The organism is Leptolyngbya sp. Heron Island J, assembly GCF_000482245.1.
In the GTDB taxonomy this organism is placed as follows: domain Bacteria; phylum Cyanobacteriota; class Cyanobacteriia; order Phormidesmidales; family Phormidesmidaceae; genus Leptothoe.
This window is the reverse complement of the sequence record NZ_AWNH01000016.1, coordinates 1-51,878: the sequence shown is the minus strand read 5'-3', so window position 1 is coordinate 51,878 and position 51,878 is coordinate 1. Positions and strand designations below refer to the sequence as shown.

Annotated in this window: 54 protein-coding genes and 1 pseudogene; 27 read left to right on the top strand and 28 right to left on the bottom strand. The window is 48.8% G+C overall.

Annotated elements, in window-relative coordinates:
* From N836_RS45470 to N836_RS45460, 3 genes are all read left to right on the top strand, one after another.
* A partial coding sequence (locus tag N836_RS45470; RefSeq protein WP_023071298.1) for a tetratricopeptide repeat protein occupies positions 1-278 on the top strand: 278 nt, incomplete at its 5' end.
* 361 nt (positions 279-639) lie between these two features.
* On the top strand, positions 640-915 hold the full coding sequence (locus N836_RS45465) for a transposase (protein ID WP_161634931.1): 276 nt from the start codon (positions 640-642) through the stop codon (positions 913-915).
* A gap of 258 nt (positions 916-1,173) precedes the next feature.
* The gene (locus tag N836_RS45460) at positions 1,174-1,779 is read left to right on the top strand and encodes a hypothetical protein (RefSeq protein WP_023071296.1); all 606 of its coding nucleotides are present in this window, start codon (positions 1,174-1,176) and stop codon (positions 1,777-1,779) included.
* Positions 1,780-1,937: 158 nt separating this feature from the next.
* On the opposite strand, the gene N836_RS45455 is transcribed toward N836_RS45460, so the two are convergent.
* The 3 genes from N836_RS45455 to N836_RS75640 form a co-directional block, all read right to left on the bottom strand.
* Entirely contained in the window at positions 1,938-2,315 is a 378-nt protein-coding gene (locus N836_RS45455) for a hypothetical protein (RefSeq protein WP_023071295.1), read from the bottom strand.
* Between the two features lie 399 nt (positions 2,316-2,714).
* Positions 2,715-3,611, bottom strand: coding sequence for a LysR family transcriptional regulator (locus N836_RS45450; RefSeq protein ID WP_023071294.1), 897 nt, complete (start codon positions 3,609-3,611; stop codon positions 2,715-2,717).
* 108 nt (positions 3,612-3,719) lie between these two features.
* Positions 3,720-3,953: a hypothetical protein gene (locus N836_RS75640; RefSeq protein ID WP_023071293.1), complete on the bottom strand. Its 234-nt coding sequence runs from the start codon at positions 3,951-3,953 to the stop codon at positions 3,720-3,722.
* Positions 3,954-4,159: 206 nt separating this feature from the next.
* Between N836_RS75640 and N836_RS45445 the strand changes: the two genes are divergently transcribed.
* Positions 4,160-5,293: a TRAP transporter substrate-binding protein gene (locus N836_RS45445; RefSeq protein ID WP_023071292.1), complete on the top strand. Its 1,134-nt coding sequence runs from the start codon at positions 4,160-4,162 to the stop codon at positions 5,291-5,293.
* Between the two features lie 203 nt (positions 5,294-5,496).
* Here the strand turns inward: N836_RS45445 and N836_RS76960 are convergent, their stop codons facing one another.
* The 9 genes from N836_RS76960 to N836_RS45395 all read right to left on the bottom strand — a co-directional run bounded on the left by N836_RS76960 (position 5,497) and on the right by N836_RS45395 (position 14,390).
* Positions 5,497-5,676 carry a hypothetical protein gene (locus N836_RS76960; protein ID WP_023071291.1) on the bottom strand — a complete coding sequence of 60 codons (180 nt, stop codon included), beginning with the start codon at positions 5,674-5,676 and terminating at the stop codon, positions 5,497-5,499.
* Positions 5,673-6,254: a zeta toxin family protein gene (locus tag N836_RS45435; protein ID WP_023071290.1), complete on the bottom strand. Its 582-nt coding sequence runs from the start codon at positions 6,252-6,254 to the stop codon at positions 5,673-5,675. The genes N836_RS76960 and N836_RS45435 overlap by 4 nt, the downstream gene beginning before the upstream one ends.
* A gap of 81 nt (positions 6,255-6,335) precedes the next feature.
* The gene (locus N836_RS45430) at positions 6,336-7,970 is read right to left on the bottom strand and encodes a hypothetical protein (RefSeq protein WP_023071289.1); all 1,635 of its coding nucleotides are present in this window, start codon (positions 7,968-7,970) and stop codon (positions 6,336-6,338) included.
* Positions 7,971-8,358: 388 nt separating this feature from the next.
* Positions 8,359-8,703 (bottom strand): hypothetical protein, encoded by a 345-nt coding sequence (locus N836_RS45425; protein ID WP_023071288.1) that lies wholly within the window; start codon positions 8,701-8,703, stop codon positions 8,359-8,361.
* Between the two features lie 3 nt (positions 8,704-8,706).
* On the bottom strand, positions 8,707-9,696 hold the full coding sequence (locus N836_RS45420; RefSeq protein WP_023071287.1) for a hypothetical protein: 990 nt from the start codon (positions 9,694-9,696) through the stop codon (positions 8,707-8,709).
* Between the two features lie 451 nt (positions 9,697-10,147).
* On the bottom strand, positions 10,148-12,370 hold the full coding sequence (locus N836_RS45415; protein ID WP_152532073.1) for a hypothetical protein: 2,223 nt from the start codon (positions 12,368-12,370) through the stop codon (positions 10,148-10,150).
* Positions 12,371-12,702: 332 nt separating this feature from the next.
* A complete protein-coding gene (locus N836_RS45405) occupies positions 12,703-13,236 on the bottom strand; it encodes a hypothetical protein (RefSeq protein ID WP_023071284.1) in 534 nt (177 codons plus the stop codon).
* A gap of 45 nt (positions 13,237-13,281) precedes the next feature.
* Positions 13,282-13,929 carry a hypothetical protein gene (locus N836_RS45400; RefSeq protein ID WP_023071283.1) on the bottom strand — a complete coding sequence of 216 codons (648 nt, stop codon included), beginning with the start codon at positions 13,927-13,929 and terminating at the stop codon, positions 13,282-13,284.
* A gap of 248 nt (positions 13,930-14,177) precedes the next feature.
* On the bottom strand, positions 14,178-14,390 hold the full coding sequence (locus tag N836_RS45395) for a hypothetical protein (protein ID WP_152532072.1): 213 nt from the start codon (positions 14,388-14,390) through the stop codon (positions 14,178-14,180).
* A 102-nt stretch (positions 14,391-14,492) separates the two neighbouring features.
* Here N836_RS45395 and N836_RS45390 point away from each other — a divergent pair, with 102 nt between their 5' ends.
* The 4 genes from N836_RS45390 (at position 14,493) to N836_RS72905 (ending at position 17,315) form a co-directional block, all read left to right on the top strand.
* Positions 14,493-14,702 carry a ribbon-helix-helix domain-containing protein gene (locus tag N836_RS45390; RefSeq protein ID WP_023071281.1) on the top strand — a complete coding sequence of 70 codons (210 nt, stop codon included), beginning with the start codon at positions 14,493-14,495 and terminating at the stop codon, positions 14,700-14,702.
* A 367-nt stretch (positions 14,703-15,069) separates the two neighbouring features.
* A complete protein-coding gene (locus N836_RS45385) occupies positions 15,070-15,639 on the top strand; it encodes a hypothetical protein (protein WP_023071280.1) in 570 nt (189 codons plus the stop codon).
* 12 nt (positions 15,640-15,651) lie between these two features.
* On the top strand, positions 15,652-15,999 hold the full coding sequence (locus N836_RS0137235; protein WP_023071279.1) for a hypothetical protein: 348 nt from the start codon (positions 15,652-15,654) through the stop codon (positions 15,997-15,999).
* Between the two features lie 497 nt (positions 16,000-16,496).
* Positions 16,497-17,315, top strand: coding sequence for a class I SAM-dependent methyltransferase (locus tag N836_RS72905; protein WP_023071277.1), 819 nt, complete (start codon positions 16,497-16,499; stop codon positions 17,313-17,315).
* Between the two features lie 71 nt (positions 17,316-17,386).
* Here N836_RS72905 and N836_RS45380 read toward each other — a convergent pair whose 3' ends face one another.
* From N836_RS45380 to N836_RS45360, 5 genes are all read right to left on the bottom strand, one after another.
* Positions 17,387-18,595 carry an MFS transporter gene (locus N836_RS45380; protein ID WP_023071276.1) on the bottom strand — a complete coding sequence of 403 codons (1,209 nt, stop codon included), beginning with the start codon at positions 18,593-18,595 and terminating at the stop codon, positions 17,387-17,389.
* Positions 18,596-18,634: 39 nt separating this feature from the next.
* The gene (locus N836_RS45375) at positions 18,635-19,087 is read right to left on the bottom strand and encodes a DoxX family protein (protein WP_023071275.1); all 453 of its coding nucleotides are present in this window, start codon (positions 19,085-19,087) and stop codon (positions 18,635-18,637) included.
* Between the two features lie 77 nt (positions 19,088-19,164).
* Positions 19,165-19,896, bottom strand: coding sequence for a hypothetical protein (locus N836_RS45370; RefSeq protein ID WP_023071274.1), 732 nt, complete (start codon positions 19,894-19,896; stop codon positions 19,165-19,167).
* 202 nt (positions 19,897-20,098) lie between these two features.
* Positions 20,099-20,713: a Crp/Fnr family transcriptional regulator gene (locus tag N836_RS45365; RefSeq protein WP_023071273.1), complete on the bottom strand. Its 615-nt coding sequence runs from the start codon at positions 20,711-20,713 to the stop codon at positions 20,099-20,101.
* A 113-nt stretch (positions 20,714-20,826) separates the two neighbouring features.
* Positions 20,827-21,249 (bottom strand): MarR family winged helix-turn-helix transcriptional regulator, encoded by a 423-nt coding sequence (locus tag N836_RS45360; RefSeq protein ID WP_023071272.1) that lies wholly within the window; start codon positions 21,247-21,249, stop codon positions 20,827-20,829.
* A 377-nt stretch (positions 21,250-21,626) separates the two neighbouring features.
* On the opposite strand from N836_RS45360, the gene N836_RS0137220 reads away from it, so the two are divergent.
* On the top strand, positions 21,627-22,685 hold the full coding sequence (locus tag N836_RS0137220) for an SDR family NAD(P)-dependent oxidoreductase (RefSeq protein WP_161634930.1): 1,059 nt from the start codon (positions 21,627-21,629) through the stop codon (positions 22,683-22,685).
* Positions 22,686-22,697: 12 nt separating this feature from the next.
* Here N836_RS0137220 and N836_RS45355 read toward each other — a convergent pair whose 3' ends face one another.
* The gene (locus N836_RS45355; protein ID WP_023071270.1) at positions 22,698-23,573 is read right to left on the bottom strand and encodes an AraC family transcriptional regulator; all 876 of its coding nucleotides are present in this window, start codon (positions 23,571-23,573) and stop codon (positions 22,698-22,700) included.
* A 151-nt stretch (positions 23,574-23,724) separates the two neighbouring features.
* Here N836_RS45355 and N836_RS45350 point away from each other — a divergent pair, with 151 nt between their 5' ends.
* From N836_RS45350 to N836_RS45320, 7 genes are all read left to right on the top strand, one after another.
* Positions 23,725-24,630 (top strand): SDR family oxidoreductase, encoded by a 906-nt coding sequence (locus tag N836_RS45350; protein ID WP_023071269.1) that lies wholly within the window; start codon positions 23,725-23,727, stop codon positions 24,628-24,630.
* Between the two features lie 431 nt (positions 24,631-25,061).
* Positions 25,062-25,355, top strand: coding sequence for a transposase (locus N836_RS45345; protein WP_023071268.1), 294 nt, complete (start codon positions 25,062-25,064; stop codon positions 25,353-25,355).
* 145 nt (positions 25,356-25,500) lie between these two features.
* Positions 25,501-26,403 (top strand): transposase family protein, encoded by a 903-nt coding sequence (locus tag N836_RS74120; protein WP_081716802.1) that lies wholly within the window; start codon positions 25,501-25,503, stop codon positions 26,401-26,403.
* Positions 26,404-26,466: 63 nt separating this feature from the next.
* The gene (locus N836_RS45335; RefSeq protein ID WP_023071266.1) at positions 26,467-26,955 is read left to right on the top strand and encodes a transposase; all 489 of its coding nucleotides are present in this window, start codon (positions 26,467-26,469) and stop codon (positions 26,953-26,955) included.
* Between the two features lie 87 nt (positions 26,956-27,042).
* Positions 27,043-27,963 (top strand): helix-turn-helix domain-containing protein, encoded by a 921-nt coding sequence (locus N836_RS45330; RefSeq protein WP_023071265.1) that lies wholly within the window; start codon positions 27,043-27,045, stop codon positions 27,961-27,963.
* A gap of 163 nt (positions 27,964-28,126) precedes the next feature.
* Positions 28,127-29,020 carry an SDR family oxidoreductase gene (locus N836_RS45325; protein ID WP_023071264.1) on the top strand — a complete coding sequence of 298 codons (894 nt, stop codon included), beginning with the start codon at positions 28,127-28,129 and terminating at the stop codon, positions 29,018-29,020.
* 111 nt (positions 29,021-29,131) lie between these two features.
* A complete protein-coding gene (locus tag N836_RS45320) occupies positions 29,132-30,127 on the top strand; it encodes an aldo/keto reductase (RefSeq protein WP_031291833.1) in 996 nt (331 codons plus the stop codon).
* A gap of 187 nt (positions 30,128-30,314) precedes the next feature.
* Here the strand turns inward: N836_RS45320 and N836_RS77405 are convergent, their stop codons facing one another.
* Both N836_RS77405 and N836_RS45310 read right to left on the bottom strand, forming a co-directional pair.
* Positions 30,315-30,959 (bottom strand): antibiotic biosynthesis monooxygenase family protein, encoded by a 645-nt coding sequence (locus N836_RS77405; RefSeq protein WP_023071262.1) that lies wholly within the window; start codon positions 30,957-30,959, stop codon positions 30,315-30,317.
* 259 nt (positions 30,960-31,218) lie between these two features.
* Entirely contained in the window at positions 31,219-32,550 is a 1,332-nt protein-coding gene (locus N836_RS45310) for a beta-propeller fold lactonase family protein (protein WP_023071261.1), read from the bottom strand.
* 87 nt (positions 32,551-32,637) lie between these two features.
* Between N836_RS45310 and N836_RS45305 the strand changes: the two genes are divergently transcribed.
* Complete coding sequence (locus N836_RS45305) at positions 32,638-33,585, top strand: LysR family transcriptional regulator (RefSeq protein ID WP_023071260.1); 948 nt, start codon at positions 32,638-32,640, stop codon at positions 33,583-33,585.
* Between the two features lie 543 nt (positions 33,586-34,128).
* Here N836_RS45305 and N836_RS45300 read toward each other — a convergent pair.
* Positions 34,129-34,860 carry a PEP-CTERM sorting domain-containing protein gene (locus N836_RS45300; protein WP_023071259.1) on the bottom strand — a complete coding sequence of 244 codons (732 nt, stop codon included), beginning with the start codon at positions 34,858-34,860 and terminating at the stop codon, positions 34,129-34,131.
* A 182-nt stretch (positions 34,861-35,042) separates the two neighbouring features.
* Between N836_RS45300 and N836_RS74425 the strand changes: the two are divergent.
* Positions 35,043-35,225, top strand: a pseudogene (locus N836_RS74425) (IS1 family transposase); the annotation flags it as partial.
* A 253-nt stretch (positions 35,226-35,478) separates the two neighbouring features.
* Here the strand turns inward: N836_RS74425 and N836_RS45295 are convergent.
* From N836_RS45295 to N836_RS75635, 4 genes are all read right to left on the bottom strand, one after another.
* Positions 35,479-36,459 carry a tyrosine-type recombinase/integrase gene (locus N836_RS45295; RefSeq protein WP_023071258.1) on the bottom strand — a complete coding sequence of 327 codons (981 nt, stop codon included), beginning with the start codon at positions 36,457-36,459 and terminating at the stop codon, positions 35,479-35,481.
* Between the two features lie 187 nt (positions 36,460-36,646).
* Positions 36,647-37,627: a tyrosine-type recombinase/integrase gene (locus tag N836_RS45290; RefSeq protein ID WP_023071257.1), complete on the bottom strand. Its 981-nt coding sequence runs from the start codon at positions 37,625-37,627 to the stop codon at positions 36,647-36,649.
* A 189-nt stretch (positions 37,628-37,816) separates the two neighbouring features.
* Positions 37,817-38,665 carry a DUF6262 family protein gene (locus N836_RS72895; protein WP_023071256.1) on the bottom strand — a complete coding sequence of 283 codons (849 nt, stop codon included), beginning with the start codon at positions 38,663-38,665 and terminating at the stop codon, positions 37,817-37,819.
* Positions 38,649-38,921 (bottom strand): hypothetical protein, encoded by a 273-nt coding sequence (locus N836_RS75635; RefSeq protein WP_023071255.1) that lies wholly within the window; start codon positions 38,919-38,921, stop codon positions 38,649-38,651. The genes N836_RS72895 and N836_RS75635 overlap by 17 nt, the downstream gene beginning before the upstream one ends.
* Before the next feature lie 418 nt (positions 38,922-39,339).
* Here N836_RS75635 and N836_RS45275 point away from each other — a divergent pair, with 418 nt between their 5' ends.
* The 8 genes from N836_RS45275 to N836_RS72890 all read left to right on the top strand — a co-directional run bounded on the left by N836_RS45275 (position 39,340) and on the right by N836_RS72890 (position 47,750).
* On the top strand, positions 39,340-42,522 hold the full coding sequence (locus N836_RS45275; protein ID WP_023071254.1) for an AAA family ATPase: 3,183 nt from the start codon (positions 39,340-39,342) through the stop codon (positions 42,520-42,522).
* A gap of 62 nt (positions 42,523-42,584) precedes the next feature.
* Positions 42,585-42,860 (top strand): nickel-binding protein, encoded by a 276-nt coding sequence (locus N836_RS45270; protein WP_023071253.1) that lies wholly within the window; start codon positions 42,585-42,587, stop codon positions 42,858-42,860.
* Positions 42,861-42,981: 121 nt separating this feature from the next.
* Entirely contained in the window at positions 42,982-44,118 is a 1,137-nt protein-coding gene (locus N836_RS45265) for a class I SAM-dependent methyltransferase (protein WP_031291830.1), read from the top strand.
* Between the two features lie 79 nt (positions 44,119-44,197).
* Positions 44,198-45,400 carry an acyl-CoA dehydrogenase family protein gene (locus N836_RS45260; protein ID WP_023071251.1) on the top strand — a complete coding sequence of 401 codons (1,203 nt, stop codon included), beginning with the start codon at positions 44,198-44,200 and terminating at the stop codon, positions 45,398-45,400.
* A 40-nt stretch (positions 45,401-45,440) separates the two neighbouring features.
* A complete protein-coding gene (locus N836_RS45255) occupies positions 45,441-45,827 on the top strand; it encodes a RidA family protein (protein WP_023071250.1) in 387 nt (128 codons plus the stop codon).
* Positions 45,824-46,468, top strand: a complete 645-nt coding sequence (locus N836_RS45250; protein ID WP_023071249.1) for a class I SAM-dependent methyltransferase — start codon at positions 45,824-45,826, stop codon at positions 46,466-46,468. Before N836_RS45255 ends, N836_RS45250 begins: the two co-directional genes overlap by 4 nt.
* Before the next feature lie 18 nt (positions 46,469-46,486).
* Positions 46,487-46,963: a hypothetical protein gene (locus N836_RS45245; RefSeq protein WP_023071248.1), complete on the top strand. Its 477-nt coding sequence runs from the start codon at positions 46,487-46,489 to the stop codon at positions 46,961-46,963.
* Between the two features lie 10 nt (positions 46,964-46,973).
* Positions 46,974-47,750, top strand: a complete 777-nt coding sequence (locus N836_RS72890; protein ID WP_023071247.1) for an ADYC domain-containing protein — start codon at positions 46,974-46,976, stop codon at positions 47,748-47,750.
* 611 nt (positions 47,751-48,361) lie between these two features.
* On the opposite strand, the gene N836_RS76945 is transcribed toward N836_RS72890, so the two are convergent.
* The 3 genes from N836_RS76945 to N836_RS45230 all read right to left on the bottom strand — a co-directional run bounded on the left by N836_RS76945 (position 48,362) and on the right by N836_RS45230 (position 50,973).
* Complete coding sequence (locus N836_RS76945) at positions 48,362-49,165, bottom strand: tyrosine-type recombinase/integrase (protein ID WP_023071246.1); 804 nt, start codon at positions 49,163-49,165, stop codon at positions 48,362-48,364.
* Positions 49,152-49,775, bottom strand: a complete 624-nt coding sequence (locus N836_RS76940) for a phage integrase SAM-like domain-containing protein (protein WP_200867390.1) — start codon at positions 49,773-49,775, stop codon at positions 49,152-49,154. The genes N836_RS76945 and N836_RS76940 overlap by 14 nt, the downstream gene beginning before the upstream one ends.
* A 97-nt stretch (positions 49,776-49,872) precedes the next feature.
* A complete protein-coding gene (locus N836_RS45230; protein ID WP_023071244.1) occupies positions 49,873-50,973 on the bottom strand; it encodes a tyrosine-type recombinase/integrase in 1,101 nt (366 codons plus the stop codon).
* A gap of 229 nt (positions 50,974-51,202) precedes the next feature.
* Here N836_RS45230 and N836_RS45225 point away from each other — a divergent pair, with 229 nt between their 5' ends.
* Positions 51,203-51,748, top strand: coding sequence for a hypothetical protein (locus tag N836_RS45225; RefSeq protein WP_023071243.1), 546 nt, complete (start codon positions 51,203-51,205; stop codon positions 51,746-51,748).
* Positions 51,749-51,878 lie beyond the last annotated feature (130 nt).

Genomic DNA, 51,878 nt, shown 5'->3' with positions numbered 1-51,878 from the left:
AAGAGCAGGGTCGCTATGAGGAAGCGGAACCGCTGTATCAGAGGTCGCTCGGGATTAGGGAAGAGCAGTTAGGGCCCCAGCATCCAGATGTGGTCACCAGTCTGAATAACTTGGCAGGACTCTATCAAGAGCAGGGTCGCTATGAGGAAGCAGAACCCCTCTACCAACAGGCGTTAGCGATTCTGGAAGAACGATTGGGGTCGCAGCACCCGAACACAGTCGCCGTACGGGAGAATCTTGAAGCGCTGCAGCAAGCAATTGAGGGCGGAGAGGGCTGAGGCGTTTTTCAGGGCTGTGGGGAATCTCCCCTCACTGCTGATCGAACCCGTGAGAGTGAGCGTTTTGAGACCCAGCGGCAACTCCTGGAACTAGCTTTACACAGTAGGGTTGGTCTGTAGAGAAGTGTCATTTATGTTGTTACTCTTTTTGGGACTTAGTTTTGAGGATATAAAGATTGACCCCTTTTCTGAGTGAGGCTTTTTACGTTTTTGGGGTAGTGCAACGAAGTGCCATCAGGGTCTATGCGAAGCCTGAAACAACCTAAACTCGTTCAACGATCCAGGAAAACATCCATTTCCCTAAACAATGCAGTTCCTTTGGACCACATCAAAACCCCCATATATCAATGCTTATGAGCTTATGACACTTGCTCGAAGCTATGCTTGTACCACCCCTCTCTTGCTAGCGGCGCATCGAGAGCAGATAGACGTGTTCTACTGGCCGCCGTACTCGCCGCAGTTGAATCCAGTTGAGTACTTGAACAACGATGTCAAACAACAGGTACATGACAAGCCACCGACGATGAGCCTACACCAACTAAAACAGAGAGCCGTGTCTGTGCTGATGCGCTTACAGAAGTTGCCACAGAGAGTCAGTAACTATTTTCAACATCCTGACATCGTTTATGCTGCGTAGTTACGTCGTCTGTTTAGCCGCCGGAGTAATATTTGAGCTACGATGATGGTCATCTGAAGCTCAAACTTACCTTGATCTCAAGATACAAGTTGTGGATTTTGTGGGGAGTTGTCATTGGCTTCGTTGTTCGTTGTGGTAACTGCAACTTACTAAGCGCTCTCTATTTTCCGCAGCTACCTAGCGCCCTATTCATGCAACAAAGCCGATGGGACACTAAATATTAAGCAGTGCTAAAGTAGGCCATTACCTCTTAAAACCATGGTGGTTCGTGTATTAGCCGACAAATTTAACGCTTCGAAGTTGACACGCCGGGTTGTCTCCAAAAGATTTCCTGAAGAGACGATCGAGCTGTGTACGGCAGCGACCATCCTCGAAGCCTCTGAAGTCAATCCCATTGGATGGTCGTTCCGTCGTCTTCTTTTACAACGAAATGGGAACGTCGTCTTCACAAACCGTCGAGTGTTTCTTCAATCTAGCTTTCGATCACCTGCAACCATCATCTGGGCCTCAATTATCGGACTGGAAGTCCATCGGTGGCTATCAGGAGATTCATGGACCCTGATAGTCATGCTAACAGCAAGCTTATTTCTGTTCAGACGTCGACCATACGCGAAAAATCTTCTCTTTAGTGAGTTGGAAGATGTTCGATTCGGCAGTGTTTACGGCCTGACTGGTCGTGGCGACATCATTGTTCTCAATCTAGGCACTAGAGCGTTACATCTTGTTATCTCAAGAGTGTTATCAGAAGAGGTTAAACGAAGCTTGGAAGATAAGATAGGCGTACCTAAAACTGACACTCCAAACAGAACTATGAGCCTAGATGTCCATGACCGCAGAGGTTTTAATGACTGGGATGGCTTTTAGGTGCATTCTTGACTGAGTCTTAGCGAGCCCCCTGTCCAAAATATATGTAATTTCGCTCATATCAGCCTGAAAGTATTGGCATGAGTGGTTTAGGGGTTCGAGTAGGAATGGAACCGTTTTGGCGGACCTTGAGGCTATGATTTTTGATCGTTAGAGCTTTACCCTGCCATGTTTGTGAAAGCCACGCAATCTGTTTCTAATTCAGTGATCGCCTCGATCACAACATCGCTATATTCCCAATTGATAGAGAGTAGCATTTTTGTGCTGAAACAAGCTACGTATAGGTCTAGATAATAGGATAGATTGCTTGCTAGGTTTTCCTCTTTAATTATTCGGCTTCTTATGTGTTCTTGAAAAGAAGATAGAAATTTGTTTAGGGTTAGAACATCACCATAAATCAGTTTAGTCCTTCTCAGTTTAGTCCTTCCTGAACTGACTTCATCAGGGCGAAGGGATTCCAGATGCCTTATCCAATTAATGAAGTAATTATCGGGTGGATTATCTAATTCTTCTGGGTTGATGTAGGGTTCTGTCATTACACTATCCCTGAAGTTTCATGAGACTCATTGCTTGATGCTATATCTAAAAAATAACTGAAATTCCTACAGATAGAAGACTTTACCCTATATGGCCTTTGTATAGGACGCTGTTGGCGAACTCGGATTGCAGAAATTAAGCAGGCTCTAGTGCCTTAAGTCGAGACACTCTCGTTTTAGGGGTGATGCAAGCATAGCTTCGAGCAAGTGTCATAAGCTCATAAGCATTGATATATAAGGGTTTTTGTGTAGTTCAAAGGAACTGCATTGTTTAGGGAAATGGATGTTTTCCTGGATCGTTGAACGATTTTAGGTTGTTTCAGGCTTCGCATAGACCCTGATGGCACTTCGTTGCACGTTCGCTTGCACTATCCCATCTACAGAATGTTTGAAGTAAACTCACGCGACCTCAGCATCCTGAAACATTGCTGCAACAATCTGGCAAAACTGTTCAACAACAGGTGAATCATCATCACGGCGACGGGCGAGCGCTAGCTGCAAACTTGGTGCATCCCCTTTTAACTTGCGATAAACAACAGCACTATTGCCGGTATCCTGCAAAACTTCTGGCACAAACGCAATCCCGATACCCACAGCGACAAGTCCCGCTCGTGTCTGACAGGCCGTCACTTCTTGAACCACATTGGGGTAAAAACCTGCTTGCTGGCAGAGATGAATAATCTGGTCATAGAGGTAAGGTCCTTCTCGACGAGGGAGCAAGATAAACGACTCCGTGGCTAAGTCACTTAAGGTCAGTGGCTGACGCAGTACTAGAGCATGATCTTGAGGGAGGGCAACGACCCAGGTTTCTGTATGTAATGGGGTTATCGCCAGTAGCTTTTCATCCACCGGGGGGTAAAGAAACCCGACGTCAAGCTGGTGCGCCCGAAATGCCTCAACCTGCTCGTGCGTACATCGTTCTGTCATCGTCAGTTGAACATCGGGATAACGGTTGCGAAACTCACGCACAATTTTAGGAACAACGCTCCTCAAGGCTGAGTTTGTAAAGCTCAACCGCAGGTGTCCCATTTCACCCCGGGCGGTTCTTCGAGTGGTTGAGACTGCTTGCTCTACATGCTGAAGAATCTGCTGAGCCTCTGCCAAGAACGCTTGTCCCGCAATGGTCAGTTTGACGCTGCGCTTGGTGCGATAGAAAAGCTGCACCTCTAGCTCCGCTTCCAAATCCCGGATCTGGCGGCTGAGGGTAGGTTGTGTCATATGGAGTCGCTCAGCCGCGCGACCAAAGTGCAAGGTGTCGGCGACGGCAGCAAAGTAGCGAAGGTCCCGGAGTTCCATGATTGATTAATACGCTCAAGGCATTAATTGCCCATAAAACAGGCATTGGACAGCATTAGTCATTGCTCCTATGGTAGAAGACGTGGGCCATCCCCCCTGAACACATAGCTACCGAGCCAGATTGAAGCTGGGCAACCCTTGCCAGACAAGATGCTGATTTTGATGGAAAGCTGTTACTCCCCGGAGGCTCCGAGCATCGTCTTTATCAAATAGAAGCTCAGTGGCAGCTGGCAGTATTGCTCTTTCAATCCGGCTCAGCCAAATTATCAGGTGAGTGATGACAGTAGCTGCCACGGCTGCCACGTACCGTTTCCAGAAACTGACTTCACGTTGCCAAGCCATTGTTAGAGGCTGCTCTACAACGGCAAGTATCGCAAACAGCCTATTGCAATTGCCTGGGGCGCGGTCCCTGTTCGCCCGAAGTGTATCACCCCAACGCTGAGGCATCCAGCTAATTCCATCGATTGACATTGTTCACCCCCTTAAGAGACCAGTAACCTCCGGTCTTGCCAATTTTGCTATCTAAATTTCGTAGTGAGGAGAAAGAAATGGGTTATCAGCATTTGATGAAGCGTCGTCATCTATTGAAAGGGGCGATCACAGCTTCCACGCTAACGGCCATGACTCTTAGCCATTCTTACACGCCTAAAAGCGCCAATGCTCAATCAGCTGAGTTTCGCTGGCGAATGGTTTCCCGATGGGACGATCAATTTCCTGGCCAACTGGTAGCTGCTCGACGACTGGCAGATCGTATTGCCGTGATGAGTGCTGGACGATTAATTATCGACGTACTTCCTCCTGATGAAGTAGTTCCCTTTCCAGAAACGAAAACTGCAGTCAGTGACGGCACCATTGAGATGAGTCGCAGCCTCTCTTATGATTGGCGCGCCCAATCTCCTGTACTAGAGGTGTTCATGGTGCTGCCCTATGGGTTTACGCAGAAAGAGATGAGTGCGTGGCTGTACTATCTAGGTGGCCAAGAACTTTGGGATGAAGCCTACGCTCCCTTTGGAGTGAAAGCCTTTCCAGCGGGATCTCTGGGCGCTCAGTCATTCGGCTGGTTTAGCAATGAAATTAATAGTTTGAGTGATTTACAAGGTCTGCGATTTCGCACAACGGGAGTCGCGATGGATGTCATGTCTAAATTAGGGGCTGCCGCGACGACGATGGGTAGAACAGAGATTGGTCAGGCTTTTCAAGCAGGCGAACTCGACGGCTTTGAACTGGGCGGTCCGCTGGTTGATATGCAATACGGATTACATGTTCTAGGTGCTCCCTATTATTATTTCCCGTCCTACAACCAACCCTCTGGGTTGGTAGAACTAGTGGTTAATCGAGCCCAATATGAGGCATTGCCAACTGATTTGCAGCAAATCATTGAGATCGCCGCTCAGGCTGAGTACGAGCAAGGCTTGGCCGAGGCAAACTTTGGGAATGCTCAAGCACTCAATACGTTAGTGAATCAGCACCAGGTCCAGGTGCGTCAGTTGCCACCTGATGTGCTGACTGCTCTGGGCAATGCCTCTGGCGAAGTGATTGCTGACATGCGCTCAAACGGTAATGAAATGATGCAGCAAACCATTGATTCTTTCCTATCGGCGCGCCAGCTCTTGAAAGCATGGAGTCAAGTGAGCGAACAGAACTACTTGAATGCTCGGGGGCTAGACTTCACTTACGGTTGATATACTCTCCTTTCTGAATACGAATTTTATAGACACTTGTTTTCTCGAGTGTTTGTCAGCGCGACGCAACTACTCCTCTCTGAAAATCAAGAACTTCAGAATATTACTAGCCATCGATGTAGTCAAAATAAGGCTCACAGAATTTAAAGCCGTAGGCTTTCTCATTGATGCCCTTTCTGGTCCAAGGAATAAGGCTCCGGTGATTAATTGTAGGAATGGCCAGTGTCAGATTCCTGCGGTGCATCCTCCCCTACTGCAATAGCTTTGCCATCGCGCCATATCACTGCATACTGGCCGAGCCGCCGCTTCTTCTCAAGCGTTTTGGTCGCAACCTTTTTGAGCATTTCCAAAATTTGAAGCGTATCGTCTGAAACCATCGTCATAATCCTGCTCCCTGTCTCAATATATTAAACAACCCGGCATTTACAATTGTGCGCTCACTATCTTGCTGAACGAAGATGAGCTCGGGGACTTCTCCAGAATTCATAAAGCATCGGGTTCGATCTGTGATGCTTCCAAATTCAACGAGCAAGTTACTTAAGCTGCGCGGAAACCGCCGTTCAATATCCTCAAGTGGAATATTGTGTCCACCGTGGGCTACTCTCTCTGCCACCCGCATCCGTGACATCGCCACATTGGGCAGCGCCAGATAGATTAACTCCACCCGCCATCCATCCGAGCGCAGCTGCTGGATTAGCCTCAGATACGTGCGCCCTGCCAGCGTAGTTTCAAAGGCAAAGTTCTGACGGGCAGCTACCCACACTTTGATTTCGGTCAGAAAGATGCGACTGGCTGCTAACAGCTGAGACTCAGGAGCCAAGGGCGCTAACCCAGCTGCTATTAAATCAGCATTGATAAAGTGCTGGCAGTTTGCCACTTCGGGTAAGTACTCCAGAGCAAAGGTGGTTTTACCAGCTCCATTGGGACCGGCAATAATCCAGCATGTAGGTTGATTTGTCATAGCCGTAACCGTATCACCTCCCCGCCCTGCTGGGCATCAGACCCATAAATGTTGTAGGTTGTCTTGTAGTGAAATATCTCGTCAGCGTTCAACATCCTTTCCCTTTGGTTTTTGTCGTAATTTCGCCTCCGCTTCAAAGATCGGATCTTCAGAATTTGTCCATCGAGCTGTTTCAGTCTCAAAGTTGAGCTGAAGCTGGTCGAGATAGTCGTCAATGTATGAGCGCTGCTGCACTTTTCTTTCTGTTTGAGCAGTGGCTATTGCCTGTTGTATCTGTTGCCGTACCTGTGGTGGGACGGGGCTTACAGGTGCCGGAGTATTATTACACCCTGCACCATCTTTTTTATCTGTTTCTATTGCAGTTAAACGGTTGTCCTGTAATGGGTTACATCCATTTTCACAATAAGCTTGTGAGGAGTGCGTTGGGGACAGAAACCCCAACGCCTCCCTTTGAGAACCAGGGGGGTTTGGGGGGATATCTGCTCCGGTTTCCTCAGCTGTAGTCACCATAAAGCGTGGATGCCAGAGATTTTTGTGTTTGTAAAGTGAACTTCCACTAATCCCTTGATCGGTGAGTCTGTCAAACCGTGCTGTAATTCCGTCTGGCCAGTTGTTTGTGAATTGCAAGTCCTTAACTGCTTTGGCGATGCGTTCTCTCACCTCTGCTTGTTGTCTTTCATTCCATGATGGTCCTGCTGGTGCAGTGTCTATCGGGAGTTTGTCTGAGCCATATGGAAAATAGTGGCTTGCTTCAATACACCTCACCCACTCTTTCACTTTGGCTTCGAGATCATTGTGATGGCGACACCACAGCGTGAACCCTGGAAGGCTCTGAGCTGTTTGCATGACATGTCCTATGAGTGCATCACCCGTGAGAGGTTCTGATGCTCCGAGGATGTGTCCGAAAATGTAGGCCCGCATGGTGACTCGTCCCAGGAGCCGGTTGGTTTGTCCGTGGCCGGTCCAACCAACGGCAATTTCTGTATTTAAATCATTGAGGAATTTCTCGGCTTTGTGGGAGACCCGGTAGATTTTCCGTTGGGCCTGTTCAATGACAAGTTCTAGAGTTTCGCTGATGATGTCGTTGTGGGCTGTAGCCGTTTCCCAGTTATTGAGGAAATGGAAGCTACTACTCTCTATTGGTTCCATGTCAGCATTGAGTAGATAACTCCCCTGCTGAAGCGGTAGTCGGTGCCCGTTGTAGAGACTATCTCCTGCTGGATTGTAAGCTTTTGCATTGGGGAAGACCTCTAACCATCCAGGCATCACTTTGAAGCCTTTGTTCTCAAGCAGCGTTGTGATTGCAAGGCCTACTTTCCAGGAAGGGAGCGGTGTTTCAAATGGGAAGTAGATGTGGAGACCACTGCTGTCTGAACTTGTCAGTATCAGATGTTGGAAAAGTTCCAACGGTTCGAGTGCTTCACACATGCGTCCGATCGCTAACGGATCGCGTCTTGGATGGTAGGGGCTGCCCGAGTCGATATCGAGCATGGCGTACTGGGTGACAGACCCAAACCTTACCCCGTAGAGATAGGTGCCCTGGTTGATCAGTCTGTCTGAGAGCGGATGTCTGGTCTCTGTTTGCCACTGGGGTTTGGTCCCAGGGTCAGGGTGAGGAGAAAAGATGTAGTCAAAGCGGTGCGGCCACAGTGCCAGGAATTTATCGTCGAGTTCCTTAACAAATGTGGGCCGCTGCAAAGTGGATGCAACTGCCATTAGTTGGGTGGTTAGTAAGGGGGCAAAACCACCAGACAGAAAGGGACTACGCAATGAGTTGCAGGAATGTCTAATTCCCGCTAAAATTGCACATGAAAACCCTGTCAACGTTTTAACTGGTTCCCGCCGAATTAGAACGTCGCATCTGGTGGATAAATTAAATAACTAGAAAGCCTTCGTCCTCGCCAAAGTTCAGAAGGTTTTTTTAGTGTCTGTACATTGTTAGTTCATAGATACTCCTCCTTTCGTGATGCCCAAGATCTTACAACGCCTCGCCTGAGATCGCTGATTTGAGGGGGAAATTCCCAGCGATTTTCTGTGAGGTGTGCGGAATTGACACAAAACGTAATTGTCGATCACTGCATATCGTCTGGACATGGCTGCTTTATTAGAACTCCCTTGAGTTATCGACAAAGTCATCAGGGGTGGCTATGGCGGATAGGGATTTGTTGCCACTAGACTGAGGCACTGGCTGTAACTCGATTTGTCGGTACCTTTCAAGACACATGCCGAGGGCGATCAGCGGGTTGGAGTGAATATCCGAGAGAGTTGCCACCATGGTGCTGAGTTGTACTACGTCCTGGTCGGCTAACTGACCAACTAAACTCCGCAGTTGCTCCAGCTCAGCCAGGAGTCGTTTGAGTGTGTCGGTATCGGTTTCTGGGGTGTCAGGCTTGAGCGCAGTCCACTGGTCTACATCGACATACACTCGGATCTGTTTGCGATCGCCCATGGGTTAGTTCTGGGTAAAAAGTCTGTCAGCGACGGTCGATAGCCCAATCAAGGTGGCCCAGGTGGCTTCTGGCATGGTCTGGGCTTTTTGCTGGCTGTTGCTAAAGGCGTCTACCATTCCTGGCAGCATGGAGCCGCCACCCATCAGATAGACCGGCTTATCTCCGTATTGTCTGACAAAGGTTTGAGCATCCTGCACACAGGCAAGGACGTGGGGTCCTATGCGTGTTGCTTGCTGCTTGCGGAGGGATTTTTTCGTTGTGGTATCGAGCAGAAACGCCATTACCTGCTCTGCATTGGGGAGGCGTTGGTTCATCCCCTTGAGCCCAATGAGACACTCTGACTGATAGACTCGCTCGGCAATGCGGTGACAGCCACAATCGTCTTTGGCAAAGCGGTTGAGGATGCGGCCCTGGGCATCAACAACGGTGACCAGGATGGTGCGACTGCCGATATCCACCATGACTGCCCCGTTTGGGCACTCAGACTTGACCAGTCTATAGGCTTGATAGCCTTCCAGCTGTGGTATGGCTGAGTCGATTCGGATGGTCTGTTTTTGCTCATCGATGAGGGCGGCATCGTCGGGAGGTAGGGTGACGTTGTGTTCACCCACCAGCTTTGCCTGGATGTCTGCGCCGTAGGCTTTCACGCTAGGGCATGTAAATATCAGATCTGCTGAAAGTGGTTTCCCCATACCAGCCGCTTTGATCAGGGCATGGATGGTTAATGGCAGCGCATTTAAGACCTTGCCGCTGTCGGTCTTGCCGGTGCGATCGCACTGTACAGCGGTTGCTTCTTCACCGATCAGATACGACTGTTCACCCAGGAGTACTCGTGCTGGATGGTTATTGACCAGGGGGCTGGTTGAGACAACAGATTCAAACTTGTGTCTGTGCCAGTCGTCTGAGTCATCACCGATGCGGTAGAGAAACTTGATGTCGGCATTGCCAAGGTCAATGATGCCCTGGATGTTGTGGCGTCGAAAGGAAGTCATTGCAGTAGTTCCAACAGGATAGGGGTACATCAATGTTGCGAAGGTTGTTAAGGCAGAGATGAGGCATCCTTAAGGCGGTCTCTCTGTGAGGCATAAATAAGGCAACAAGAAGTCAGGTTGTTTCTTCACTGTTTTGATGAGAGGGTGGTCTACGAGTTATCTGAACGGCTCTGAGGACTGAGTTTTAGGATTGGATGCTAGGGGAAAAGAGATTTGGGCATTAGTTTTTGAGTCGCTATCGAGTTGTTTTTGGGAGTTTTAACTACGTTTTTCGATATCACTTGAATTTGTTTTCTCTGCTTCTCATAGTTGCCTCATACGCTTATGAGAAATACCTCATACGTGTTCTGCGGATCATGCAAACCTCATGGCGTGTATCGCTTTTGGGGTATAGCTCATAGCGAAAACTCATAGATGGATATGAGGTTCTGGGGGACGCATTTGTACCTATTTAGGGGATATCCTCAGGGAGGTGGTTTGTATGAGGCTTTTCAGGGAAACCGAGGAATCTAAACTGTTTGTCTTCGAGATTGGGAAAGGATACAACGCCAAGGGAGTCAAGATATTTGAGTGCTTTTCGCATCTGGGCTGTGTTGATTTTTTCTGGGCTGTCTTTGTCTATAAGTTTGTAGGAACCTGTTAGAAAGCCATTGGGAGTAAGCAGGATTCCAGGCTGTTTTTGGTCCAAATAAAAGAGGATGGTTTTGAAGATTTCGGGGGGTATCCCATCGGGTAAGGGAGCTAATTCTGGTGTTATCTCGTTTCCCTCGGGCTTATCAGGAGGTATCTTAGCTGTAGGTTCTCTGATGAGCCATTGGTAGGAACTGATGGGGGTTGCTCCTTTGAGTCGCCAGGCTATCAGCCCTGTATGTGGGTGTTCCTCAAAGGAGCCGTAGCCCAGTTCAGTGATGAGTTGCAGGATCAGTTCCATCTCTTCAACGCTTTTTACCCCATCAAAGCCATAGGAAACCGTCTCTGGATCGAGGAGTCCTTGAGCGTCGATGAAGTCGTGACGTCGCTGTTTTATCCAGCGGATAAATGCAGTTGCGGTCTCTTTTTGGGCGGCGGTGTAGTGCTGCCCCAGGTCAGAGCCAAGTTGTACTTCGAGCTGGTCGCGTACCAACTCAATTTCTGGCGGTGGTTTTGGTGCTGACTGCGCTGGCTTTGGCGTTACTCTGGGAGTTTTGGCGGGAGGATTGGTGATACCCAGCTCTATGGGGTCAGGGTCAGGAAGTTGTGGCAGGATCACCAGTCTCCACCCTTGGCTGCCACAGTTTGTTATAGCCAGCACGACATTCACCGGGTTGCCGTATTCCTCATGGGCTTTAAGGTAGGCTTGCAGCTTTTCTACCAACGCCTTACGGACAGAGGGTACGGCGATAAACCGATCATCTTTGAGGGGGTTGGTTACAGCGCTATAGATACCGTCACGGCCAAGGCCCACATAGAAGACATTCTCTTTGATTTGATGGGAAAGCCCGAGCGCTTCGTTTGTGTTTGCATGACCAAACACCCAGGCTTTAACGCATTTCTCACGGCCATCGACAAGGAGGGTGGCCAGGTCATCTTTATAGGTTTGTTCCAGGTATGGGAAAAGTATTTCTCCGTCATCATCTCGCAGGGCGTATCGTTCAGCTTTGTTTGCCGCGACCAGCCCCTGATTGATTTGGTCGATAACGACGACACTGGGCACCTTCGAGCCCTGCTCCATGATGCCCTGGAGTGCTCTGAGCCGACAGTAAAGCCTGTAGGCTGCATCTTCGAGAACTCCACCGCTCATCGAGGCGGTGAGTAAGTAGAGGTCATCTGAGTCTTCTAAGCCACAGTAGTCAAGCTTTTCACCCCGTGTAGTATTGGCTGACTTGTGGGCAAAGACGGTAAAGTCGGTGGTGTTGTCGCAACGGTACTGAGCTGCGATCGCCTGTTTAAGCAGTTGCGATTTACCCGTGCCGGTGGGACCAACCCCCAGACACCCACGGGACTCCCGCGCCATTTCTGAGGCTAAATCTATGATGGGAAGCCCTGCGTAGTGGGTATGTCCTGTCAGGTCTACACAGCGTTCTTTTTGCCCTGTTTGAGAATTTCTGCGGGTGTAAAAGCGGTACTTGCCCTGCTGATGGATATCGACAACGCCATCGCCATCGGTGTCACCTTTGAGGAGCGCTGTTTGTTGTCCAGAAGAGTCTTCTGAGTCAGAAGCTCCGATCATGCGTTTAAACTCTTCAAATTCAGCTGCCTGGGTAAGCTTCGGGTCTTGGAGGTCTGGTTCTATCAGATACTCAGGCAGAACCTGGGAGGCATTAAGCCTTGCAGCGGTAACGTTTGCGTACTGCTGTGTGGTCAGAACTGCCTCGGTTGCTTGTCTGTGGAGTGCTGTTTGGTAGTCGGTATCGGCCTCAGCTGCCTCTATCTGTTTTTGCCACCGCTCTAACTCACTTTGGGTAGCAGCAAGGATGCCAGCTGCGGTGAGTGTGAGAGACAGCGTGAGTGTGGGCCGCACCTTGTAGCGAATGGGGACGAGCCAAAGCAACAGCGCTATCAGCGTTCCACCGTAGAGGATGATGGCTCGTTTAGGAGCTGCTCGAAAAAGCGCGAGAAATAGCTGTGCAGTTTGCCCACCCAGCCATCTACGATCTTCGTTATCGAGCATGTTTAGCTGAAGAATGCGTACCATGTTGGTACCCCACCGATAACGGCAAAAAGAAGAACAACAATGAATTGAATTAAGCCCTGGTTGAGCCTATGGATCTCAAAGTCTTTTGCCCATATCCTTCCGGTAAAGAGCCCGTAGTACTGGACGCTGAGCATGAGCAGGATAAGCAGTCCTACGCAACCGATAGCCACGAGACACCATATGACTGGCCCCCACATAGCGGTTAGTTGCACAAGGCTACTGCTTAGAAGAGAGAGCAGCAGATAGCGGGAGAGCTTAGCGATAGAACGATGGGTGAATATCATAGGGAGCCTGTTTTGCGGGGCACTGTGGCCCCGCTGACGGAACAACAGTTAGGACACAAGCCGCAGGTGCCCACGTTTGACAGAACCTGCTTCCGTGCCGCTGCGTGACTCATCGGTCATGCCACGAAGCTTCATGGTGAGACCCCGCTGGAACTTGGCAAAGCCGATATTTGCTTCTTCGACCTTAGAAGCATGAAGGAGACCACTTTGACGTTTGGCCGTATTGACCTCGTGCTTGAGAGTTTGCCACTCGCTAAAGGCCTGCTCGATAGTGATTTCGAGCGAAGCTACCTTCGTTCGCAGTTTCCGAGTTGCCTTGTGGTATTTCTCGGCGGCTTCTACAAGGTGGGTGTACTCTTCCACAACCCTGGTGCTTTGGGCATAGAGTGTGGCTTGTTCTGTGATCTTGTCGATTGCTGCATCGGCAGCTGCCTGGTCTTTGTAGACCAGGAGGTTATCGGGAATGGTAATACCCGGTTGAAAGCCTATCCGTTCGAGATTTGCCGGGTTGACTGTGCCATCGGCAAGCCCGTCTTTAGCGGAGAGGCTGGAGCGGATATCTTCTGTAAGTCCAAATGCCATAGATATGCGGAGTAGAGGACAGAGAGAGAGTTAAGGGGTGCTGCATCACCTCCCATAGAGTTCGTTTCTTAGGATGTTGTCGTTCCCATAGAGAACTTGAATATCGTTTTGTATAGTGTTGAGCTGTTTTACGAGGCCACCCTGTCTGAACTGGCCCACACCAAGCAGTATCAGCACGAGGGAGGCTCCAGTAATGCCGATCAGCTGAGAAATGGTGAGCCGCTTTTGCTCTAGGCGTTTGAGTGTGGCGCTCGTTCTTTCGACTTCCTCTGACGTTATCTCTTGCTTTTGGGTGAGAAGATCGACTTCAGCCCGTAGTCCCTGGTTTTCAGCGAGAATCTGTTCTATCTGGTTGACCAACAGATGAATGTTGTGATGATTTCGTTTGAGGTCACTATCTATTTCAGGCAGGAGCTGTTCTAGCTCAACAAGACGCCCGAGCACATCGCTGTACATCCGGTGGGTTACCCGGTTTGTAGTTTGCAGGTCGATGTGGAGGTCTCTCTGTTGTCCCTGGAGCAGAGCTATTGCAGCGAGAGGATCGCCATTGGCCGCCTGTGCCCCCAGCGCTGGATGCGAGACGATGTTGCTTTTTAGCTCCTCCTCATCTGGTTGTATTCGCCGTTGAATCCGGCGAATGCTTGTAGCCAGCTGCGAGATGCGATCAGAGTGTTGAGAGTTAGAGGAAGTCATGGGTTTGACCTCAGGGGTGGGTGTGGCCGTTATTTCCAAAACTGAAGGGTATCGATAACTGAGGTGGTGACGATATCAGCGCACGCTTTAGCATCCATAAGTGGATCGGTGTGTGCCCTAGCTTTCCAGCCAAGCCAGAGACATGGAGCGCCCGAAAGAACGGCAATTAGCAAATAAGGAAGGAGGCGAAGCATAGCTAGCGGTGGGATTTAGGTGCTGCGAGGACAGAGACGACTTCTTTTGTAAAGTCATGGGGTGCGATCGCAACTATTAACAGGAACGAATTGAAGTTCCCTGAGCAGGCGCTCCAGGGTCTGCAGCTCTGCTAAGGCAGAACTAACGGCCTCGGATAGATTCCGATCCGGGTATCTGGTTAACAAGTCGCTGTAGACGCGATCGCGGATGGAAACTTTGGCCATATCGGTATCGGTTTTGGGAATGTGGACGAAAAGGTCAACCAATTGGACTAAATGCAGCGGCACAATAGAACGCTAACATAAAAATATGCGATTAACATAATATTGTGTTAATCCATTTCAACAGTAGTGGTAAAGCTTAGGATTATGTGCGTAACTATCTCCCAAACAGTCGAACCAGTGGTTAAGCGTGTGACCGTCACTATTGAAGATGACGTTTATGACTATCTAGAAAAAAGGGCAGCCGACGAGACTCGAACAGTCCCCAATCTGCTGGCCCATTTGGCGGCCATGGCAATGAAAGAGTCTCAAGAGTCTCAGGATCAGCAAACACGAGATAACCAAACTAAGCCTTAATGATTGAAAGATCACCTGCTGCGGATGCTGGCCTGTAGTCTATGACCTAGATGAATAAGTGACTCCTGATCAAATATCTGCAGTTCGGTGGGTGACCGAGTTTTCCAGCCCAGCCAGAGATATAGGGTGCCGGAAAGAATGGTAAGCAAGGAAAAAAAGAAGAATTGACGCATCAATATTGGTGAGATTTTGGTGCCGTTTTGGCGTGGTTTAGGACTTTATGGAACCACGTTGGACCAATCCTATACCATTTTGGCTACCTGTTACCAAAATGGTAAATTAACTTTCTTTCTGGTAATAAGCCTCATTACCTAAAAGTGCTATCGTGACACCTGTAGGTATTCCGTGACACCATTGTGGTAAACCCATGCCCACACAAGGCACACCACTATTTGAAGACTTGGAAGATGGCGGTCTGGAGGTATCCCTTAAATACCTCTATGCCGATGATGCGTATTGGGAGAGGTATGAGCTAGCGTGCAAGCACCTGATGTGGCTGCGCACGACGCTGGTATCTCAGCTGATTAACTCGTTTATTGCCCTCCACTGGGAGTACTACGCTGAGTGCGCCGAGCTAGATGCTAAAGCTCGGGATCTGTCAGTGCAAGACTTCTTTGATGAGTGCTGCAATTTTGAGGCTGAGCTGACTCCATATATTAAGGAGCGGCCCACATTTAAGCCGTCGCCTCTGGATTCCATCATTGATTGTGAGACCAGTAGCGCTTATCGAAGACGTGTGAGAACGATTCGGATTGGTCGAGCCAATGGGGCCTTACTCCGCATGGTTTCTGTGGTAGATCGCGCTAGCCTGACAGTTGTAGTCAGTCGGGTGCTGCGATGGCACTTTGATCGCTACTGGGAAAAGCTATACGTCCCGCAGATTCGTGCAGCGGAGGCAAAATCGTTCCGTCGTTTGTTTAGTAAACCTCAAGAGTAGGAGACATTTTCAATGGTTGCTACCCCGATAAAACCTGCGTTAAAGCCAGTGGCTGAAGTTGATACCGATACGCTCATAGCCACATTTCTTGAGCAACTTGGAGCACCGTGGACTGATGCCCAAGAGCAAGCACTATCAGCATTTAATGCAGGCAGTGCCGATGGTGTAAGAGTGGCGGCTGCAACAAACCTTGATGATCCGTTTTGTAAAGCATTGGGCTACATGGCTAGTATTGCGAAGAAGCCCCCTACACTGGCGGTGCTGCTGGCTGAGTCGGCTCGTGCGATCGCAGATACAGCACGGGCAAGGACTATTGCTCAATTGGAGGGTGCGATCGCCTCTGCTTTTTCAGCCGAGTAGTTTAATGGTCCAGTATCATTAGAATCTGGTACTAACTTGGCAAAGTATTTCAGAAAGGCCTCTATACAAACACCAGATCGAACTATGGTGATGCGGTTGCAGTAGAAATGGAAGGTTTTGGTTTCCTGGATGCAGCTCGTGCGAGCCAGCGGATGTCCGCCCTTGTCATCCTGGGCATCTCCGACCTGCTCGACAAGGCCTTCTGATAGCAACGGAACCAAAATAACAGTAGCAGCCTATAGGCCTTGTCAGGTAAAGAGTTCAATACAGTGCCTAAATCTAGCTGGCAAGTTTAAGCTCTGCCCTATCAAGCGTATGAGCCCCTGAAATGCCCATAGCGTCATTGACAAGTAGTTGGGATATAGTCCCTACTGTCAAAATTGCTCGGCTGCTATCAGAAGGCCAAGGTGGCTTTCTCCTTTTCTATGAGGTGAAAGGTACGCTGACTGAGCTACAGGCTCCATACTGTACATCAGTAGTCAGCCGAGAAGATTTGCATGAGTCACTATTACGCGAATGCAGAAAAGGATTCCCTTGAGCTATCACGAAGAAAGCTGGTCGAGGGTATTCAAGATGACATAAGCATTGACCGATTTCATCGAATTGGTATTCGTAATGGTTGGAAATGTCTTGAAGTAGGTGCAGGTGCAGGCTCAATCGCCTATTGGCTGTCCGAACAAGTCGGAGCAACAGGGCATGTTACGGCAACAGATATCAATCTCCGGTTTCTACACTCAGATGAGTACTCAAATCTGGAGACTAGAAAGCACAATATTGAATCGGACGCACTCGAAGAAAATGCATTCGATTTCATTCATTGTCGAAATGTTCTGATGCACCTCGAAAACTCACTCAATGCTCTAAACAAGCTGGCTATAGCTTTGAAGCCTCATGGATACATCGTGTTAGAAGAGCCTGACTTTTCCACATTTCCGGCCGAAGGACAACCCCAGAATAGCTTGGCTAGTGTGCGTCAGGTCTTTCGTTATATGGAAGCGGTGGTCTCCTCAAAGCGCATGAATCTTTACCTTGGCAGAAACCTTCCCCAGGCACTTGATAATCTTGGCTTTGAAGATATTGTCATAGACGAGCGCTATACCATAGAACACGGTGGTAGCAAGGCGGCTTCTATTCATTGTAGGGGCTGGTCTATTTTGATGAAATCAGGTACGGCAAGCGCGCTACCTGAGGAGGTATACGCTTCTGCAATAGAACACATGAATGATCCTGGTTTCTCATTCAAGAATGCTGCCAATGTTGGTGTCTGGGCTCGCAAATCTGCTGGAGCCGTGCCGAAACTATTAGCGAGCCTGTAACTGAAATGCCTATGAATACTGGCTTTTAGCTACTACCAATTTCATAACCGTAGGTTTCTGTGTAAACCGCCTTATCGCCAGCGCCAAAATAGTACTAAGGTCGCGCCAGTTAAGAACAGCATTAAACTGGCGGCCAAGCCATAGGCTGCACCCAATCCCATAGCAGTACTAATCGGCTGACTCAACAGCGGTGATAGAAATTGACCTAAAAAGAGACAGGTGGTAATACCGCTCAGCACTCGCCCTCGAAATGCATCTGAGGTTGCAGTGGTCAGGCATAGGTTCATATTGGGGATAAGCAGTCCAACGCCAATCCCTGAGATTACTAATCCTACCAGTACTCCGACATAGCTAATCGCCCAGCTAATCAAACCATAACCTAGTGTCAGATTGACAAAAGCAATACCGTAGATAGCAACAAATCCTAAGCGAGCTTTGATCTGGCGATAGCCAATAGAGCTAACGGCTGACAAAAGCGTAGTAAGGGCAATGGCCAACCCACTTTGGGAAGGGCCTGCATTCGCAATTTGTTGCAAGTAAAACGGTAATTGGGTTGGAATCAGGTAAAAAACAATCTGGGTGATCAGGGCAATGCCATAGGTCATGACGACGAGATGAGTTGGAAAGATCTGGGATGCATCGACACTCTCATCTTGAGTGGGATTGTTGTCAGTGGTGAAGGGCCGCTGTTGTAGAGGCTCAGGCAAGAAAATGGCCGTAAAGGGTATCAATACCAGCGCCATCAGGTAAATCAAAAAGGGTAATCGCCAGTTGACGTCGGCCAGAAATCCCCCAAGGGTGAGAAAGAGTACACCGCCCAGAGCCATAGACCCGGCCTGTAAGCCGAGAAATTGTGCTCGGGCAGAGCCACTGTAATAGTCAGCAACCAGGGTGGTAGCGATGGTCATAATGCCCGCCACACTGACGCCCAAAAAGGCACGACCGACCAAAATTGAGCCGAGATCGCTGAGCACAAAGCCAGAACTTCCAGCAATACCATAAAGAGCTAATGCAGCTAGCAGCAAGGGTTTACGGCCAAGACGATCAATGGCAACTCCAACGACGGGGGCTCCGAGGGCAATCAACAAGGCAGGCAGTGTCAAGGCCAATCGCACCAGATAGTCGGCATTAGGAACCTCTGCGAAGAAGGCTTGCATCGCCGGGAGAGAAGGTGCGATTGTTGCTCCTGCCATTACGGTGAGGGTACTGACCAAAAGCAGGGTGATTTTAACGGGCAACTGGTTTGTTTTGTCCTGAAAGGTTTGTGACAGTCTTGCCATAGTTACCGCCTTGATGCTGCCAACTGTATCGTCCGGATTTTAGCCAAATAGCCAATAGTCGAGAGAGAACGTTCCTGACCCGAGAAACATAAACAATAGGGCGATCGCGAGATATAGTAACGACGTATCGTAAGATTCTCCTGGAGCATCTGGCGCGGTTTTCACAAAAGGTGTCCCATTCAAGAGATGAAGCGTGAATGCGATGATCATGGCTCCGGACAACCCCAAAGCAGCCAGTGGAGTGAGGAAGCCAGCAATCATGGCAATGCCCCCGCCAAAAATTGTAAGCGCGCCCAAGGCCTGTAACAAGGAAGGAAACCCAGACGATTGGCCCTCTCTCTCCATCCAGTGCAGAGGATTTTTAACCATCGGAAAGCTGTAATTGATGAGAATCACGCCCCAAATGAGTCGCAGCCCTAAGAGTCCCCATGCGGGAGCCCCGTCTAAAAATGTGAATCCTGGTAGATATTGAGTTAATGCTTGGATTGGCATTGATGTGAGTTCCTGTTGCGATCTCAGTCAAATCATAAAGGCCTGATCACCTCCGATCTTGTTGGAGGGTTACCGACTCAGTTAATGACCTGCATAACGTCATATAAACCGTGTTCGTTAATGGCGTAGTCTTGCCAATAGTTGGTTTCTGGATCAAACCCAGCCCTTTGGCCAAGGGACTCAAAATCCTCACGGCTATTCCATCGGGCTAGTAACGCAATCGTAGAGTCATCGATACTGGGGCACATCGCGGCCCATTGCAAACCAGGAATCATTTCCAGGACACCCGGCATCATCTGAGTGATCACCGATGCCAGTTCAGATTGCACCTTCTCTGGCTTCATCTTAAATTGACTGAACATGATCACATCTTCCCTGTCAAAGGTCAGATCTGCCGATCTGCTCTCCGTATGTTGAACCTGACAGGCAAAAGATCTCGGGGGCTGACTGGCGGAGCTTTTCAAAACATGCTCTTCGGAATAGGCTTGAAAGCCAGAGAGATCGTTACCCTGCCACTGAGAGAGCGCTACCACCTGACTACCATCTTGCGCGTTAAGGATAGCGGCATCCTCAAAACCAGGCAGGGTTGAAAATGTTGCTTGCTCTGCTTTAGATACCTCCGAGAAAACTTTGGATTGAGTTTTCGTATTGGTTGGATAGACAGTAACAACGTTAACAACTTCGCGGGTGTTGTCCAAGGAAACAGGTGTATCTGCTTGAGCCGACTCTGGCAGGCCAGTGAGCACACCAAGAACAGATAGAATGATGGTTGCGATCAGGGTAACTCGATAAACCAAGGCCTTTAGCATGGTTACTAATCCCTCAACGTGAGTAACAATGAACTGAATATTTAACTGGGTCAACAGCGCTTAACCGCATGCGCCGAGAGTATGCAGGAATTTTGACTAAAGTCACACTGATGATGGCAATTCAGACTGGTTTCTTAAATGTCTTTACTGTCGATAGCGTGCAGATTTTAGCCTAATCAGATGAACAGTTCCTTGATCGAAATCAAGCGGTTGAGGATGGATGTAATGTAATCTGTCTATCCTGGCGTGAAATCAGGCCCGCCTGCTCTAGTCGAGTCAAGGCTCGTGAGAGCGTTTCAGGGGTAAATCCTAAATCTGTCGCAATCTCTTTGAGGGGTCGATCAAAAGTGATAATACTCTGCTCACGGTCCTGGGTCTGATAGCGCAGATATCTCAGCACACGCTGCTGGGATGCTCGAATGTCTCGTAGTTCTAAGCGAATCTCTAAGGAATGAATGATTTGCAACAGCATGATCAACAAGGTTTCCGCCAAAGCTGGATATATTGGCAACGCATTTATTAGGGCCGTTTTAGGATATCGAATGAGTTGGGAAGACACCTCTGCGATCGCAGCACTAGAATAGGTGTCTGACATCAGAGCAACCACACCAACCCCTTCACCTGGTCGCGCTACTTGAAGCGTTACCATACGTCCCTCATCGGTATAGCGCTCTAACTTGACGCGCCCATTTCTGACGATAAAAAATGAGGCGGCCGCTTCCCCCTGCTGAAAAATGACCTGACCTGCGATCGCCTGCTGAACAACAGCAACCGCCCGCAGGTCAGAGGGCAGGCCATCAAGGTTAGTGAGATCCAATTGCGAATACCTCCTCATAAATTAGAATTTTCATTTACTTAGCTGGCTAAGTAAATGAAAGAAGTTAGCTGGCTAAGTAAATACTAGGCGCTGTTAATCAACTTACCTGTGGGTTAGCTTGATTCCTCTAAATTCCTGCGCACCTGCATAAGCAATCTCCGCAGTAGGACCCGCTCTTCAATCGCGAGATTGGCTATCGTCCTGGCTTCCAGCTCTCGCCATACTCGTTGAATTGGCTCCTCTAGCGCCCAACCAGCCTCAGTTAGATAGATGCGCCATACACGTGCATCTATCTGATCTCGTTGCCGTTCTACAAGACCAGATTTTTCCAGACGATTCAGCATTCTAGTAAGCGTTGGTGGTTCAACCGCCATCAAATCTACTAGTTCAGACTGAGATCGCCCGTCATATTCCCACAGGTGCATTAACAGCACTTCTTGCCCAACGTGAAGGCCGTAGTCAGCCAGCAAAGCTCCAGCTAGGCCGCGATGAGCTCTACAAACTTTTGCCATCAAGTAGCTGATGGTGTCTGGCATAGACTGCGCAGGTGTGGACACGATGTTGTACTGTTCGATTTATTTAGCTGGCTAATTAAATAATAGCACACTTACTATTTTGGGTGATTCGCCTAGCTAACACACTTACCCCAAAATATGGGGACGGCAGCTCATTGGAGTTTCGACAAGAACAATTGTCGAAAATTACGCATCCTCTCCCAAGCTCTCTCATCTCAGCGTTGCGAGCTTCGGTTATCAATCAGCAACACAATAAATGATTTGGATTCAAGAGTCAGCGTCATCATAATCTTGGAGCTTTAGGCAAGTAATTTACAGGATTAGGCACCTGTCCGGGTTTTGCGGCGTTTACGATGATGTTGAACAGCTCACCGCTAATGAAGATACCTAGTTTCGCCATGATCAACAAAAATGACTCCAAACGTTCAGAGCGCCACAATATAAAGGCTGGCTCCCCTTCAGACGGACCGAGCAACCCTGCACGTCGCCGCATTCTTGCGACCGGGCTTACCGGGCTTGGAGCGGCTGCTGTTACTGTGGCTGGCCCGACGATTCTCGGCACGGACGCTGCCGATGCACAGCCATCAGATGTACAGCCCTCACTTGATGCCGAGAGTAAAAAAGAACTATCCGGAAAAACCGCTTTCATTACAGGTGGTGCGAGGGGTATCGGTCTTGCAAGTGGTGAAGCGCTTGCGGCTAAGGGGGCCAATATCGCACTCTTCGATATTGCAGAACCAAACATCCCAAACGTTCAGTATCCACTGGCATCAGAACGTGATCTTAGCCAGGCGAAAGCCCGGATCGAAGCGCTTGGCGTACGGTGCTTAACCTTCAAAGGTGACGTTCGAGACCTAGAGGCTCAAAAGCGCGCGGTCGAGCGTACTGTCGATGAATTCGGAAGCCTCGATATCGTTGTCGCTAACGCTGGTGTTTCTCAAGCTGGCATGATCGAAGAGTTTTCAAGCGATGATATCAGCACCGTTTTCGAGATTAATGTCGGTGGAGTTATTAAAACAACGCAAGCTGCCGCGCCTTTCATGCAGCGTCAGAACGGCGGAAGAATTATTTATATTTCATCGGCGCTCGGACGCATGGGGAATGAGCTTTTTCCGATCTACACACCCACGAAATGGGCAGTCATCGGTTTTGCGAAATCCGCAGCTGTCACCTACGGGAAATCGAATATCCTCTGCAATGTCGTGGCTCCGGGGCTTGTTGATACCCCTCTCGCCGATAATCTGACGGTTCTGAGGACATTAATGCCAGGCACCAGTAATCCCACCTTCGACGCAGTTGCGGAGGCTGGTCTTGCAGGTAGTCCATTGAATGTAGCCCATCTTGAAGTCGAAGATGTTGCCTATGCTGTAGCGTTCTTTGCAGGTGAAGGGACATCGAAGGTCTCAGGCGAAGTGTTCGATGTCAGTTACGGGTCGCTTTCGCGATCCATAGCTTAGTCTATATATTGCTTATTGGGCGGCGATTTTCGCGGTTCTCGGCGATGCACCAAAAGCCTTGGAATAGTCACGGCTAAAATGATTGACGCTTTGATAACCAACAGCAAACGCTGCTTGGGTGACGCTCATGCCCTGTAGTGATAGAAAATTGTGGGCTTCTTGAAGTCGCAATGATTTTAGATATTGGTTTGGCGTCGTACCCGTTATTTCCCTAAATTTCTGATAGAACGAAGATTCGCTCATTGCCGATTCAGCTGCGAGCGCCGCGACCGATAGAGCTTTATCGTAATTTTCGCGGATGAATTTTATAGCCTGTGAGATGCCGTCCGCGACACTATCCTTTGTCGCCAGTTGTCTCAGCATGCCGCCATGGTTTGCCTGTAACAGTCTTAGGTGTAGTTCTCTATATACAGCCGGCCCCATGAGCTTTGACTCGATAGGATCGCTGAGAGTTTCAAGTAAGCGATAGGTTGTTTCAAGGAGCGCTTCATCAGCTCTTTCTGACACAACGGAGTAGCATGTGTCCGATGTCTTGATAATTTTCGCGATCTCACGGTGCAAATCGCGTAGAATTCCTAAATTCATTTTCACGATGAGAGCAATATATGGCTCTAAGCCGGAGGCTTTTGTAATTTGGGCCTGGACTGGCACATGGTGGCTAATAACCACGCTATCGCTTGGCTCGAGATTGAGAATCCTCCCGTCAATCATCGTGCGCTTTGCACCCTGCAAAATCAGGCAAAGTGCGGGCTCGTACATAGTTTCGCGAAGGTCGCTCGGCTGACATTCCGAAAAGCAAAATACGTCGTTTGAATAGGCGGCAAAATTTCCCGCTGCGAGATTGCTGTTCAGCGCTCTGATTGTGTTTTCTCTAATCTTTTCAAGCATGTCAAATATTATGTCGAGAGGACGGGGGATTTGCCAATCAATGTGTTTCAGTTTTTCGAGATATAGGCAAGTATTCTGGAAGATTGAACAAGTTCTAAAGCGCGATGGTAACTAAGATTTAACCTGTCAAATAACAGTTTTAGAGGGCATCATGTCATCACTTCAAAAACAATCTTTGGATCTTACTGCTCATCATTCAATCTACCCTGCAATTGATCCTACGCGCGAGCTTGCCGGTTCAGCAACCGATAAGGTTCTTTTTATCACCGGAGCATCGCGCGGCATTGGCCAGGCGACAGCTGTCGCATTTGCTGCCGCAGGCGTCAAAGCAATTTATGCGACGGCGCGGTCTGAAAAGGGGTTGGAGGAAACACGGTCTCGTGTTGCGGAAGTTAATACCGATACTGAATTTATGGCGTCCTCGATTGATGTTACCGACGCCCGGCAAGTCGAATTGGCGGTCAATGATTGTGTCTCCAAATTCGGGGGTATTGATGTGGTAGACGCCAATGCAGGCTTTCTGGGGCCATGGGTTAAAATCGCTGAATCCGATCCCGATAGTTGGTGGATGAATTTCGAAGTCAATGTGAAAGGTGCTTATCACACCGCCCGGTATACGCTTTCACATCTCGTCAAATCAGCCTCTTACCATAAAGCGAAAGGGGCATCAGGGGGGCACCTGATCATGGTGTCATCCGTAGGGGCACAGCTTCTCGTCGATGGTGCGTCCGATTATCAAACCTCCAAACACGCTGTGAACCGGCTTGTGGAGTTTGTTCAAAATGACCATGGCGATGAAGGCATTAAGTGCTTTGCAATGCATCCGGGCGGTGTTGCTACTGAAATCGGCAAAGCGATGCCGGACTATATGCATGAATACTTAAACGATGATCCAGAACTCGCAGCTGGGTTTGCAGTCTGGTTATCGTCCGGTCGCGCCGATTGGGCAAAAGGAAGATACCTCAGTGCGAATTGGGATGTAGGCGAACTAAACGCCATGAAAGAAGAAATTTTGGGTGATGATCTTCTGGTAAATCGCCTGCGGGTTCGCTGGTGATGAAATCAATTAAATGAAAGTAATCGAGTTTTGAAACCTTTTTGATGTAACGCTTTCAGCCTTAGCGCAGGCTACTGTTCCAAAACTACTCGTACCCAGACTCTGACCAACAGAACTCACCCTGGCATAGCCAACCGTTGACATGACCTACCTCAAGCGTCTCACTATATCTTAAACGTTATGAGAACGATATTTTGAGACATAGATTGAGACACGGTTTTATGTATATCTCAGAAGGTATAAGATACTGTTGGCGAACTCCACGGTAGCGGCTCAAACTCGCTAAATTCGTTCTCGATAACCTAGCTGAACGAACAATTTCTCGTTGTTTTAGCATTTAACATTTAGTTCGCCAACAGTATCTTATAGAACCCATTTGAGATCTTTTAGGGTTTAGGCAAAAATGCTAAGTAGCGTCTACTCCAGGTACTATGGCATATTCAAGCAGTCTGACCGATGCAGAATGGGAAATTCTAGAACCGCTGTTGCCTGAGGTGTTGCCCCCAAGGAAGAAGACACGTCCTCCAGAGTGGAGTTATCGCGACATCATTGATGGCATTTTGTATCGCCTCAAGAATGGTTGTAACTGGGAAGACCTGCCTAAAGATTTGCCTCCCTATTCAACAGTCTACTGGCACTACAAGCAGTGGCGGGATGCCGGAACGATAGAGACGCTGATGACGATTCTGCACGAACAGGTGCGTGCCCAGGTAAAAAAAACCTAAATGGACCACATTGATTATCATTGACTCTCAAGCCGTTAAGAATACCTGCAATGCCAGTGTTGAGACCAAAGGATTTTGTAGACTTAATCGGAAATAAGGCCATTTGCTAAAATAACCGCTCGTATTACCACTCAGGGTAGGTCAGATGAGAATGCAGTATGCAACTCTGAAAAATAAACCTCGTACGCTTCGCAGCTTAACGGGTTTCAACCCCTCTGAGTTTGAGGCATTGCTGCCGAGTTTCGGTGTGGCCTGGGAGCGTTTTGTGTCAGAGACGTTTAAGCGAGAAGGACGTCAACGTTCCTATGGAGCCGGTCGTAAAGCCCATCTAAAACGACTAGACGATAAGTTACTTTTCATCTTGGTGTACTTCCGAATATACCCGACGCAGGAAGTTCACGGCTACCTGTTTGGCATGAGTCAGGGGCAAGCGAATGAATGGATCCATCGGCTCACCGGTCGGCTCAACGAGGCATTAGGCGAAGAGCAACAGTTGCCAGAACGTCGACCCGCGAATCTGGAAACCGTGCTATCAAATTGCCCCAGTCTAGAGTTCATGATTGATGGGACAGAACGTCGGATTAATCGTCCTCAGGACAAGGATAAACAGAAAGACTACTACAGTGGAAAGAAGAAAACTCATAGTGTCACCAACGTCATCATCAATGAGCGTAAAGGCAAGGTGGTTTATTTGAGCGGGACCTACGAAGGGAAGAAACACGACAAGAAAATAGCGGATGAAGAAAACTATCAGTTTCCAGAGGGAAGCACGCTACTTCAAGACACAGGGTTTCAAGGGTATCACCCCGAGGGAGTGACGATTGTACAACCGAAGAAGAAGCCTCGAAATGGAGAATTAACAGAGGTCGAAAAAGTGATCAATCGAGGCATATCGAGTCTTCGGGTGGAAGTCGAACATCATATTGGGGGCATCAAACGGTGTCAGATTTTGGTGCAAAGATTTCGTAATCGGGTTGAGGGATTTGTGGATGCTGTGATGGAAACAGCGTGTGGGCTGCACAACTTTCGGTTAGAGCTACGCCGTTAACACTAGCGGCTAGCCAAAGAGGGCAGATAAGATCTGCAGATGATATACTCACTATTTCCAATAATGTCTTGTGTTTACAAGGCAACGAATGGCATCAAACGGCATCTCGCGATTGATACGCTTGGATTTCCCTTCTTTACACTGTGTACGCCAGCCAATGTGTCCGACGATAGCGGGCTGATTGAGTTGTTAAGCCTCAACATCGACTATTTTCGCTCAAAACCCGTCAATATTCCGAAGATTACTATCTTGGTCGACCATGGCTACCACCCGGATACGCTGATCCCCGCACTCGAAGCGGTGTATCCCCAGATCATGCGAAAAATCAGATTTGAACGTTCACCAAAACCCTCCAAAGCAGAGAAAGCGGCAGCCGGTAAGACAGGCTTCGTCCCCGTTCCAGCCCGTTGGATTGTAGAGCGTTCCAATGCCTGGATGGAGCGGTGCAAGAGTTTAGTCAAGAACTTTGAGAGAACCTTGTCTCATGCCACAACTCTACTCAATCTATGCTTTGTCAGACTCATGCTCAAGAGGCTTGCTGTCAATGCTTAGAGATCTCAAATCAGTTCTATAAATAATGAGACTACCGTCCATTAGTCTAACCAGACTATCCTTGGAGTATTGCTATCAAAGATTGGCATGGCAGCCACGATTAAAGTCTACAATTCAATGTCTGAGTTCTATGCTTCGATGGGCGGAGCGCTAGAGCAAGACGTTGATTTTACAATTCATCGGCTAGAAGACATTCATGGCGATGTGCCAGTCAAGTCCCCGGTCTTTCGAGCGAACTATTATTCGGTACTCATCATTCGAGCAGGGCGAGGGCGCTATATCATTGATGACCAATCATATCCGACGCGGAACGGCACAATCTACTTTACAAATCCAGGACATATCAAAGGCTTCGAAATCTATGAGCGCTCGTACGGATATGTGATTACCTTCTCAGAAGCATTCTTGAAGCAATACGTTCGTGAAACAGTGCTAGATGACTTCCCTTTTCTGATTGCAGAAGTTGCCCCGCCCAGCTACCCGGAAGCCGATACTGTTCAGATATTTGATCGGCTTGGCGAGCAACTGCTTGGAGAATATCAATCAAAATCTGACTACAAGTTTCAAATTATCGGATGTTTGGTTGTTGTTCTGCTACTAAAAATTAAAGAACGCTTCTGGAAAGCCTACAATCCGCTGACAGAAGTTTCTACTAGCTCTACCATTGCGATTACGTTTAAGCGTCATTTGGAAGCTCACTTTCGAGATTTGTTAGCAGGACAATGCGATCGCCTTTTTCAAGTACAAGACTACGCTCAAGCTCAATATTTAAACCCTAATTACTTCAGTAGTGTAATCAAACTCAAGACAGGAAAGACGGTCAATAACTGGATTACGGAGAAGATAGTCGCTGAAGCTAAGTCTCTACTGCGTCGCTCATCAGAACCTATTCAAGAAGTTGCTTCTCTTTTAGGGTTTAAGAATGCTGCTCATTTTTCGCGCTTCTTCAAAAAGCATGCTGAAGTCTCTCCCTCTGTCTTTCGAAAGAGCTTTCAACAGGAAGGCTAAAAATCTCTCAATCCTAGCCATAAAGCTTTCTCACCCTTAAAGCAAGCCCTTAGAAATAGGCAAGCCTACCTGTAAAATGTGCATTTATTTCCCAGGCTGACTTTGGCTTAATAGTAATCAACCAAAGGCAAACGCCGCTAAATCAAATCACTGGGAGATTATTGTGAGTTCTAACCGCCGTAACTTTTTGACTGCATTGGGCGCAACAGGCGCTGTAAGTGCATTGGCCGCCAGCAAAGCAATGGCCCAGTCTTCTTCTCAAGCTGCGCCTGCTGAAGCAATTTTTGCCACGCCCTCCGCAGAAAGCCGTGCCCTCACAGGCAAAGTCGCTATCGTCACTGGAGCCAGAGCAAACTTGGGCCGAGCCTTCGCACAGGCCTTCGCACGACAGGGCGCAGACGTTGTGGTTCACTACCACCGGGCTGAGACCATTGGCGAAGCGGAAGAAACGGCTCGCCTGGTCCGCGAGCAAGGGGTTAGAGCTGCGCTGGTTCAAGGCGATTTGGGTCAGGCTGCGAACGTGAAGAAAATGTTTGACGTTGCCTTCAATGAGTTCGGTCAAGCTGACATTTTGGTGAATAACGCTGGCGCAATTGTGAAGAAGGCGATCGCTGATGTCACAGACGAAGACCTTGAAGCCATGATCAACATTAATACCCGTGGCAGTTTTCTCTGTACCCGTGAGGCAGCTCGACGCCTCTCTGACAACGGCAGAATTATCAACATTGCCACATCGCTGCTCGCAGGTGCAGCTCCCAACTACGCCGCCTATGCTGGTAGTAAAGCCATCATGGAAGAGATAACTCGCATGGGTGCAAAAGAGCTAGGAGGGCGAGGGATTACCGTCAACGCTGTCGCGCCAGGGCCTGTCGATACGCCGTTCTTCCATAGTATGGAAACGCCTCAAACGGCTGAGTTTGCAGCAGGTTTAGCTGTAGCAGGCAGATTGGGCGTCGTCAGTGACATTGTTCCAATCGTAGAATTCCTCGCATTGCCGAGTGCTCAGTGGATTACAGGACAAACTATCTGGATTAACGGCGGATATCTAACGCGCTAAGTTGTTCTAATCAGGCAAATCGTTTGTTCTGGCGAACGCACTTCTTGAAGCAATCTAACTTTCCGCATTCAACAAATCGTCTTTCAGTCATTTCTCGGGAGAAATCAGATAGTGAAATATCGAAAGCTTGGAAACACAGAAGCTCAAGTTTCAGCAATTGGGCTCGGCTGTATGGGGATGTCTGACTTCTACAGTGGTCGAAAAACTGACGACGCGCAGAGCATCGAGACCATTCAAGCCGCTGTTGATATAGGCATTAACTACCTAGATACAGGCGACTTTTACGGCATGGGCCATAACGAACTGTTGATTCGTGAAGCCATCAAAGACGTTCCACGTGACAAAGTTTTTATCGGCGTTAAGTTTGGACAACTGCGTGATCCCGCAGGTAATTTTATTGGCGCTGACAATAGCCCTAACGCAGTGAAAAACTTCCTGTCGTATAGCCTTCAGCGACTTGGTGTCGATCATATTGACTTGTACTATCCTGCTAGGGTCGATCCCAGCGTACCGATTGAAGACACAGTAGGCGCGATAAAAGACCTCGTTGATGCTGGAAAAGTTCGCTATGTAGGACTTTCAGAAGCAGGCCCAGAAACGCTACGGCGAGCAGCCCAAGTTCATCCAATTGCCATGCTGCAGACAGAGTACAGTCTGTGGACTAGAGAACCCGAACAAGACGTACTGCCGGTTTGTAAGGAGTTAGGAACGAGCTTAGTTGCTTATTCACCGATAGGTAGGGGCTTTTTAACAGGCGCGTTTCAGTCTCCCGACAACTTTCCGCCAGACGACTTTCGGCGCTACAGCCCTCGCTTCCAAGGTGACAACTTTTATCGCAACTTGGAGCTAGTCGAAAAAGTGAAAGAAATCGCGGTTGAAAAGCAGTGTACGCCTGCTCAGCTCGCGATCGCTTGGCTGCTGACAAAGGACGAAAGCGTAATTCCTATACCTGGTACGAAGCGAAAAGAGAGACTGCTGGAGAATGCAAGTTCGGTAGAGATTGAACTATCGGCAGATGAGATGCAGCGGATTGAGGCAGTTTTCCCAGTCGGTTCTGCTAGCGGCACTCGTTATCCTGAGTTCCTGATGAATACTGTTAATGTCTGAGGCTTTTCAACTGACCACAATGTCTTTTTCTACCATCTCCAAGTCTTGGTCCCTGAAGTTCAATGTGGCAACGATTAGCGGAGCCGCAGACAGTACATACAATCGTTCCGAAAATCTTCGTTTTTGGTGCATTAAGTGCGTGTTGACAGCTTATGCTTGAGAAGACAATCTGCCTGTAAGACATCGCCTAAGCTGCTTTGTTTTCACTCAGTAGTACTTCATATAAGTGAAACTCGTTTTTGGCTAAGCCTGTCCAGTAGCCATCTTCACTACCGAAGCCGGGTCGCTTTGTCAGCTTGCTGATCGCTCCTTCGTTCTCCCACTGACCGTAGTTGATCACGCGCTCGCCATCGAGTGAGCGATGAAAGGTCGCAGATAAGAGTCCATCTAGAGACATTGCAGGCTTGACATGCTCTTTAGCAAGTTCTACCATGCGTGGCTGATTCTCAGTAGGCATCCGGAACTCGGCAAAATGGACGAAGTACTGACGAGGTTCGATGACAGGTGTACCGACTTTAGACTCGGAAGTCACTATTTCGTAACGATGAGAGTCCATCTCTTCAACGAGTGCTTGTAGCGGAGGGATTAGTTTCTGGACTTCTGGAAGCTGCCGAAAGCGTTCTAGACTTGCTTCGTCTTCCCACTGAGCGTAGTTGGCTACTTTGACATCATCTAGACTTCGATGCAGGTTAGCTGATACGAAACCAGGCTGCTGCTTAGCGATCGCAAAGAGTTCTTTAACCCTATCAACGACTTCTGCTTGCTGTCCTTCTTTCACTCGAAAGAGGACGATGATCGTTATAAGTTTGTTGTCTAAGTCCAGGGTAGTCATCAGCGTTCTTCTAATCGAGAGAATGATTGTGCTTAGTAGCAAGCTAAACTCCGTCGTTCAATGCCAGCTCAAACCGCATTAGTGGAGTAGGCGTAGCAGGATGAGTCTGCTTATAAACTTACGAACGAATGTCATACCTTGCTTTGATTGTTAGACGAGTTTCTTTGTACTCAAAAACCTCTCAACTAAGTGAATTGCGCACTATCAAGAAACCCGTGGTTTTCGGACAGTAGTACAGCGAATTCAAGACGCATAGTCTTCAGCGGAGAACTTTGACAACATGAACGCCACGCGGAGCACGGTAGCGAATATCGGTGCGTTCTAAGCTGCCACTATCAATTCGCCAAACTTCTACACTCCCCTTCAAAGGCGCGGCGTCATCGTTAAAATACTCGCTCACCCCTACATACAAAAGCTGATTAGAAGGATCGAAAGCTAGTCCTTGAGGCAGCAATGCTTCAAACCCAACTTCATCTTGTTTTGTAAGTTCTCCAGTCTCTTGATTAATCGCGTAGAGTGAAACCGAGGCTTCGGGATCGAATAAGTCTGATTCAATGGGTAATCCTGTTGTTCGCATGTTACTGATAGCTAGCAATGTTCCATCGTCGCTAATGGCAAGCGTCTCGGACTGAAAGCCACCAGAAGTAACGGCCACAAGCTGATGCTGCGCAGCATCGCTTGGCGTTTCAAGAGGAGCGACTGCAATAGTCGTTAAAGTGCCCTGACCGCGATAGCCGTAGAAGCGAGGCACATCTGGCCCCCACATTAATTCGCTCGTGATGTAGTAGCGTCCGTCCGATGTGAACCTGCCCATGAAAGGAAAGCGATTAGTTGCAACAATATTGCCCCACTGCTCTACGTCTGTGACTTCGCCAGACACAGAACGGTCTATCTGAAAGAAGATAACCTGGTTGCGTAACGTGAAATTAATAGCAACAATATCTGCTGTCGGATGAAAGCGGACACTGTGCGCAGGGTCAAAGGGAAGATCGCTGCGCTCGGTTAGCTCCATGGGAAACGTCTGAGGCTGACTGAGTTGTCCGTCATTAAAAGGAATGAGCGTCATCCCATTTTCCGACGATAAACCAACAACCGCCAACAGGTCTCCTGCTCCGTTAAAGTGTACAGCTTGAGGTCGAACAGGAACTTCTACTTCGCTAACAAATTCAGGAGCCGTTGGGTCATTCAGACTAAAGATACGAAGCATATTGCCTTCAGCTTGTTCTAGCTCCTCCAACGTTGTAGCCCCCTCAGGTCTGGGTTCTAGGGTTTCAATGACAGCGGCAAACTGGCCATCTGGAGAAACGGCTAGCACTGACGGCGGGCTAGCTACGGAGTTAGAAGCTGGAATAGTTGCAACCGCTTCTGCCTGCTGCGGGTCGAAAACTGATAGCGTATCTGGCTGCGGCACGATTGGGCCAAGCTGACCATCTTCGTAAGCTGTGCCAACCATGTCTACGTCTGAAAGCGATAGAACATATTGAGCCTGTGGCGTAATATCCGGCTGTTGAGCCTGTGACGTCTGAGTGCTCAAACAAGAGGCTAGTAGTAAACCTAACAAGATAGGCCAAGCTCGACGAAGCTGAATCATTCTGTGTGTCTCAAAGGGGAAGGGGGGGGTGCTTCCAATCGTAAAAGCGCGTGTGATATTCTTCAAATCCATAACAGTTATATCAGTATGAATAAAAAGCATATAGTCGAGAAAAAGGTCGATCTTGCTAGCATTGACCTCAACTTGCTAGTTGCCTTTGATGCACTTCTTATTGAGAGATCAGTCAGTGAAGCGGCTTCGCGTATTGGCATCACTCAGCCTGCTATGAGTAAGCGACTGGCTAAGCTCCGTAAGACCTTACGCGATGATATTCTTGTGCGCACAGCAGAAGGAATGCAACCGACAGCACGCGCGACCGATTTGGCAGAGCCGATTCAAGCTGCTCTTAGACAGGTCGAAGCTGCTTTAGGAAGTTATCTCACTTTCCAATCTGCTCGTTCAACCCGAACATTCCGCATTGCCACAACTGACTTAGTGGCTGCTATCCTCATTCCAAAACTGATTCGGCAGTTGCAGCACTCCGCTCCAAATATGTCGATTATTCTCTGTGTGTTGAAGCGCACTGAGATTGCAGCAGCACTGGATACTGGAAAGATCGACCTCGCCATCACAGTACTCCCAGATGCTCCTCCTTGGGTTAGACGAACAGCTTTGTTTGAAGAGCGGTATGTATGCTTAGTCGCTCAGAATCATCCTGAGATTCGAGATGAGATAACTCTAGAACAGTACATCAGACATCCCCACGTCTTAATTACCTACACAAGAGATCTAAAAGGCGCTGTTGATCGATTGTTGGATGACCGAGGCTTAGAACGCAGGGTTGTGGCAAGCTTTCCCTATCACTTAGCTGCACCAGAAATCGTAGCTAACACCGATTGTATTGTTACGCTTTCTGAACGAATTGCACGGCTCTACAGTTGGCCAGACGTAAAGGTACTACCACTGCCACTGAATTTTGAGCCTTACATGGAGACGATGTTGTGGCATCAAAGAGATGACGATGATACAACTCATCGGTGGCTGAGAACTACCGTTAGTGGTATCGCAGCCGAGCTTCACGTCCAAAGCACGTAATCTTTCGCCACCCGCCGGCGTGTCACAGACACTACAGTAGAGCCACAAAACATCTAAAACCTTTTGAGAAACCTATTCTGAGACATGAGAAGAGACACGGTTTTGGGGTTTGAGTAGTAGACGACCCAAAACCTACGCTAAGCACCTTTGGTCTCTGTACCAGTTAAACCCTCCTGACTGGAGAGGGCTGAAACTATTGAAATCTCGTTCTAATTTCTTGTACCAATTAGCCTAAGGTTAACTGGTACAAGAAATTAACTTTCATTCAGTTCATATATACTATCCTGAAACCTTTATATAACAATGGTTTTAGCCTTAGCGTTGTTTTCTGTTCCATTACTACTCAGACCCCATCTACCGGCGTACTCTCTCCTCGGCTTAACCCGGTCGAGTATCTGAATAACGACGAGTCAAGCAGCAGGTGCATAGCAGAGCGGCGACCAGAGCGTTGAACCAGCTTAAGCGGACAGCCTTGTAGTGCTTGAGAAGACTGCAGGAACTCCCAGGGCGAGTGAGAAACTACTTTGAACATCCCAGCATCACTTATGCTGCTTGATTGCGCAGCCTATTTGTCCATCGGGTTAATAAGCCTAAACCACCAACTGCAAGCAGTCCAAGAATAGTCCCAGGTTCAGGTGTTGCTACTAGCTTAGCGTTATCAGGGCTAGCATTTAATCCCTCAACACCATCGATTCGGATAGTTACCTTGCTCACGCTGTTATCAGAAATTAGCAAAGGTAGCAGAAGAGAGGTCTCTTCTGCTGGCAGTGGGGCACTCTGAGCAGCAAGTAAATCGTCGAAGTAAAGTTCAACAACTCCACCAGGTTCAATTGATCCTTCAGGTTCATTCCTAGGTGTATCAAGATAATCAATCGTGAAGTAGTCAAATTTTGAAGCATCAAAATTACTACCAGTGTATATCCACTCAAAGCGACCCTGAGCTCCTGAATCTGAGAAAGCATGGCCTTCGTCACAACCATAGCAAACTACTGTTGTTACACTCTCCCCACCAGATAATAGCTCTGCATATAATTGTCGAGACCAATCACCACCACCAAGAGTATTCATGACAGTATTAGCTGGATCAATTCGGGAGGGTCCGAATACCCCTCCGTCACCAATTGTATCGTCTACTACACTGCCACTAGGAGAAGGATTTCCATTAAAGTCATCGACGATAAAACTAAATGCTTCTGCCTTCATAGGAAATGTGAGAGCAGCAAGACCAGTAACACCAACGATCGCCAATTTGGATAAGAAATTGAGTTTATTCATGTGAATGTCCGATTTGATTAAAAGATTTGATCAAAAACAGTTATGGCCTATCAAAAATTATGAGAATGATAATCGTTATCAAAAATAGAAAATTATATCGGTGACAAAACTTTACGCACCTCTCCCTATCTCACGCTTTGCTGATGTGCTACAGGGCTGGGCACGAGCGCATTTTTGCACCGGAAGTCCGGCACGTGGTCGGTAAAGAGAACACTTAGCGTTTAGAGCGCACCAACGGCATTGTGCGGCAACAAACCGGGCGTTGGCACAGACGGCAGAACAAGTTTGGTAAACGATGGGCTCAGACCAAAGTGACGACTCGGCTAGTTGTGAGCTATTTCAACTGGATATCGTGTCACGCGCGCACTGGTGATATGGCTACTCTCAAACAAGTTGAGACTCAGATGTCTCATTGTGGAACATACCTTTTCGGGGGGATATGCAAAAAAAACTCTAAATTGTACTCTGAACCACGCAATACCTCGATCAAGATTCAGAGCTTTAGAATTCTATGTCAAATAATTAAACATATCTCTAGCATGGCTCTTGAAAGCCTTATCCAGATAGGGTTTTACGTTGTAGATATGTCCACAACGTGAGGTTCTAAAGATCAACAAATCATGACTCGTCAGGAGCCCCATAAATCTCTTCAAAGGCCTCTTCCATTTTGATATCCAGGGCTCGGTCACTGTAGCGCGCAAAAATCTTGTCAGAGCGAATGCGAACCGCTCGCTTAGCCAACAATGGGTTCATGCCAGCAGCGACGAGAGAAGTGGCAAAGGTATGTCTCATGCGGTGTGGGTGAATGTCGTCTAACTCACTGGCTTGTGCTAAATCCTTGATTAGCTCATAGATACCGCTATAGCCCAGGCGTTGCCCTCTACTGTTGTTAGATAAACTGACGAATAAAGGGGACTCTTGGCTGACGGTAAAGCCATTACGTACCAACCAACCCAGATAGCTATCCAATGCGGCAACCGCATCCGGTTTCAACGGCACCAGTCCATCACTGCCCCACTTAGCCCCACGTACGCTCAACCGCCGTCCATCATAGTCACTGATATCGAGACCGCACACCTCCCTGGCGCGCAGTCCATGACTGAGCACCTGGAGAATTGCCCGGTCACGCACTTCAGAATCGCCCCGGTAGGCTAACGCCTCAAACAATTGATTAACCTGAGTTTCCGGTAAATCGCGAGGGGGTTTGGCAGGCTCTTTGAGAAATTCAATGGTGAGAGTAGGATTGCGGGTGATATAGTCCTTGACGGTAAGCCACTTGAAGAAACTCTTCAGTGTGGCCAATGCCTGATTAATCGTGGTTGGAGCCAACATACCCCCTCGTTTACTGGGTCGATGCTTAAGATGGTGCTTGTAGCGGTCAATGTCGCGGTGGGTAATATCATGCCAGGGCGTATTCTGAGTCCAGCTATAGAAGAGTTGAAGCTGCCGTTCATAGGATTTAAGGGTACTGGCCGATAACTCACGCGATCGCAAAAACTCTACTACCCGCTGCCAACTCAAATCCTCGGCTACCGGCACTGGTGCCCTGACCACCTGCCCAAATTCAATAAATGTAGGCTCAGGCATATCACGAGCCATACAGACCTCCCCTCATTTAAACAAATCCATAGAGCGAAAGGCCTAATCTTTCGTACCCCCCTCCCTCTGGCTGAAATTTTACCCTAAATAAATCAATATATCTCTAGCTTGACGCCTGGAAGCCTTTCCTGATGGGCGTTTCACGTTGTGGACATGTCTACAACGTGAGGTTCTAAAGATCACCAAATCATGACTCTTCAGAAGCGCCATAAATCTCTTCAAAGGCCTCTTCCATCTTGAGATCTAATGCCCGGTCACTGTAGCGAGCAAAAATCTTGTCAGAGCGAATGCGGACGGCTCGCTTTGCCAACAACGGATTCATGCCAGCGGCTACGAGCGAGGTGGCAAAAGTATGTCTCATGCGGTGAGGGTGAATATCCTCTAGCTCGCTGGCTTGCGCTAAATCCTTGACCAACTCATAGATACCGCTATAGCCCAAGCGCTGCCCCCGGCTGTTATTCGACAAACTGATAAACAAGGGAGTCTCCTGGCTGACGGCAAATCCATTGCGTACCAACCATCCCAGATAGCTATCTAATGCCATAACAGCATCCGGCTTCAGCGGCACCAGGCCATCACTGCCCCACTTAGCCTCGCGGATCTGCAACCGCCGTCCATCATAGTCGCTGATATCCAGCCCACAGACCTCCCTGGCCCGTAATCCATGACTAAGCACCTGGAGAAGTGCCCGGTCTCGCACTTCGGAATCACCCCGGTAGGCCAAAGCCTGAAACAGCTGATTGACTTGAGTTTCGGCTAAATCGCGAGGCGGCTTGGCCGATTCTTTGAGAAACTCAATAGTGAGGGTGGGATTACGGGTGATATAGTCCTTGACGGTGAGCCACTTGAAGAAACTCTTCAGTGTGGCGAGGGCCTGATTAATCGTCGTTGGAGCGAGTGTTCCTCCCCGTTTACTGGGCCGATTCTTCAGGTGCTGCTTGTAGCGGTCAATGTCGCGATGGGTGATATCGTGCCAGGGTTTATTCTGGGTCCAGGTGTAGAAGATCTGGAGCTGCCGTTCATAGGCTTTGAGTGTACTACCGGATAGTTCGCGCGATCGCAAAAACTCCACCACCCGCTGCCAGCCCAAATCCTCGATAACCCGCACGGGTGCCTGGGCGACCTGGCCAAACTCGATAAAGGTGGGCTCAGGAATATCACGCGCCATTGGCAACTCCCCTTATTTGAAACAACCCGCAGGACGAAACCCGCAAGCTAGCGTGGGCATCTTCCTATGGTAGATATTCTACCCAAACTAACAAAACTTTCATTGACTTCACTAAAAATTACACTAAAACTTAGACGAATAACTAGAGGCTCAAACGCCTGGTAGAGCAGGCTATTTGGCCCTATGGGTTTATGGGAGGGGCGGGTTAGCGATCGCAGTATCCATGGGATAGCGGGTTAAAGCTGTGTCTAATGGCAGCCATTCCTCATCCGCTGTTAGGACATGTTGAACCCCGTCAATTTGAGTAGCGGCTTTGACAAGGCCCTGGTCATAAGCCCACCGCCACCACTCGTTAAAGGTGTCTAATTCAGCGACGTTGCCCAGAGACTCATTAGGTTGCCAACAGTCTTTAACGGCGGCATGAAGAAATCCGCCAGGGTTGCTCACCAGCCCTCGACTCAAGGCCTCTTCTAAGGCTTGAATTGCGGTTTCAACAATGGCGTTCGGTGTGGCCCTGATCAGGTTTCGTAAGGTTGAATTGAGCTTGATGCCCAAGGCATTGAGGTCTTGCTTATAGACCCGAGTGTTATGGGTTGTACCGGTTTTAAGGTGTTTGAGCTGCTGGTTCTCAGCCTCTAGATGCTGCAGCTGCTTCTCTAACTCCCGTATCCGCAAGAGATAGCCCCCAAAGATCTCATTTTGCCGCCGCAGTTCCCGATTTTCCGCCTCCACCGTCTGGAGTCGGTTGCGTAGGGTTTGATTTAACCCCCGTAAGGATTTCTCGCTGGCCGACTCTCGTCGCTGGGATGGTCCGGTTTGTCGGCTCTGGTCTCGGAGCTGCTCAATCCGTTGTTTGACGCTGGCCTCTTTGTAGAGCCATGCCTTGGATACCCCAGCGGCCTCCGCGACCGCCGAGAAGGTGATCGGGTGCTGGGTTTTGATGAGTTGTTGAATACCCTTGTCAACCTTCTTAAAGGTTTCCTGCCGCTTGCGTTGGGCACTGTCAGAGAGCCCCTGGGTGTTACGCTTGGCTGTCATCGTCTGGTGCCTCTAATCCAGCAATGATGGCTTCTAAATTGGCTTGCACCGTTTGATTCATTTCCACCTGCCGGGTCCAGCCGTTGGCTTGAGCTTTCTCGATCAATTGTTTTGTGGCGGTCAATTGCTGTTTATGCTCGTTGAGGTGGGCCGCAGTGGTGCGAAAATGGCCTATGGCCCCGACTCGTGCGAAATTGGGCCATAGGCCAACTAATCCTAAAGGTAAATCCGTTTTTGATGGGTTCGGGTATTCCACTATTCTCCGGAGGGATTCAGCAAACAGCTTTGGAGCTCACTGAACGCAAGATTTATAGCAATGGAGTCTTGTTACTCTATTACATAGTGAAGTGATCAGTTGTTTGTGACTAGAGGTGTTGCAATATAAGAGAAATAATAGCTGAAACCATTGATACACCTGGCATTCAGCAATCTTTTTCGGAAAATATCTGAAGCTTATGCTGTGTCTAGATTGCAGCGATTTTAGGCCTTTGTTACGTAACAGGTCTACTATCTCAACCTAACACACGTCACAGCAGTGAACGACCAAACGCTGCTGGTATGGTGGCTGATATACGTTCTGCTCGCTGCTGGGCATCTCCAAGAAGTTTGGAAAAGATAAACTAAGATTGAGACGTTGAGGTCAAACGTACACTGGCAAGTCGCAGATGTAAACGATGGAAAAGCCATCTCTAAAGGTTTGTTTGTTCGGTGACTTTTGCCTGCTTAATCGCGGTGAAACTGTCGCTGGGCTGCGTGGGCGATCGCAACAATTACTTGCCTACCTCATTTTGTATCGTCAGGCTCCTCAACCTCGCCGTCGCATTGCCGAAGCGCTCTGGCCAGAGACCCAGAACAGCCAGGCGCTTGCAAACTTACGTAAAGAACTCCATTATTTGCGTCAGGTCAATGCTCCGATCGATTCGCTACTTGTGATCGCACCTAAAACGCTATACTGGCAGCCTCAAATCCCCTGCGATGTAGACATCGTTACCTTTGAAACCGCACTTGCAAATGCTCAGAATGCTGAGGACGAAACCGCTATACTGGCGTTAGAAACCGCGATGCTTGAATGTCGGAGTGAATGTCAGGGTGAGCTCTGGCTGAACTGCGACGCAGAATGGATTTACCCTGAGCAGGTGCGAATTAGGCAAAACTATATTCGCGCTCTAGCTCGCATAACTCAGTTGCTACAATCATTGGGAGAAATTGATAGAGCGATTGCTTTTGGGCAACGTTGGCTGCAAGCCGATCCGCTAGATGAAGGGGCCACTCAAAGCCTGATGAAACTCTACGGAGAGATAGGCGATCGCGCTACCGCCTTACGGATTTATCACCAGTGCATGACGACCCTACAAGCCGAACTAGGTGTGAACCCAAGTCCAAAAACTGCTGGAATTTATCAGCGGTTGCTCATGGCTGAAGGCGAAACCAAGACAGCATCGGAGCTATCCGAAGGGACTTCTTTGGAACCCTTGCCACTATCAGTATCTGAATCTGGCCAGCCATTGGTGGGTAGAGATAACCTGTTGAGAACTTTAGAACAGTGGCTTTTTGGCACAATCGATGACTCTTCCCCTTTACTACTGCTAATCGGTGAGCCCGGCATTGGAAAAACTAGATTGCTCGAAGCCCTGGCTGAAACCGCAACGCACCACCACTGGCAGACTTGTTGGGGGCATGCCTTTGCCGCCGAGCAGCTCCGCGCCTACGGGGTATGGATTGATCTGCTGCGCTCAAGCTTTGAAGAAACATTTGGTAGTCTGCTGGCGGAATTTGGGGTGTCGGCTCCAGCCTTACAAGCGCCGTCGCCGGATCGCGCTCAATACCAGATACCTCAATACCAGGCACCTCAACATCGGGCACAGCTTTTAGATAAGGTCGTTGAAGAGTTACGCACGCTAGCTACCCCAAAGCGGCCCCTACTACTGTTATTTGACGATATTCACTGGTTAGACGACTCTTCTATCACGCTCTTGCACTATGTGTTCCGGCTACTGGGTCAGAGCTCATTCAAAATCGCCTGTGCCGCTAGATGGAAAGAGTTGCAAGAGAATTCAGCTGCACTCACCCTAGTCAAATCATTGCGTCGAGAGAATCGACTTCAGGAGGAAACGATTCCACCTTTGTCTGCGGAGGCTGTGCTGGCATTAGTGAAGCCGTTGCAAGAGAAGTTTCATACCCCACCTAATGACACGTTTAGCAGCGCTTTTGACAGCGAGCAGCAAAGCCCTCAAAGACTAGACCCAGACAAGCTTTATGCTGATAGTGGTGGCAACCCACTGTTTGCCCTGGAAGCAGCCAGAGCTAGCACCCAAAAATCCATCCAAAAATCTAAAGGTCTGGCAGGCTTAATTGACGATCGACTGCAACGGTTAGACGGAGCTGCTAGAGACTTGTTACCTTGGGCAGCGGCTCTCGGACGGCGGTTTGATCCAGAGATTCTAGCGGCGGCCGCCAGCTACCCACCCATGGAATTTTTGAGGGCGATGACACAGCTTGAACAACAACAAATTGTTCGCCCCGCACAGTTATCAGCTAGCTCCGATCGCAGTAGCTATGACTTTGTTCATGACCTGATTAGACAGGTCGCCTATGAACAACTCTCCGAGCCTCGGCGGCGAATAGTTCATGGGCAGCTAGCCAAAACCTTAGAGGTTCAAATGATCGAAGACGATCTGGCGGCTCAGGTGGCGTACCATGCTGGCGCGGCAGGAAATCATGCCTTAGCGGCCCAGGCTTGCTTAGCAGCGGCCACTCGTAGCGTGCGATTGTTTGCCTATGAGGAGGCGATCCAGCTCACTTTGTTGGGTTTAGAGCATGCGCAATCTTTGCAGACGTGCGATCGCCTCCTATATTCAGCCAAGCTCTGGCAGACGCGCGTTTTAGCAGGCGTTTCCAAGTCAGAAGCCACGGATGTAAAACAGCAGCTGAATAAATTGCTCGGTGAAATGAACGGTTTCGCCCTGCCCGAAGCTGAATTGTTTGTTCATCAGGCGATCGCCTTTTTGCATTATGAACAAGGCAACTTGAGTGATGTTCACCGGCAGTGTCTAAAGTCTTTAGATGTAATTCCGCCCACGCCCCAATTACAAGCTGAAACCCTGGCAACCAACGGCAGCTGCCTGGCCGCCATTGAACAAGACATGGAACGAGCCGAGGCCCTATTGCTAGAAGCTCATTCACTCGCCACTCGTCTGGGTTTATCCCTGTGTGATATTGACCAGGGTCTTGGCTGCATCCATCGCTATCGCGGCCAGTATGACATCGCGATGAACCATTTTCACCAGGCCCTTCAGCTTGCTCAAAATCAACAAGATCATTGGGCAGCTGGCTGCAATCTCTCGTTTTTGGCAATGACGGCCTGGGATAGCCATCAGCCCGATTTGAGCTATGCTCAGGCGCTGCTGGAGTTGTCTCCTCAGCTGTCACAGGGCAGCGATGCAGCCTTTGCTCAGGCACTTATTATCCTGCAAGACTATGCTCAAGAGGCAGGCAAGCCGCCATCGTCACTGGGCGAAGCTTTGCACCGTCTGGATAACCTGGATGCCCAGCGAAAAATTGTTTTTGTGGCCAGCCATGCCAGCGAGCGAGCGCTGGCGCAGGAGGATGCGAGTTCGGCAATGGCGTATGCGACCATCGCGCATCGGGCGGCTGCAAGGGTTGAACATCCTGGTGATGTTGTGATCGCTGAAGCCCTATGTTTGCTCAGCAACCTGGCAACCGATTGTAAAACTAACGAAGAGCATGCAGCAATACAGCAGCACCAACAAAAGCTAAAAGCATTGAATGCTAGAAGCTTCAGTGCTCGTGTTCAAACATTATTGAAAAAAGTCTCTGAATCGACTATTCGTTTCTGAATCCAGTACGATCTAAAATCATGCCGTATCAGCTGAGTTCTACTCTCGGAAGTGTTTTTACTATGGCACTCATCGTTGTCGAAACAACCTATAATCCCCCTATCGACCAAGCCTTTTGGGATGAACTAGTAGAACGTTCCGCCCCTTGTATGACAGAGCGAAATATTACTTGGAAGCGGACGTATCTATCGCGCGATCGCACGCACAGCGTTTGCGAATTAGAAGCTGCCGATGCCGACACCGTTCGCGCTGCCTACCAAAAAGGAAAAGTTCCCTACGACCAAATCTGGTCAGCGAATTTGATAGAGACGCTATCAGCACCTATTAACGCTCTTTAGCTTTGACGGACAATTGCTAACAACGCAATAGGTAGTCCACAGAACGCCCGGGGAACGTCTAGGGAGCGCCCGCTTTTCTATTGTTGACTCATGACAAGTTCATTTCTCCCTTTTGGAGGTCATGATGACAACAGATACGCTAACTCAACCCAATTCAGTTTTAGAAGATCAGATTAACGCGTCAGCCTTAGATGAACAGAAGGCAGAGGCCTTTGGCGATCGCCTGCTAGGCATGCTCAACAGTGGCGCTTTAGCCAGTATGCTCTCCATTGGCCATCGCACGGGCCTGCTAGATACGATGGCCACCCTCAGCGCCAGCACTAGCCTACAAATTGCTGAGGCCGCAGGACTTAACGAACGCTATGTTCGCGAGTGGCTAGCCGCCCTGGTGACAGGTCGCATTGTTGACTATGACAGTGCCAGCCGCAGCTATTCACTTCCGGCTGAACATGCGGTCTTTCTGACCCGCGAGGCTAGTCCTAATAACCTGGCCGCGACCATGCAGTTTGTGCCTCTGATGGGCGCAGTCGAAGATGCCATCATTGATTGTTTTTACCATGGTGGTGGCGTTCCCTATTCCGCCTATACTCGCTTCCACGAGGTGATGGCAGAAGACAGCGCTCAAACGGTAATTGCGGGACTAGATACGCACATTTTGCCAATGGTGCCAGGGTTAATCGAAGCGCTAGCCAGCGGAATAGAAGTCGCGGATATTGGCTGCGGGCAAGGCCGGGCAATCCAAAAGCTGGCAGGCATGTTTCCCAGTAGTCGATTCGTGGGCTACGACTTCTCTCCTGAGGCGATCGCCTGGGCCAAGGCAGAATCCCAACGGTTGACCCTGGAGAATATTACCTTTCAGATACAGGACGCCGCTCAGATTACTGAAGACAGCCAGTATGACCTGATATTTGCCTTTGATGCCATTCACGATCAGGCGCAGCCAGAAACTGTCTTGCAAAATATCCATCGGGCCTTGCGACCTGGAGGGCTGTATCTCATGCAAGATATTCGGGCGTCTAGCCATCTAGAGAACAATCTAGACCATCCGGTTGCGCCCTTGCTCTATTTCATTTCTTGTCACCACTGTACGGCTGTCTCTTTGGCAGCGGGTGGCCCCGGATTAGGGACTATGTGGGGAGAGGAACTAGCCCTTGAAATGATTGAGGCGGCTGGGTTTACTCGTATTGAAGTAAAGCAACTAGAACATGACTTTCAGAACAACTATTACCTCGCTCGCAAAGAGACAGGTAGCAGATAAACAGTTCGCAAATTAAGGCAGTGCTACTAAAAATAGCCTGGCCGATTCACGCTCAAAAAATTAATTGGAGATCAAAACCATGATTGCTACTGCGCAGAAACATACTGTACAAAGACATACTGTGCTGGACTGCCGCTTGGCGGCCAAAGCCGTTGCTAAAAAACTCAAGGAGACAGCAATAGAACGCGATCGCAAAGCTGGAATCCCCAACTACGAAGTAAACCTGTTGCGAGAAGCTGGATTACTCCCTCTCATTGTCCCTAAATCCTACGGTGGTCTGGGTGCAAGCTGGATAGACGCCATGGCCATCATCAAAGAGCTGGCAAAAGGCGACAGTGCTGCCGCTCAGCTCTACGGTTACCATGTGCTGCTGAGCGCTACGCCACAGCTATCCGGCACCCCCGAGCAGGCGAAAGCCTTTTATAGAGAAACGGCCCAGCACAATCTCTTTTGGGCAAATGCCATTAACATTCGCGACACCCGCTTGCGCATTGCGTCTGATGGTGACCATTACCGGGTTAATGGTGCGAAATCTTTTTGCACCGGGGCAGCTGTAGCTGACCGCATTATCTGTACGGCAATAGAAGGTGATAATCCGATTCCTGTGCTGTTTGTATTGCCACGCAATCGCGCGGGTCTTACCTACAATCACGACTGGGATGTCATGGGTCAGCGACGCACCGCCAGCGGCAGCTTCACTTTCGAAAATGTAACGGTCAAGGCGACCGATATTTTAGGGCCACCTGAGAACCCTGAGGGTGCAGCAGCGACGCTACTAGGAATGTTTGGCCTGCTTCTGCTCTCGCACATTTTTCTTGGGATTGCCGAAGGAACCCTTGAATCTGCGATGGATTATACCCGCACTCAGTCGCGACACTGGCTAACCTCTGGCGTGGATAAAGCTGTTGAAGATCCACATTTGCTGCGGCACTATGGCAATCTGTGGGCGCAGCTTCAGGGGGCCAATGCCCTGGCAGCGCAGGCGACAGCGCAGGCTCAGCAGGCATGGGACAAGGGAAATGCGCTGACGCATGAAGAACGAGGGGAGGTGGCGATCGCCGCAGCCTCCGCCAAAAGCCTGACAACTAACACTGGCCTGGTCATCACCAATCAAATCTTTGAACTCATGGGAGCACGTTCTGCTGCTGCCTGCTATGGCTTTGACCGCTACTGGCGAGACTTACGCACGCTCAGCCTGCACGATCCTTTGGACTACAAACTACAAGAGATCGGCAACTGGGTTCTGAATGGAAAAGCGCCTGTCCCCACACCGTATGCATAGAGAGATCTCTTAAATTCAACAACAGTACGAGGTATTCAAAATGAACGAAGGTGAAAAAGCTGCTGGGTTAGCCCAGACTGCAAACTATCGATATGCTCAGCAAGTAGGCTCGCAGCTATTCGTTGCGGGCCAAGTGCCCCACGATGCCGATGCTAATATTGTTGGCATTAGTAATCCTCGCGTTCAGGCAACCCAGTGCCTGAACAATCTCGGCGCTTTAATCGCTCACCATGGATTTCACAAGCATGACGTCCGGCAGCTGACGATTTATGTTGTCGGGGAAAGGGAAAACCTCATAGACGCGTGGCAAGCCGTAACAGACTGGTTTAATAATGACGTGCCACCTGCTACGTTGCTGGGGGTTGCGCTGCTTGGATATGAGTCTCAGCTTGTAGAAATTGACGCAATCGTGGTTAGTGACCCATGAGCAATCAACTCTCAGTACAGACGTTCAACAAGTTCGCGAATGAGTACGACCAGAAGTATAGGAATTTTCGACCCTATACTGAAACATACGACAAGTTAGGTAGCTTGCTCTCAAGAGGCCGTTTACTGTCTGTTCTGGAGGTTGGCTGTGGGCCAGCGCCTGCCTCAAGCTACCTGATAAAGCAGGGATTCAGTTTAGATGTATTTGGATTCGATCTCGCGCAAAACATGGTTGACCTAGCGAGAAAAAACGTTCCTGACGGAGTTTTTGAAGTTCTAGATTGCCGGAATCTCGACAGCCTTCCACACAGCCTTCCACGAAAAGATGTTGTGATTTGTGGATTTTGTGTTTCCTACCTGAATCCGTCGGAATGTTCGAAACTCGTTAAAGATGCGAGCGGTGCTTTAAAGCCAGAAGGAATCGCTTATTTGAGTGCTATTGAGGGTGATCAGTGCTACTTAGAACAGAAAACGGCGTTGTCAGGAGATACTGTGCTTATACATCACCACACAGTTGATTTCTTGCGAGACAACTTTTCTAAATCTAGCTTCAACATTGTACATATCACCCACAAGAACCTGACTGCAGATGGAATCACTGACGATTCTGAAGTGTTTTTATATGCGCGAATGAAAAGGTGAAAAATCATCAGCCAGTGCATGGGCTTGTACTTTCCCGATACCTTCTCGATTCCCTTTTATCCTGAAGTAAACAGCCTGCACTCAGCCCGCTTTGCTAGTTTTCGAATGGCTCAGCATAAATTTAATTTCAACAACAAATTGGAGAATATCATTATGATTTTGGATGGCAAACAACTTTCAGGAATAGGTCTTGGTTTAGGCATTCTCGTAATGACCGCTCAGGCTTCTCCGCCGGGCACTCGCCCGTATAATCCAGTTAGATCGGAAGGTCTACAGCTAAACGGTTTGCAGCTAAACGGCTTGCAGTTGAACGGCCTACAGTTAAATACCTCAAACGGAAATCAGCAGGCGACTCATGCTCTTAAAGCTGTGTTTCCCGACTGGATCGATCCAGCCAGGACGCAAGCCACAGCCAGTCACTCAGCTGCTGAAGGCGTTTTGACAGACCGCATTGTGCTTGAAGGCAGTCAGCTTACTTTCAAAGCTGCCGAATAAGGAGGTCATTGTGAGATACGGTCATTTAGCCTTGACTCTTGCCTTAGTGGGGGGAGTTGGTCTTGCGGTATGGAACAGTTTTTCCTCGTCCTGGTACGGCAGTAGTGTAACCAAGGTAACTCTCACCAGCTTTGATGAGAAAGGGCAAGCTCGCACCTTCAAAATCAACGATGTGCAGCTTGACCCACAAGATAATGAACAAGAGATCTATCTCTACACTGTTCTTTATCAGGGAGCTCATAATCGCAACGGCAGCACCTGGCACAACCTGTGCTTGCCCGACGCTGATGGCATGGCCAAGGCTATTCCGCTTTCTGGCCGGTGGGATGTAACAGGGGCACATATTGACGATGGCAGCATTACGTTTGCCTGTACCAATGGTGCGGTCGCAAAATGTGTCCGCTGGGGCTACAAGCCCTGGAAGACGCTCAAAGGAGAATCCTTACGCGACTATCACCAAGCCTGCACTCGCATGGTGCGGGCTGACTACTGTGGTAATGGCACTGGCCACACGCAAAATGGAACAGCCATTGATGTATACGACCGTCTCGGCGTGCAGCAGCGCACTCAAGACAACGGTATGGCTCCAGAAGCGTCCTGGGATGCTAACGGTGTCGTCAATCTCAAACGGACTCGCTTTCAAAGCACCTTCGAGAAACTACAGCAAAACTGTCCAGAGAAACTCTCTTCTACGACACAAGTCAATCAGTCAAACACTCAAGCGCTGAAAAGCATTCCTACGCCTTTGCTATTCAACGATTCGTTCATTCAATCGCAGAGTCCATAGAACTTATCTCATCTGTAGTTAGTACGCACAAAACCAGTACGTACTAACTTTTTCGAGTCAGGAAACGTACGTTATCACTAGCCTTCTTTTCAGTGATCTTAGGAAAAGCTCAGAAAATTTATTTTTGAGCATGAGACAGCACCCCGAACTATTTTCAGTATTTGCTTACAAAAATGGGGTTATTTGCATATTCCCCCGAAAAGTTTATTCCACGTTAAGACGACTAAGTCTTAGCGTAATACAAACGAAGTAATGTGATGGTGGATTGCCCTCTCTACATAGCTTATAGCTATTTATTGAATCGTCTGCCTTGCCGATATGGGCGTCACTCGGCACCAGGTCTTCTGACTGAGGAGCGTCTCATAAAGTGTACCTTTTGAGACGTAGTAAGACGTAGTAATAAGTGTGTCTCAATTCATGTCTCGTTATGCGTTTCTCAGATCGTCTTAGACTTTATGAGACGCCAGAAAAACTGATATAGCGTTTCTTTGCCGTGTAGCTATCTGCTTTCGTAATTAAAAGAGTAAGCTGTTTCACAGTATGAGACGCGTGTATCTTATTCTGGACTATACCTTTTCGAGGGGTTATGCAGAAAACCCCATGAACTATTCCTAGGCGATTATTTGTCTGCTAGTTAGTACTTTTCCTGAGGACGCTTGATTTCGAGGCTTACAACCAAGATTGGGTATAGCTTTCAGCCTTATGGCCCAATTTCGCACGAGTCGGGGCCATAGGCCAAAATGGGTACAGGTGAGACAGGCATTCGCGTGGGGGCATCCCTTAGAGATAGTAGGTAAGGCACATGAGCCGTTGGGTAGTGCTTGGGCTTGAATAGTCTGCTTAAACCACTGCAGATCTGGATCATTGGCCTGAGGTGTATCGGTATGAACAGTTTGGCCTGCAATATTGACGACCTTGCCATGAAAGAGGGAAATTTCTTCTTTCATGGTCTGATCATGGATGTGGGCATAGGTGGCCGTCATTTTGGGAGATTCATGGCCGAGATAGCGCTGTACGATATGTTGTGGGACGCCATTATTGATCATGCGAGTGCCGACGGTGTGTCGAAACTGGTGGGTGCGAAAATGCCACAGCTGGCCATTTTCATCACAGATCATGTGTTTCTCTGCTAGTCGGTTGAGATGATCCGCATAGGTTGTCCCCGTAATGGGTTTAGGCTTAGGCCAAAAGCCACGTCTGCCCTTGAAACTGGTGCAGAAGAGATAATCGTAATTCTCCCCCACGTGTTCGACGATATACGCTTTTTGTTCTTGAATGACGCGAACAATTTCGCGTGAGACGGGAATGGTGATTTCTTTTTTCATTTTGAACTGGTAATACCTGAGGAACCAATCCCCTGCGTTGTCTTGCATTAGACAGTCGGGTGTTAAAGCAATCAGTTCAGAGATCCGCATGCCGCACTCCATTAGTAGAAGCGTCATGCGCATGATGGGGGGCAAGATGCGTTTTAAGCTGCTGTAATACGTAGTCTGGGATGTATCGAGGAATAATGGTTTTGGGCTTTGGGCAGTCCTCTCGTCGAATCAGATAGGTGTCAACTGGCAACCACTTATTTTGACTACAGAGATCTAGAAAGGTGCGTAAGTCAACGATGAGGTGCGTTCGAGTGGATGTCTGCAGTCCACTGCTGGCTAAATAGGCGAAGTAATCAATGAGTGTGGTGCGAGATATCTGCTCAGGGGTAATCTCTGGATGATGGGCTTTTAGGAACCTAGAAAATTTAGTGAGTGAGGTTAATCGGCAGCGTGCAGTACTTGCACTGAGAGTGCTGAGGGATAACTTGATAAATGTTTTTGTGGCTGTCTGCAACCAAGGTTGAAAGATGTGAGTGAAATTAAGTTTGTAGAGTGTGTTGCCAGGCGGCAATTCACATCCAAGTCTGCGGATATCCCAAATGTCGCGAGCCAATTCATCGTCCAGGTTGACGGCCCAAGATTCGCGGGAGGTCCAGTAGAGTTGTGTGCCGCACTCACTACAGTAAACGCCTTTTGTGGCTGGGGTCATAGGAGCTTTGGGCTGAATACAATTCATGTGGTCACACTGCTTGCAGAAGATTAAAATCTCAGGGAGTGTCGTCTGGATGACGGGAGTGTGTTGATGGTTAGGTCTCATGCCGGGTGTCTAAATAGGTTTGATAAGCCTGCTTGAGGTCATCGGTGTTGACATGCACATAGGTGTCAAGGGTGGTTTGAATGTGAGCATGTCCCAGACGTTTTTGAACAAACGCCATGTCCATCCCTTCCGCGATCAATTGGGTGGCGTGGGTATGACGCAGCATGTGGGGGTGAATGGGGATACCCGTTTTTCGGGCTAGACGTGAAAAGAGCGCCATAACAGTGCTGTAGGACATCGGGTATCCTTTGCGGCCTTCCCAGAGATTGACAAAGACATAGTCGCTGAGATGATCGCCTAGAATGTCCATGAATTCATCGCAGACATAACGTGTGTAAAGTCCCATCAAGTCTTGGGTGACATGGACAATGTAGGGAGTTTGGCTTTTGGCACGAGCACCGTTTAAATTGTCATCACGGGGTTCAATGTGAATGAGATTATCCATGGATTGGATGTCTTCATGCCGTAGTCCTAATGCCTGACCAATGCGCATGCCAGACTCATACAATAGGCAAATCAAGAATTGATCTCGCACCCGGTTGCAGGCCGCGATCAGGGTTTGAACCTGGTGAGGCTCAACCGTTTTTGGAACTCGTTTTGGGACCTTAAGTTTGAGTAAACGCGTTTTGACGGGTTTACCTTTAGTGATGTGATGGAGAAAGCTTTTATAGCGTTTGCCTGGTGTCAGGACGGTTTTATAAAGGGGGATATGGGGGACATTCCCAGTCTTCTCATGGAAATCATAAAGTGTGCAAACGGCTGAGAGAATATTGTTAATCGAGGCTTCTGAGCGAGGAGATGATTTGGGTGAGATAGCTTGGACAGACTGTGGAAGAGGTGTTCTCAGCCAAAGGATAAAGTCTGCTAACTCTGGAAGTCCTACAGTAGTCCAATAGAGATGACTCTGGTATAAGTAGTCCCAGTACAGCCGCAGATGGTAAGCATAGGTCCTGAGTGTATTGGGAGAACGCTCTAGATTGCGTAGATAGTCGAGAAAATCTTGGACAGGTTCAATGAGCTGGTAATTGTCATCTAAAACAAGCCACGTGACACTGGCGTCAGTCAGGGTGGCCTTCTGAACTTTCACCATGATTACGTTGTAGACGTTGTAGAAAAGCTGGTTGTTATCTGTCTACATCGTAATGGATGTGGTCTATAATTTGTTGTTGTTTACTCTGTAGACACAAGAATATCCGCTAGAGTTTGGCTCATTTATATTGGTTACACAAAAAATAACACTAAAAATAAACCTGTCAAAGTACGCTACCCTAGACCTTGAATTGCGGGCAGTTCAGCCATCGCTCGATTTCTAAGGACGAATGCCACGGCGGATTAATCAAAAGTGTGTCGCGTGTGCTCAGTTGAGTGCAGCCCAGGCCCGGCAGCAGCACGGTCCCAGTGGGGATGGCTGCTGGGATGAAAAGCGTTGTCACCGGATGCGATCTCACTACCGTAATCGACGAGACTCGAATGAAAAGCGACGGGCTATCTATCAGCAGCAGGTCATGGCTACCAAGGCTGACGATGGAGTAGAGACCGTTTCTCTAGACGTGGCAGAATCCTCGATGCCCTATGCCAACCTCTATATCTGGCGGGAAAAGCGCAAGGATGCTCCGGTTCATGCCATTGGCGCAACCGTGATTCACAACGGCCAGAAAGTTTTGGAGGTTAAGCCGATTCACTGTGCCGGATATCGGCGACGACAGTTAGAACGCTATGTCTCTCAAAAGATGCTGCCCTATCTCACGGAACGCTATGGAATCACCCACTTTTCCAATGAGATTCGGTTAGAGCCTATTGAGTGTCCCATTCCTGACTGCCCTTTGAAGGGAGGCTTTGATCATCTTGGAGTGGGCGATGGTTAGTGTTCGTCAGCTGGAGTTAGATTTGGGTGATGCCTTTGAAGATGCCGCCTATGTGCCGGAAGAAGCGAATATTTTAGAACTTTGGCAGCAGTTTGAGGGGGTAATGATGGAGCTGCCGTGGCGCGAGCAG

Coding starts and splice junctions, on each gene's coding strand:
- N836_RS74120 (WP_081716802.1), top strand. CDS start 25,501: ATGAGAATGCAGTATGCAACTCTGAAAAATAAACCTCGTACGCTTCGC.
- N836_RS45345 (WP_023071268.1), top strand. CDS start 25,062: ATGGCATATTCAAGCAGTCTGACCGATGCAGAATGGGAAATTCTAGAA.
- N836_RS45275 (WP_023071254.1), top strand. CDS start 39,340: ATGGAAAAGCCATCTCTAAAGGTTTGTTTGTTCGGTGACTTTTGCCTG.
- N836_RS45435 (WP_023071290.1), bottom strand. CDS start 6,254: ATGACAAATCAACCTACATGCTGGATTATTGCCGGTCCCAATGGAGCT.
- N836_RS76960 (WP_023071291.1), bottom strand. CDS start 5,676: ATGACGATGGTTTCAGACGATACGCTTCAAATTTTGGAAATGCTCAAA.
- N836_RS45255 (WP_023071250.1), top strand. CDS start 45,441: ATGAACGAAGGTGAAAAAGCTGCTGGGTTAGCCCAGACTGCAAACTAT.
- N836_RS45350 (WP_023071269.1), top strand. CDS start 23,725: ATGTCATCACTTCAAAAACAATCTTTGGATCTTACTGCTCATCATTCA.
- N836_RS45225 (WP_023071243.1), top strand. CDS start 51,203: ATGCCACGGCGGATTAATCAAAAGTGTGTCGCGTGTGCTCAGTTGAGT.
- N836_RS45310 (WP_023071261.1), bottom strand. CDS start 32,550: ATGATTCAGCTTCGTCGAGCTTGGCCTATCTTGTTAGGTTTACTACTA.
- N836_RS45260 (WP_023071251.1), top strand. CDS start 44,198: ATGATTGCTACTGCGCAGAAACATACTGTACAAAGACATACTGTGCTG.
- N836_RS45400 (WP_023071283.1), bottom strand. CDS start 13,929: ATGACTTCCTCTAACTCTCAACACTCTGATCGCATCTCGCAGCTGGCT.
- N836_RS0137220 (WP_161634930.1), top strand. CDS start 21,627: ATGATCAACAAAAATGACTCCAAACGTTCAGAGCGCCACAATATAAAG.
- N836_RS45335 (WP_023071266.1), top strand. CDS start 26,467: ATGTCTTGTGTTTACAAGGCAACGAATGGCATCAAACGGCATCTCGCG.
- N836_RS45360 (WP_023071272.1), bottom strand. CDS start 21,249: ATGCCAGACACCATCAGCTACTTGATGGCAAAAGTTTGTAGAGCTCAT.
- N836_RS72895 (WP_023071256.1), bottom strand. CDS start 38,665: ATGACAGCCAAGCGTAACACCCAGGGGCTCTCTGACAGTGCCCAACGC.
- N836_RS45415 (WP_152532073.1), bottom strand. CDS start 12,370: ATGGTACGCATTCTTCAGCTAAACATGCTCGATAACGAAGATCGTAGA.
- N836_RS45425 (WP_023071288.1), bottom strand. CDS start 8,703: ATGGGCGATCGCAAACAGATCCGAGTGTATGTCGATGTAGACCAGTGG.
- N836_RS45430 (WP_023071289.1), bottom strand. CDS start 7,970: ATGGCAGTTGCATCCACTTTGCAGCGGCCCACATTTGTTAAGGAACTC.
- N836_RS45465 (WP_161634931.1), top strand. CDS start 640: ATGACACTTGCTCGAAGCTATGCTTGTACCACCCCTCTCTTGCTAGCG.
- N836_RS45355 (WP_023071270.1), bottom strand. CDS start 23,573: ATGCTTGAAAAGATTAGAGAAAACACAATCAGAGCGCTGAACAGCAAT.
- N836_RS45330 (WP_023071265.1), top strand. CDS start 27,043: ATGGCAGCCACGATTAAAGTCTACAATTCAATGTCTGAGTTCTATGCT.
- N836_RS45460 (WP_023071296.1), top strand. CDS start 1,174: ATGGTGGTTCGTGTATTAGCCGACAAATTTAACGCTTCGAAGTTGACA.
- N836_RS45230 (WP_023071244.1), bottom strand. CDS start 50,973: ATGGTGAAAGTTCAGAAGGCCACCCTGACTGACGCCAGTGTCACGTGG.
- N836_RS45290 (WP_023071257.1), bottom strand. CDS start 37,627: ATGGCGCGTGATATTCCTGAGCCCACCTTTATCGAGTTTGGCCAGGTC.
- N836_RS76940 (WP_200867390.1), bottom strand. CDS start 49,775: ATGACCCCAGCCACAAAAGGCGTTTACTGTAGTGAGTGCGGCACACAA.
- N836_RS75640 (WP_023071293.1), bottom strand. CDS start 3,953: ATGGCTTGGCAACGTGAAGTCAGTTTCTGGAAACGGTACGTGGCAGCC.
- N836_RS45385 (WP_023071280.1), top strand. CDS start 15,070: ATGCCCACACAAGGCACACCACTATTTGAAGACTTGGAAGATGGCGGT.
- N836_RS0137235 (WP_023071279.1), top strand. CDS start 15,652: ATGGTTGCTACCCCGATAAAACCTGCGTTAAAGCCAGTGGCTGAAGTT.
- N836_RS45245 (WP_023071248.1), top strand. CDS start 46,487: ATGGGCTTGTACTTTCCCGATACCTTCTCGATTCCCTTTTATCCTGAA.
- N836_RS45455 (WP_023071295.1), bottom strand. CDS start 2,315: ATGACAGAACCCTACATCAACCCAGAAGAATTAGATAATCCACCCGAT.
- N836_RS45370 (WP_023071274.1), bottom strand. CDS start 19,896: ATGCTAAAGGCCTTGGTTTATCGAGTTACCCTGATCGCAACCATCATT.
- N836_RS45250 (WP_023071249.1), top strand. CDS start 45,824: ATGAGCAATCAACTCTCAGTACAGACGTTCAACAAGTTCGCGAATGAG.
- N836_RS45295 (WP_023071258.1), bottom strand. CDS start 36,459: ATGGCTCGTGATATGCCTGAGCCTACATTTATTGAATTTGGGCAGGTG.
- N836_RS76945 (WP_023071246.1), bottom strand. CDS start 49,165: ATGCGGATCTCTGAACTGATTGCTTTAACACCCGACTGTCTAATGCAA.
- N836_RS45380 (WP_023071276.1), bottom strand. CDS start 18,595: ATGGCAAGACTGTCACAAACCTTTCAGGACAAAACAAACCAGTTGCCC.
- N836_RS45300 (WP_023071259.1), bottom strand. CDS start 34,860: ATGAATAAACTCAATTTCTTATCCAAATTGGCGATCGTTGGTGTTACT.
- N836_RS72905 (WP_023071277.1), top strand. CDS start 16,497: ATGAGTCACTATTACGCGAATGCAGAAAAGGATTCCCTTGAGCTATCA.
- N836_RS45375 (WP_023071275.1), bottom strand. CDS start 19,087: ATGCCAATCCAAGCATTAACTCAATATCTACCAGGATTCACATTTTTA.
- N836_RS45270 (WP_023071253.1), top strand. CDS start 42,585: ATGGCACTCATCGTTGTCGAAACAACCTATAATCCCCCTATCGACCAA.
- N836_RS45450 (WP_023071294.1), bottom strand. CDS start 3,611: ATGGAACTCCGGGACCTTCGCTACTTTGCTGCCGTCGCCGACACCTTG.
- N836_RS45445 (WP_023071292.1), top strand. CDS start 4,160: ATGGGTTATCAGCATTTGATGAAGCGTCGTCATCTATTGAAAGGGGCG.
- N836_RS45265 (WP_031291830.1), top strand. CDS start 42,982: ATGATGACAACAGATACGCTAACTCAACCCAATTCAGTTTTAGAAGAT.
- N836_RS77405 (WP_023071262.1), bottom strand. CDS start 30,959: ATGACTACCCTGGACTTAGACAACAAACTTATAACGATCATCGTCCTC.
- N836_RS45405 (WP_023071284.1), bottom strand. CDS start 13,236: ATGGCATTTGGACTTACAGAAGATATCCGCTCCAGCCTCTCCGCTAAA.
- N836_RS45390 (WP_023071281.1), top strand. CDS start 14,493: ATGTGCGTAACTATCTCCCAAACAGTCGAACCAGTGGTTAAGCGTGTG.
- N836_RS45305 (WP_023071260.1), top strand. CDS start 32,638: ATGAATAAAAAGCATATAGTCGAGAAAAAGGTCGATCTTGCTAGCATT.
- N836_RS45420 (WP_023071287.1), bottom strand. CDS start 9,696: ATGACTTCCTTTCGACGCCACAACATCCAGGGCATCATTGACCTTGGC.